The 55,035-nt window shown below is 63.1% G+C and carries 54 protein-coding genes and 1 tRNA gene (1 of these 55 only partly in view); 24 read left to right on the forward strand and 31 right to left on the reverse strand.

Annotation, left to right across the window (positions count from 1 at the left end; all coding sequences use genetic code 11):
• The first annotated feature begins 431 nt into the window (after positions 1-431).
• The 3 genes from tmaR (at position 432) to BN1121_RS12270 (ending at position 4,540) form a co-directional block, all read left to right on the forward strand.
• Positions 432-749 carry a PTS system regulator TmaR gene (gene tmaR, locus BN1121_RS12260; protein WP_005354355.1) on the forward strand — a complete coding sequence of 106 codons (318 nt, stop codon included), beginning with the start codon at positions 432-434 and terminating at the stop codon, positions 747-749.
• 177 nt (positions 750-926) lie between these two features.
• Positions 927-4,010 (forward strand): transglycosylase domain-containing protein, encoded by a 3,084-nt coding sequence (locus BN1121_RS12265; protein WP_043157666.1) that lies wholly within the window; start codon positions 927-929, stop codon positions 4,008-4,010.
• Between the two features lie 41 nt (positions 4,011-4,051).
• Positions 4,052-4,540: a methylated-DNA--[protein]-cysteine S-methyltransferase gene (locus tag BN1121_RS12270; protein WP_005354362.1), complete on the forward strand. Its 489-nt coding sequence runs from the start codon at positions 4,052-4,054 to the stop codon at positions 4,538-4,540.
• A 197-nt stretch (positions 4,541-4,737) separates the two neighbouring features.
• Here the strand turns inward: BN1121_RS12270 and BN1121_RS12275 are convergent, their stop codons facing one another.
• The 7 genes from BN1121_RS12275 to BN1121_RS12305 all read right to left on the reverse strand — a co-directional run bounded on the left by BN1121_RS12275 (position 4,738) and on the right by BN1121_RS12305 (position 12,006).
• A complete protein-coding gene (locus BN1121_RS12275; protein ID WP_005354375.1) occupies positions 4,738-5,937 on the reverse strand; it encodes a NupC/NupG family nucleoside CNT transporter in 1,200 nt (399 codons plus the stop codon).
• A 170-nt stretch (positions 5,938-6,107) separates the two neighbouring features.
• Positions 6,108-7,061 (reverse strand): LysR family transcriptional regulator, encoded by a 954-nt coding sequence (locus BN1121_RS12280; RefSeq protein ID WP_005354377.1) that lies wholly within the window; start codon positions 7,059-7,061, stop codon positions 6,108-6,110.
• Positions 7,062-7,121: 60 nt separating this feature from the next.
• The gene (locus BN1121_RS12285; RefSeq protein WP_407921519.1) at positions 7,122-7,652 is read right to left on the reverse strand and encodes a glutathione peroxidase; all 531 of its coding nucleotides are present in this window, start codon (positions 7,650-7,652) and stop codon (positions 7,122-7,124) included.
• Between the two features lie 39 nt (positions 7,653-7,691).
• Positions 7,692-8,261: an NnrU family protein gene (locus BN1121_RS12290; RefSeq protein WP_005354381.1), complete on the reverse strand. Its 570-nt coding sequence runs from the start codon at positions 8,259-8,261 to the stop codon at positions 7,692-7,694.
• A 101-nt stretch (positions 8,262-8,362) separates the two neighbouring features.
• A complete protein-coding gene (locus BN1121_RS12295; RefSeq protein ID WP_005354383.1) occupies positions 8,363-9,499 on the reverse strand; it encodes a glycerate kinase in 1,137 nt (378 codons plus the stop codon).
• Positions 9,500-9,510: 11 nt separating this feature from the next.
• A complete protein-coding gene (locus BN1121_RS12300) occupies positions 9,511-10,773 on the reverse strand; it encodes a GntP family permease (RefSeq protein ID WP_005354386.1) in 1,263 nt (420 codons plus the stop codon).
• Between the two features lie 117 nt (positions 10,774-10,890).
• Positions 10,891-12,006, reverse strand: a complete 1,116-nt coding sequence (locus BN1121_RS12305) for a sugar diacid recognition domain-containing protein (protein WP_005354389.1) — start codon at positions 12,004-12,006, stop codon at positions 10,891-10,893.
• Positions 12,007-12,096: 90 nt separating this feature from the next.
• Between BN1121_RS12305 and BN1121_RS12310 the strand changes: the two genes are divergently transcribed.
• Together BN1121_RS12310 and BN1121_RS12315 are read left to right on the forward strand one after the other, a co-directional pair.
• A complete protein-coding gene (locus BN1121_RS12310; protein WP_005354391.1) occupies positions 12,097-12,468 on the forward strand; it encodes a YacL family protein in 372 nt (123 codons plus the stop codon).
• Positions 12,469-12,498: 30 nt separating this feature from the next.
• Positions 12,499-12,750 carry a hypothetical protein gene (locus BN1121_RS12315; protein WP_005354394.1) on the forward strand — a complete coding sequence of 84 codons (252 nt, stop codon included), beginning with the start codon at positions 12,499-12,501 and terminating at the stop codon, positions 12,748-12,750.
• A 52-nt stretch (positions 12,751-12,802) separates the two neighbouring features.
• Here the strand turns inward: BN1121_RS12315 and BN1121_RS12320 are convergent, their stop codons facing one another.
• Positions 12,803-13,873: a protein kinase family protein gene (locus BN1121_RS12320; protein WP_005354397.1), complete on the reverse strand. Its 1,071-nt coding sequence runs from the start codon at positions 13,871-13,873 to the stop codon at positions 12,803-12,805.
• 93 nt (positions 13,874-13,966) lie between these two features.
• Positions 13,967-14,299 carry a cupin domain-containing protein gene (locus BN1121_RS12325; RefSeq protein ID WP_005354400.1) on the reverse strand — a complete coding sequence of 111 codons (333 nt, stop codon included), beginning with the start codon at positions 14,297-14,299 and terminating at the stop codon, positions 13,967-13,969.
• Between the two features lie 202 nt (positions 14,300-14,501).
• Here BN1121_RS12325 and BN1121_RS12330 point away from each other — a divergent pair, with 202 nt between their 5' ends.
• From BN1121_RS12330 to dhaM, 4 genes are all read left to right on the forward strand, one after another.
• Positions 14,502-15,860 (forward strand): NCS2 family permease, encoded by a 1,359-nt coding sequence (locus BN1121_RS12330; protein WP_005354402.1) that lies wholly within the window; start codon positions 14,502-14,504, stop codon positions 15,858-15,860.
• A 216-nt stretch (positions 15,861-16,076) separates the two neighbouring features.
• A complete protein-coding gene (dhaK, locus tag BN1121_RS12335; protein WP_005354405.1) occupies positions 16,077-17,147 on the forward strand; it encodes a dihydroxyacetone kinase subunit DhaK in 1,071 nt (356 codons plus the stop codon).
• A 10-nt stretch (positions 17,148-17,157) separates the two neighbouring features.
• A complete protein-coding gene (gene dhaL / locus BN1121_RS12340; protein ID WP_005354408.1) occupies positions 17,158-17,793 on the forward strand; it encodes a dihydroxyacetone kinase subunit DhaL in 636 nt (211 codons plus the stop codon).
• Complete coding sequence (gene dhaM / locus BN1121_RS12345) at positions 17,790-18,518, forward strand: dihydroxyacetone kinase phosphoryl donor subunit DhaM (protein WP_005354410.1); 729 nt, start codon at positions 17,790-17,792, stop codon at positions 18,516-18,518. Before dhaL ends, dhaM begins: the two co-directional genes overlap by 4 nt.
• Here dhaM and dhaR read toward each other — a convergent pair.
• Positions 18,482-20,386, reverse strand: a complete 1,905-nt coding sequence (dhaR, locus tag BN1121_RS12350; RefSeq protein ID WP_043597929.1) for a dihydroxyacetone kinase operon transcriptional regulator DhaR — start codon at positions 20,384-20,386, stop codon at positions 18,482-18,484. The two genes, dhaM and dhaR, sit on opposite strands and share 37 nt — an antisense overlap.
• A gap of 36 nt (positions 20,387-20,422) precedes the next feature.
• On the reverse strand, positions 20,423-21,277 hold the full coding sequence (locus BN1121_RS12355; protein ID WP_005354414.1) for a LysR family transcriptional regulator: 855 nt from the start codon (positions 21,275-21,277) through the stop codon (positions 20,423-20,425).
• 116 nt (positions 21,278-21,393) lie between these two features.
• Here BN1121_RS12355 and BN1121_RS12360 point away from each other — a divergent pair, with 116 nt between their 5' ends.
• Entirely contained in the window at positions 21,394-22,482 is a 1,089-nt protein-coding gene (locus tag BN1121_RS12360) for an agmatine deiminase family protein (RefSeq protein WP_005354416.1), read from the forward strand.
• 4 nt (positions 22,483-22,486) lie between these two features.
• On the opposite strand, the gene ydiK is transcribed toward BN1121_RS12360, so the two are convergent.
• From ydiK to BN1121_RS12375, 3 genes are read right to left on the reverse strand one after another with little or no spacing between them, the layout of a single operon-like run.
• Complete coding sequence (ydiK, locus tag BN1121_RS12365) at positions 22,487-23,587, reverse strand: AI-2E family transporter YdiK (RefSeq protein ID WP_005354419.1); 1,101 nt, start codon at positions 23,585-23,587, stop codon at positions 22,487-22,489.
• Positions 23,568-24,923 (reverse strand): bifunctional NUDIX hydrolase/phosphatase PAP2 family protein, encoded by a 1,356-nt coding sequence (locus BN1121_RS12370; RefSeq protein ID WP_043157684.1) that lies wholly within the window; start codon positions 24,921-24,923, stop codon positions 23,568-23,570. The genes ydiK and BN1121_RS12370 overlap by 20 nt, the downstream gene beginning before the upstream one ends.
• A 54-nt stretch (positions 24,924-24,977) precedes the next feature.
• A complete protein-coding gene (locus BN1121_RS12375) occupies positions 24,978-25,742 on the reverse strand; it encodes a substrate-binding periplasmic protein (RefSeq protein WP_005354424.1) in 765 nt (254 codons plus the stop codon).
• A gap of 120 nt (positions 25,743-25,862) precedes the next feature.
• Here BN1121_RS12375 and BN1121_RS12380 point away from each other — a divergent pair, with 120 nt between their 5' ends.
• Positions 25,863-26,279 carry a hypothetical protein gene (locus tag BN1121_RS12380; RefSeq protein ID WP_005354426.1) on the forward strand — a complete coding sequence of 139 codons (417 nt, stop codon included), beginning with the start codon at positions 25,863-25,865 and terminating at the stop codon, positions 26,277-26,279.
• A gap of 45 nt (positions 26,280-26,324) precedes the next feature.
• On the opposite strand, the gene BN1121_RS12385 is transcribed toward BN1121_RS12380, so the two are convergent.
• Positions 26,325-27,536, reverse strand: coding sequence for an Ivy family c-type lysozyme inhibitor (locus BN1121_RS12385; RefSeq protein ID WP_005354428.1), 1,212 nt, complete (start codon positions 27,534-27,536; stop codon positions 26,325-26,327).
• A 190-nt stretch (positions 27,537-27,726) separates the two neighbouring features.
• On the opposite strand from BN1121_RS12385, the gene BN1121_RS12390 reads away from it, so the two are divergent.
• Complete coding sequence (locus BN1121_RS12390; protein ID WP_005354432.1) at positions 27,727-28,020, forward strand: DUF1496 domain-containing protein; 294 nt, start codon at positions 27,727-27,729, stop codon at positions 28,018-28,020.
• 211 nt (positions 28,021-28,231) lie between these two features.
• On the opposite strand, the gene BN1121_RS12395 is transcribed toward BN1121_RS12390, so the two are convergent.
• From BN1121_RS12395 to BN1121_RS12410, 4 genes are all read right to left on the reverse strand, one after another.
• Positions 28,232-28,723 carry an arginine repressor gene (locus tag BN1121_RS12395; protein ID WP_005354435.1) on the reverse strand — a complete coding sequence of 164 codons (492 nt, stop codon included), beginning with the start codon at positions 28,721-28,723 and terminating at the stop codon, positions 28,232-28,234.
• A 204-nt stretch (positions 28,724-28,927) separates the two neighbouring features.
• The gene (pyrI, locus tag BN1121_RS12400; RefSeq protein WP_005354436.1) at positions 28,928-29,386 is read right to left on the reverse strand and encodes an aspartate carbamoyltransferase regulatory subunit; all 459 of its coding nucleotides are present in this window, start codon (positions 29,384-29,386) and stop codon (positions 28,928-28,930) included.
• A 10-nt stretch (positions 29,387-29,396) separates the two neighbouring features.
• Positions 29,397-30,317 (reverse strand): aspartate carbamoyltransferase, encoded by a 921-nt coding sequence (gene pyrB, locus BN1121_RS12405; RefSeq protein WP_005354439.1) that lies wholly within the window; start codon positions 30,315-30,317, stop codon positions 29,397-29,399.
• 267 nt (positions 30,318-30,584) lie between these two features.
• Positions 30,585-31,127 carry a hypothetical protein gene (locus tag BN1121_RS12410; protein WP_005354441.1) on the reverse strand — a complete coding sequence of 181 codons (543 nt, stop codon included), beginning with the start codon at positions 31,125-31,127 and terminating at the stop codon, positions 30,585-30,587.
• 212 nt (positions 31,128-31,339) lie between these two features.
• Between BN1121_RS12410 and BN1121_RS12415 the strand changes: the two genes are divergently transcribed.
• Positions 31,340-31,416, forward strand: a tRNA-Trp gene (locus tag BN1121_RS12415).
• Between the two features lie 205 nt (positions 31,417-31,621).
• Positions 31,622-32,992: a phosphatidylserine decarboxylase family protein gene (locus BN1121_RS12420; RefSeq protein WP_005354443.1), complete on the forward strand. Its 1,371-nt coding sequence runs from the start codon at positions 31,622-31,624 to the stop codon at positions 32,990-32,992.
• A gap of 36 nt (positions 32,993-33,028) precedes the next feature.
• Here BN1121_RS12420 and BN1121_RS12425 read toward each other — a convergent pair whose 3' ends face one another.
• Positions 33,029-33,595: a TetR/AcrR family transcriptional regulator gene (locus tag BN1121_RS12425; protein ID WP_005354444.1), complete on the reverse strand. Its 567-nt coding sequence runs from the start codon at positions 33,593-33,595 to the stop codon at positions 33,029-33,031.
• A gap of 148 nt (positions 33,596-33,743) precedes the next feature.
• On the opposite strand from BN1121_RS12425, the gene BN1121_RS12430 reads away from it, so the two are divergent.
• Both BN1121_RS12430 and BN1121_RS12435 read left to right on the forward strand, forming a co-directional pair.
• On the forward strand, positions 33,744-34,364 hold the full coding sequence (locus tag BN1121_RS12430) for a glutathione S-transferase family protein (RefSeq protein ID WP_005354450.1): 621 nt from the start codon (positions 33,744-33,746) through the stop codon (positions 34,362-34,364).
• Positions 34,365-34,388: 24 nt separating this feature from the next.
• The gene (locus BN1121_RS12435; protein WP_005354460.1) at positions 34,389-35,057 is read left to right on the forward strand and encodes a glutathione S-transferase family protein; all 669 of its coding nucleotides are present in this window, start codon (positions 34,389-34,391) and stop codon (positions 35,055-35,057) included.
• Between the two features lie 27 nt (positions 35,058-35,084).
• Here the strand turns inward: BN1121_RS12435 and BN1121_RS12440 are convergent, their stop codons facing one another.
• Both BN1121_RS12440 and tpx read right to left on the reverse strand, forming a co-directional pair.
• On the reverse strand, positions 35,085-35,873 hold the full coding sequence (locus tag BN1121_RS12440) for a transporter substrate-binding domain-containing protein (protein ID WP_005354462.1): 789 nt from the start codon (positions 35,871-35,873) through the stop codon (positions 35,085-35,087).
• 81 nt (positions 35,874-35,954) lie between these two features.
• Positions 35,955-36,458 (reverse strand): thiol peroxidase, encoded by a 504-nt coding sequence (gene tpx, locus BN1121_RS12445; RefSeq protein WP_005354464.1) that lies wholly within the window; start codon positions 36,456-36,458, stop codon positions 35,955-35,957.
• Positions 36,459-36,711: 253 nt separating this feature from the next.
• Between tpx and BN1121_RS12450 the strand changes: the two genes are divergently transcribed.
• Positions 36,712-38,601 carry a methyl-accepting chemotaxis protein gene (locus BN1121_RS12450; RefSeq protein ID WP_005354468.1) on the forward strand — a complete coding sequence of 630 codons (1,890 nt, stop codon included), beginning with the start codon at positions 36,712-36,714 and terminating at the stop codon, positions 38,599-38,601.
• Between the two features lie 39 nt (positions 38,602-38,640).
• Here BN1121_RS12450 and BN1121_RS12455 read toward each other — a convergent pair whose 3' ends face one another.
• Positions 38,641-39,141 carry a lipocalin family protein gene (locus BN1121_RS12455; RefSeq protein WP_005354470.1) on the reverse strand — a complete coding sequence of 167 codons (501 nt, stop codon included), beginning with the start codon at positions 39,139-39,141 and terminating at the stop codon, positions 38,641-38,643.
• A gap of 1 nt (position 39,142) precedes the next feature.
• Positions 39,143-40,066, reverse strand: coding sequence for an AraC family transcriptional regulator (locus BN1121_RS12460; protein WP_005354472.1), 924 nt, complete (start codon positions 40,064-40,066; stop codon positions 39,143-39,145).
• 117 nt (positions 40,067-40,183) lie between these two features.
• On the opposite strand from BN1121_RS12460, the gene yqhD reads away from it, so the two are divergent.
• The 5 genes from yqhD (at position 40,184) to BN1121_RS12485 (ending at position 46,483) form a co-directional block, all read left to right on the forward strand.
• The gene (yqhD, locus tag BN1121_RS12465; protein WP_005354473.1) at positions 40,184-41,347 is read left to right on the forward strand and encodes an alcohol dehydrogenase; all 1,164 of its coding nucleotides are present in this window, start codon (positions 40,184-40,186) and stop codon (positions 41,345-41,347) included.
• A 497-nt stretch (positions 41,348-41,844) separates the two neighbouring features.
• Positions 41,845-43,371: a Re/Si-specific NAD(P)(+) transhydrogenase subunit alpha gene (pntA, locus tag BN1121_RS12470; RefSeq protein ID WP_005354478.1), complete on the forward strand. Its 1,527-nt coding sequence runs from the start codon at positions 41,845-41,847 to the stop codon at positions 43,369-43,371.
• Positions 43,372-43,382: 11 nt separating this feature from the next.
• Positions 43,383-44,867, forward strand: a complete 1,485-nt coding sequence (gene pntB / locus BN1121_RS12475) for a Re/Si-specific NAD(P)(+) transhydrogenase subunit beta (RefSeq protein WP_005354490.1) — start codon at positions 43,383-43,385, stop codon at positions 44,865-44,867.
• Between the two features lie 99 nt (positions 44,868-44,966).
• Complete coding sequence (locus tag BN1121_RS12480) at positions 44,967-45,719, forward strand: substrate-binding periplasmic protein (RefSeq protein ID WP_043157678.1); 753 nt, start codon at positions 44,967-44,969, stop codon at positions 45,717-45,719.
• Positions 45,719-46,483 (forward strand): substrate-binding periplasmic protein, encoded by a 765-nt coding sequence (locus BN1121_RS12485; RefSeq protein ID WP_005354496.1) that lies wholly within the window; start codon positions 45,719-45,721, stop codon positions 46,481-46,483. Before BN1121_RS12480 ends, BN1121_RS12485 begins: the two co-directional genes overlap by 1 nt.
• On the opposite strand, the gene asnC is transcribed toward BN1121_RS12485, so the two are convergent.
• Entirely contained in the window at positions 46,484-46,945 is a 462-nt protein-coding gene (gene asnC / locus BN1121_RS12490) for a transcriptional regulator AsnC (protein WP_005354498.1), read from the reverse strand.
• A 153-nt stretch (positions 46,946-47,098) separates the two neighbouring features.
• On the opposite strand from asnC, the gene asnA reads away from it, so the two are divergent.
• Positions 47,099-48,091 (forward strand): aspartate--ammonia ligase, encoded by a 993-nt coding sequence (asnA, locus tag BN1121_RS12495; protein ID WP_005354500.1) that lies wholly within the window; start codon positions 47,099-47,101, stop codon positions 48,089-48,091.
• Between the two features lie 253 nt (positions 48,092-48,344).
• On the opposite strand, the gene mltC is transcribed toward asnA, so the two are convergent.
• Genes mltC through BN1121_RS12520 form a run of 5 tightly spaced genes read right to left on the reverse strand, consistent with a single transcriptional unit; the run spans position 48,345 to position 53,105 of the window.
• A complete protein-coding gene (gene mltC / locus BN1121_RS12500; protein ID WP_043597932.1) occupies positions 48,345-49,445 on the reverse strand; it encodes a membrane-bound lytic murein transglycosylase MltC in 1,101 nt (366 codons plus the stop codon).
• Positions 49,446-49,452: 7 nt separating this feature from the next.
• The gene (locus BN1121_RS12505) at positions 49,453-49,725 is read right to left on the reverse strand and encodes an oxidative damage protection protein (RefSeq protein WP_005348693.1); all 273 of its coding nucleotides are present in this window, start codon (positions 49,723-49,725) and stop codon (positions 49,453-49,455) included.
• Positions 49,726-49,734: 9 nt separating this feature from the next.
• Positions 49,735-50,787, reverse strand: a complete 1,053-nt coding sequence (gene mutY / locus BN1121_RS12510; RefSeq protein ID WP_005348691.1) for an A/G-specific adenine glycosylase — start codon at positions 50,785-50,787, stop codon at positions 49,735-49,737.
• 54 nt (positions 50,788-50,841) lie between these two features.
• Positions 50,842-51,537 (reverse strand): type II secretion system assembly factor GspB, encoded by a 696-nt coding sequence (gspB, locus tag BN1121_RS12515; RefSeq protein WP_005348690.1) that lies wholly within the window; start codon positions 51,535-51,537, stop codon positions 50,842-50,844.
• Positions 51,537-53,105 (reverse strand): ExeA family protein, encoded by a 1,569-nt coding sequence (locus BN1121_RS12520; protein WP_005348689.1) that lies wholly within the window; start codon positions 53,103-53,105, stop codon positions 51,537-51,539. Before BN1121_RS12520 ends, gspB begins: the two co-directional genes overlap by 1 nt.
• 121 nt (positions 53,106-53,226) lie before the next feature.
• On the opposite strand from BN1121_RS12520, the gene BN1121_RS12525 reads away from it, so the two are divergent.
• Positions 53,227-54,465 carry a multifunctional CCA addition/repair protein gene (locus BN1121_RS12525; protein ID WP_005348687.1) on the forward strand — a complete coding sequence of 413 codons (1,239 nt, stop codon included), beginning with the start codon at positions 53,227-53,229 and terminating at the stop codon, positions 54,463-54,465.
• A gap of 58 nt (positions 54,466-54,523) precedes the next feature.
• On the opposite strand, the gene BN1121_RS12530 is transcribed toward BN1121_RS12525, so the two are convergent.
• Positions 54,524-55,035 carry the end of an inorganic phosphate transporter gene (locus tag BN1121_RS12530; RefSeq protein WP_005348685.1) on the reverse strand. It continues 754 nt past the right edge of the window, so the window shows 512 of its 1,266 coding nt (coding positions 755-1,266); the start codon falls outside the window, past its right edge; its stop codon occupies positions 54,524-54,526.

Genomic DNA, 55,035 nt, shown 5'->3' on the forward strand with positions numbered 1-55,035 from the left:
TCTTTATGCTCAGCAGTCATAGCCCAGTGATGTCGCCGGCCTGCTGAAGGGGGTCGGGCGGTGCTCTCCGCTCCAGCCGTTGACACGGCTGCCGCTTCGCCACAAACGTCGAAGGCCTTCCCTGACGGGAAGGCCTTTTTGCATTGGAGCACGTATCGACATGGCGCCGCTGGCCTGCTGAAGGGGTTCGGGCTGCGCCCTCCACTCCTCGCGGGTTTGCCACTGCTTTATCTCTCGTTGCCTCCGACAGTATCTGTTCTACGATCCCGTGTCTTTGGCCATCCTCAGCTGCGTAGGATCAACGAAACGGCGTTTCTTGCGTACAAAACACCGGTCGTACTTGTTTCACGCCATGAAGCAGGTAGAGTAATAAAATCGTATGTGGAGGCGCTCTCCACGCAACAGATGTGATACTTAACAGCGGTACTGATATGGAACAAGTAAACAAGTCTGCCTTCAGCGATGTTCTGGAATATGTTCGTATGTCTCGTCGTCAAAACAAACTCAAACGAGAGATTCAGGACAATGAGAAGAAGGTCCGCGACAACCAGAAGCGTGTTCTCCTGCTGGATAACCTGAGTGACTACATCAAGCCTGGCATGAGTATCGAAGAGGTTCAGGCCATCATTGCGAATATGCGTGCCGACTATGAAGAGCGGGTCGATGATCACATCATCAAGAATGCCGAACTGTCCAAGGAGCGGCGCGAGCTCAGCGCCAAACTCAAGGCGATGGGTGGCCATAAATGAGTCTCAGCCGGCCTCGATGGCCGGCTTCTTTTTCCCTTCTGGTGTGACCATTGACTCCCTTTTTGCCTTTCTGCCTTGCGCCCTGTTACCATCAATTCTGAGGATGCTGCTGCGACAGAGGCGAGTCATCCGTAACATATAAAGACAATAAGTTGTGCAACCATGCTGGGGTCTCATATGGGCGCACCAAGGCAGATGGATTCGAATATAGTGGCATCAGAGGATTATCCGGTGGGTCAACCGCCAAGACCTCGTCGTTCCTGGCTTACCTGGCTGTTTTGGTTTTTGTTCTTGCTGATCGTCGGGGCCTTGGTGGCGCTGGTGCTCTTCGAGATGAAGACCTCAACCCTGCAATCCAGAGAGATTTCTCGCTATGCGTCGGGACTGACGTATCGTGTGGAGCCGGGCGCCAGTGGGCAGATCGCCTTTCCGACACAAGGGCCTTTTGATAAGCGCTTGGGGTACGTCTCTTTGCCTGCCGTCCAAGAGCGTTTGCTCCAGCGTGGCTTCGAGGTAACCCGACAGGTTCGTTTCTCCGACGAGCTTTACCGTTATGCCTCCCATGGCTTCTTCGTACCCTATACCGAGAAGGTACAGGCAGGGCTGACGCTGCATGATTGTCGTGCTGAGGATGTCTATCGCTTCCGCTATCCTGGCCACTACTATGCGGATTTCAATGCGATTCCATCCCTTGTCGTGCAATCCCTGCTCTTCATCGAGAACCGCTATCTGCTCAGTACCGAAGAGCCGCTGGCCAACCCGGCGGTGGATTGGCCCCGTTTTGCCAAGGCTGCGGTTTCCCAAGTTGGCAAGGCGCTCGACATGCAGGATCAGTCGGCAGGGGGGAGTACCCTGGCGACTCAAGTCGAGAAGTATCGTCACTCTCCGGATGGCCTGACCCTATCGCCCACCGAAAAACTGAGGCAGATGGTTTCTGCCAGTGTGAGAGCCTATCGGCTTGGCCCGGAAACCCTGGAAGCGAGAAAACTGGTTGCCTGGGCTTATCTCAACTCTGTGCCCCTGTCGGCAGCCCCCGGTTATGGTGAGGTGCATGGCCTGGGGGATGGATTGTGGGTCTGGTTTGGTGCCGATCCTGAGCGCGTTAATTTGCTGCTCGATCCCATGCGCAACCAAGGCACCAGCCTGGCGGAACAGGGTTTGGCCCTGCGTCAGGTTGTCTCTCTGATGATCGCCCACCGCCGTCCGTCCTATTACCTGGCTCAAGGGAGACAGGATCTGGCCACGGTGACCGACAGTTACCTGCGTCTCTTCGTTCAGGAGGGGATGATAGATCCTCCCTTGATGGAGGCCGCCCTCAAGGCTCCTCTCTCATTTCGTAACTTCGTACAAGCGCCTGCCTCCCTCAAGGTTGAGAGCAACAAGGGCTTGCAGGTGGCTCGTTCTCGATTGAGCCGGCAGCTGGGGGTACAACTCTATGACCTGGACCGGATGGATCTCAATGCAGACACCAGTCTCAACTTCCAGCTTCAGGATCAAGTGACGGCTTACCTGCACCGGCTGGCTGACCCTGCCTTTGCGGCCGAGGTCGGGCTCTTTGGTGAACGCCTGCTCTCGCCCGAGAAGACAGGGGACGTGAGCTACAGCTTCACGCTCTTTGAACGGACGCCTGAGGGGTTCCAGGTTCGGGTTCAGACAGACAACACGGACCAGCCTTTCGATATCAACGAGATGAGCAAGTTGGAGCTGGGCTCTACCGCCAAGCTGCGGGTGCTGACCACTTATCTGGAAATTATTGCCGAGCTGCACGAGCGTTATGGCGACATGCCGATCGATTCCCTGCGTAAGATAGATGCGCAGGATAACCTGAGTCGTTGGGCGATCGCCTGGCTCAGCACCGATAAGGAACGCAGTCTTCCCATCATGCTGGAGGCAGCGCTCGATCGCACCTATTCCGCCAGCCCCTATGAGGGATTCTTCACCGGCGGCGGTATGCACACCTTCAACAACTTCCGCAAAGAAGACAACGGTCGCATGCCGAGTATGCGCGATGCCCTGCGCGAGTCGATTAACCTGCCCTTCGTGAGACTGCTGCGGGATATCGAGCGCTATACCCTCTACAAGGAAGGTAACCGCGCCCAGCTGCTCAAGGATGACAAGGACCCGCGTCGCACCGAGTATCTGGTTCGTTTCGCCGATAAAGAGGGACAGACCTACCTGCTGCGCTTCTGGCGTAAGTATGAGGGTAAGAGTACCGAGGAGCAGCTCGATACCTTCCTCGATGGTCTCAAACCCAGTGCCTCTCGGCTGGCGGCCGTGCACCGCTATCTCTTCCCCAATGCGTCGCTGGATGAGTTTCGGGCCTTCCTGGATGCTCGCCTGCCCAAGGCGATGCGCGCAGTCGTGACAGAAAAACGGATCGCCCAACTGTATGAGGGCTATGGTCCAGGCAAGTATTCCTTGCCAGATCAAGGCTATATAGCCAGGGTACACCCGCTCGAGCTCTGGCTGCTTAGCTATCTGCGCGAGTTCGACAAGGCGACTTTCTCCGATGCGGTGAAAGCGAGCCGGGATGAGCGCCAGGAGGTCTATGGCTGGTTGTTCAAGACGCGACATCGTAGCGCCCGGGACAGCCGGATCCGCACCATGCTGGAGGTCGAGGCCTTCCTGGATATTCACCAGCGCTGGCAGCGTCTGGGTTATCCCTTCGATCACCTGGTACCGTCCCTGGCTACCGCCCTTGGCAGCTCGGGTGACCGACCGGCGGCCTTGGCCGAGCTGATGGGTATCATTATGAACGACGGGGTGCGCCTGCCGACCTTGCGCATCGATCGCCTCGAGTTTGGCCAAGGCACGCCGTTCGAGACCGAGTTCATGCCGAAGAAAGAGGCCGGCGTACGCGTGCTGCCGAGCGAGGTGGCGGCTGCCCTGCGCGGTGCACTCTCCCAGGTGGTCGAGGCGGGGACGGCGCGGCGTATTGCCGGTGCCTTCAAGCTTGCCGATGGAACCCCTATTGTCATGGGCGGCAAGACAGGGACCGGTGATAACCGGATCGAGACGGTGGGACGCTACGGCAACGTGACCAGCTCTCTGGCGCGCAACCGCACCGCCACCTTCGTCTTCTACCTGGGCCCAGATCACTTCGGCACCCTCACTGCTTTCGTGCCGGGGAGCCAGTCGGACAAGTTCCGCTTCACCTCGGCGCTGCCGGTACAGGTGCTCAAGGGGATGGCGCCGATCCTGACGCCCTATCTGGAGCCTGGAGCCCATACCCAGTGCCAGGTCCCACAACCCCAGTCATGAATTCGGGGGCCGCAAGGCCCCCGCTCTTTTGAGGTGATCCCATGCATTACGCCTTCTGCCAGACGGCCCGCGGACCCCTGCTGGTCGCCATCGATCGGGATGGCCTGCGCCACGTGGAGTTCTGCGACGGTGAGCGACCCCAGCCCGTGTTGCCAGACTGGCGCCACGACGAGGTGGCACTGCGCCCCTATCTGGAGCAGTTCACCGCCTACTTTTCCGGTCGGCTAACCCGTTTCGATCTGCCCCTGGCAGCCTGTGGCACGGCGTTTCAGATGGCGGTGTGGGCGGCGCTGCGGGAGATTCCCTTCGGCCACACAGTGAGTTATCGCGACATTGCCAACGCCATCGGCAATCCCAAGGCGGTGCGGGCCGTCGGGGCGGCCAATGGACGCAATCCCCTTAGCGTCATAGTGCCGTGCCACCGGGTGATTGGTAGTGCCGGTGCCTTGACCGGCTATGCTGGCGGACTGCCGATCAAGGCCTGGTTGCTGGAGCACGAGAAAAGTGTTGCAAAGATGAACAGCAGATGAAGTGACGGCTCATATTCACTTCAGAGAAGCAGGCGTAAGGTGATTCTACACTCCGAACCAATGGCGGTTATGAGTGGCACCCATGTGACGCTTCCAATCTGTGATTTTTCCCCAGCGCCTCCCTGAGGCGCTTTTTTTATGCCTTTTCCATAAAAAAGCCCGCCGGAAGGCGGGCTGAAAATGACAAGGTGCAGTTGTCAGGAGAGGGTCAGAAAGAGGCCGGCGAGGCAGGCACTCATCAGATTGGCCAGCACGCCGGCCAGAATGGCGCGCATGCCGAAGCGGGCGATGAAGGCCTTGCGCTCGGGCACCATGGAGCCGAGGCCACCGATCAGGATCGCCATGGAGGAGATGTTGGCAAACCCGCACAGGGCGAAGGTGACGATGGCCTTGCTGCCGGCGCTCAGGGTCTGGTCCTGCACCAGGGCGATGAAGGCCACGAACTCGTTGACCACTATCTTGGTGCCGATGAGGGCTCCAGCCGCTTGGGCCTCCTGCCATGGAATACCGATCAACCAGGAGACGGGGGCGAACAGCCAGCCGAGGATGATCTGGAAGCTCAGCTCCATGCCCACCAGGCCACCGGCCCAGCCAAGCAGGCCGTTGAACAGGGCGATGACACCGACGAAGGCGAGCAGGGTCGCGCCTACGGCCACGGCGATGTTGAGGCCGGCCATGGCACCGTCGGCGGCGGCTTCGATGACGTTGGTGGCGCGCGGGATCTCCACGTCGTCGTGGAAGTCAGCCTCAACTTCGCTGGGAGGTACCAGGATCTTGGCCATGGCCAGCCCGGCCGGGGCCGACATGAAGGCGGCGGCGATCAGGTACTTGAGCTCGACACCTATGCTGGCGTAACCGACCAGGGTGCCGCCCGCGACCGAGGCGAGACCGCAGCTCATCACGGCGAAGAACTGGGAGTCGGACATGCGCGAGAGATAAGGCTTGACCACCAGGGGGGCCTCGACCATGCCGACGAAGATGTTGGCGGTAGCAGAGAGGCTCTCGGCGCGGCCGGTGCCGAGCAGGCGTTGCAGGGCTCCGCCGATCAGGGCGATGACACGCGGCATCAGGCCGATGTGGTAGAGAATGGCGATCAGCGCCGAGAAGAAGATGATGACCGGCAGCACGTTGAAGGCAAAGATGAAGCCGAGTTTGAACTTGGCCAGATCCCCGAACAGGAAGGCGATCCCCTCCTGGCCGTAGGCGATCACGGCGCTGACGCTCTGGCTCACGCCGTTGAGCACGCTCTGGCCGGCCGGCAGCCACAGCACCAGGGCGGCGAACAGCAGTTGCAACAGCAGGGCGAGGGAGACGGTACGCAGCGGGATGGCGCGACGGTCGGTGGAGCAGAGGGTGGCAAGGGCCAGGATGGCCAGCATGCCGAGCAGGGCAATCATGGGGACTCCGGGTGGCGGAACAGGGATGGGCGCGGATTCTGCGCCTGCCGCTGTCGTCTCGCAACCCGGGCTTGTTGCCCCTCTGTTATCGGACGACGAAAACCGTTTTCCACCTCGCTAACTGACTGATTTTATTCAGACACATTTCATTTGTTTCCTTATAAGGACAATCATTCCCTGGTCAGGGACAATCGCCCCAGCCAGGGTTGCTGGCGTGCCTCCCAGTGGGGCGGGTGACCGAAGATCTCTTTGAGGAAGGCGATGAAGTGGCGCACCTTGGGGGGCAGGTGTTCACGCCGGGCATAGACGGCGTGCACCGCCATTTTCTGGCTCGGTTCCCACTCGGGGAAGAGGGGGATGAGGCGCCCCTGGCGCAGCTCGTCCTCCAGCAGGTAGTTGGCCACGTAGGCGATGCCGAGCCCGGCCAGGGCGGCGTCGCGCACTGCCTCGGCCAGATCGACCCGGTAGTTGCCACTCACCGGCACCGCCAGCCGTTCGCGGCCACGGCGAAACTGCCACTGATCGTAGCGGCGCTCCTGGCTCTGGTAGGTGATGCAGTTATGGTGCTGAAGATCCTGAGGAGTGAGGGGCGTGCCGTGCTGCAACAGATAGTCGGGAGAGGCGACCACCACGAAGCCGATGTCGGCCAGCCGCTGGCCGACCAGCCCCTCCGGCTTATCCTCCACCGTGGTGATCCAGAGATCCAGCCCCTCGTCCACCAGGTTGCTGCGTCGATCGAACAGAGAGACCTCCAGCTCGAGCTCGGGATAGTTGCGCTGGAACTCCTGCAGACGCGGCACCACGTGCAGGCGACCAAATGACTGACCGATCCCTAGGTGCAGCACGCCGCTGACCCGGCCCTGGCGTTCGGCCACCATGGAGTCGGCTTCCTGGGCCTGGATCACCAGGGCGCGGCAGTGGCGGGCATAGTCCTCGCCGAGCTCGGTCAGGGCAAAGCGGCGGGTGGTGCGTTGCACCAGCTGGGCTCCCAGGCTCGCCTCGAGCTGGGCCAGCTGCTTGCTGATGTAGGACTTGGAGACACCGAGGCGGCGCGCGGCGGCAGAGAAGCCCTGCTCGCGAACCAGGGCATCGAGGATCAGCATCTGGGGCAGCCGTTGCAGCATCACAGTTTCCCATTGTGGACAAAGGTCCATTATGGCAAACCCGGCCGCCCCTTGGCAGGGTTATTGGCCGAGCGCTTGCTCGAGCTGGCGCAGCAGCGGGTTGCGATCCGGGGTCTGGCCGGCACCATAGCGGGCGATCAGCTTGCCGTCGCGCCCCAGCAGGTACTTGTTGAAGTTCCAGTCGGGGGCCTTGGATTGGGCTGCCAGCGCCTTGAACAGGGAGTTGGCCTCGGCACCGCGCACATGGCTGAAGTTGAACATGGGGAAGGTGACCCCATAGTCGCGGCGGCAGACGTCGGCGGCCTTCTGTTCGCTACCGTCCTCCTGACGGAAATCATTGGAGGGGAAGCCGAGCACCACCAGCCCCTTCGCCCCGTATTGCCGGTGCAGGCGCTCGAGGTCGGCAAACTGCTTGGTATAGCCGCAGTAAGACGCTGTGTTGACCACCAGCACCACCTTGCCCTCGGTCAGCTGGCACAGGTTGTGGCGGGTGGTGGTGGCGAGCTCGCGCAGCTCCTGGTTCAAGTAGTCGGGGCAGGCCTGGGCTGTGGTGGCGGCCAAGAGGGCCGCGAGCAGCAGAGGTTTCATCATGGAGTCCTTGTCAAAGCGTGGAAGGGAAACACGGCGCACCTAGCGTGGGATCAGCGCTATGCCGGTCAGCCAATGATGGCCGCCGATCAGCAGGGTCGCTACCAAGGCGGCGGCACCGGCGAAGCAGGCCAGGTCGGCGCGCCAGTCGGGCGCCGCCACCTGGGTGTGCCAGCCGTCGCGGCGCAGGATCAGCAACAGGCTCGCCAGTGCCCACAGCGCCAGGGTGGCAAACAGCAGCAGGGAGCGCCCCTCGTGATTGACCAGCAGATGGCCGACGGCCCACAGCATAAATCCCAGCAACTGGGGGTGGTGCAGCCAGCGGCGCAGGTGATTGGGGCCAAACGAGCAGCAGACGAGCCAGATCCCGAGCGGCAGCATCACCATGGCCGCCGGCCGTCCCCAGGCGGGGGGCGTGTAGAAGGGCTCCGGCAGGGTAGCACGCCAGCCGGCGAAGAGCAGGCCGAAGGCGACGAAGACGGCGAGGGAGAAGAGCCCCTTGTAGCGCTGTTCGCCGAGACGTTCGCGCAGCTGCGCGCGGTGCGCCGGCCAGAGACTGGGATAGAGGTGAGTCAGGGCAAAGAGGAGCAGCCCCAGGGTGAGCAGCAGCATGGTGGCCTCCGTGGCGTTATGCTGCCCCTATGATGCCGCAAGCCACTCTCCTTGGGCAGCGGCAGAGCCAAAAAAGCCGGCCCAGTGGGCCGGCGTTGGCCTCAGCGGGCACCGAGGCGCCACAAGGCAGCCACGTTACGGGCCGTCAGCTCCACATTGCCGCGGGCGGTGGTGAGGGCCTCCGGCAGGGCCATGGCGCGGTTGACCACGGCAAACACGGCATCCAGCCCGTGCTCGTGTACCACGGCGCAGTCGTCGCTGAGGCAACCGGCGATGCCGATCACCGGCTTGCCGAAGCCCTTGGCACAGCGGGCGACGCCGATCGGGGTCTTGCCGTGGATGGTCTGGCTGTCGATGCGTCCCTCACCGGTGACCACCAGATCGGCGTCGGCCACCGCTTCGGCCAGCTTCAGCGCCGCGATGACGATCTGGATGCCGGGTTTGAGCTCGGCGCCGAGCAGACCCACCAGGGCCGCCCCCATGCCACCGGCGGCGCCCGCCCCCGCAATCTCCTTTACCTGCTTGCCAAGCACCTGCTCGATACGGTCGGCGTAGTGGGCCAGGTTGGCGTCGAGCTCAGAGACCATGGCGGGGGTGGCTCCCTTCTGCGGCCCAAACACGGCGGAGGCACCCTGGGGGCCGCACAGGGGATTGTCCACGTCGCAGGCCACCTCGATGTGCAGCTTGCCCAGACGGGGATCCAGAGTACTCAGGTCGATCCTCTCCAGTTGGCCGAGGGCGCCACCTCCGGGAGGCAGGGCCTGCCCCTCTTTGTCCAGCAGACGGGCACCGAGGGCCTGCATCATGCCGGCGCCGCCGTCGTTGGTGGCGCTGCCGCCGATGCCGAGGATCAGGTGCTCTACCCCCAGGTCGAGCGCCGCCAGGATCAGCTCGCCGGTGCCGACGCTGGTGGTGAGCAAGGGGTTACGCCGCTCGGGCGGCACCAGGTGCAGTCCCGAGGCGGCGGCCATCTCGATGACGGCGCGCTTGCCATCGCCGAGCAGGCCGAGGAAGCCCTCGACCCGGTTGCCGAGGGGGGCGGTCACCTCGACCGGCACGATGCGCCCACCGGTGGCATCCACCAGGGACTGCACCGTCCCCTCGCCGCCGTCGGCCATGGGCAGCTTGACGTAGGTGGCATCCGGCAGCACCTGACGAAAGCCCGCCTCGATGGCGTCGGCCACTTCCAGGGCGCTCAGGCTCTCTTTGAAGGAGTCGGGGGCGATGACGATTTTCATGAAATTTCTCCTCAGGCGAGACCGAACACGCCGAACATCAGGGTAGAGACGAATGCGATGGTGAGACCGACGGCGGTCTCGTAGGGGATCAGCTTGAGCCGCTCTCCGATCCCCATGTGGACGCTGCCCCCGGTGGCGTGGAAGAAGGAGCCGTGGGGCATGTGGTCAAACACGGTGGCACCGGCGTGGATCATGGCGGCCCCGGCCAGGGCGCTGACCCCCAGCTCCAGCAGGGTGTGGCTAAAGACGCTGGAGGCGACCACGGTGCCGGCAGTGGTGGAGGCGGTGGCCAGCGACATCAGGGCCCCCGAGACCGGCGCCAGCAGGTAGGAGGGCAGGCCCGAGGCGGTCAGGCCTGCGATCATCACGTCCTTGAGGCCGGAATTGGCGATGATGCCCGCCAGGGTGCCGGTACCGAGCAGCATGATGGCGACCGGTGCCATGCGTGACAGGCCAGAGACGGCGTACTGGTTCAGGTTGCCGAACTTGCCCATCATCAGGGCGCCCACCAGGCCGCCGAGCGGTAGAGCGATGAGGGGATCGATGACGATACCGGCCACCGGGCGCAAGGCCAGCAACAGGATGGCGACCAGGGGCGCGCTGATGGCGGCGGCAAAGCGCGGCAGGGCGCTCTCGTCCACCACGACCACCTCCTTGGCGTCTACCTTGCTGCCACGGTTGTTGAGGCGCTTGGCCAGCCAGTAGGCCATGGCGAGGCCAAACAGGCCCGGGATGATGCCGGCGGCCATCACAGAGGTGAGGGGCAGGTGGAAGGTGTCGGCGGCCGCGATGGCATTGGGGTTGGGAGACATGACGTTGCCCGCCTTGCCACCGCCGATCATGGCCAGCAAGATGGCCGGCTTGGAGAGATCGGCACGGCGGGCGATAGCCAGGGCGATGGGGGCGACCGTGATGACCGCCACGTCGACGAAGACGCCGACCGCAGTCAGGATCAGGGTGGCCAGGGCCAGCGCCAGCAGAGCGCGAGTCTCGCCGAGCTTGCGCACTATGGTCTCGGCGATGGTGGTGGCGGCGCCCGATTCGATCAGCACGCCGGCCAGCACGCCGGCGGCCAGGATACGCATCACGGCGGTGGTGATCCCCTGGGCGCCGCCGATCATCAGGGCGACGGTCTGGGTCAAGTCTGCACCGCCGATGAGACCGCCGGCGAGGGCGCCGACAATCATGCCGTAGGCGGGCGGCACCTTCTTGAGGATGAGGGTGATGGCGATGACGAGAGCGGCGAGGGCCCCCAGGGCAGTGATGGGTGTCATGTCGGGTACCGGTTGTTGGAATAGTGGCCGCATTATGGCCGCCTGAGTGCCGGTGTCTTTGTTTAATCCATCAAAGTTTGTGAGAAATAGATGTGTGTTTTTGTTCAGATAAACAAATCACCCTGCCAGGCTGAGGGCCAGATAGAGCAGCAGCTTGTCTTCCAACACATTGATATTCAAGCCGGTTATATGTTCTATCCGACTCAGTCGGTAGCGTAGCGTGTTGGGGTGGACGAAGAGGGCGGCGGCGGCCCGATGCAGATCACAATTCTCGCCGAAATAGTGCTCGAGACTCTTGCGTAGGGTGCCTTTGGTATCCTCTTTGCCGAGCCGCTCGAGGGGGGTAGCGAGCCGGCTCGCCTGCCAGGAGTCGGCCAGGGTGCCGAGCAGCACCGGCAGCTTGTAGTCCTCGAAGAAGTAAACCTGGCGGCGTGGTGCCTGGCGGCTGCCGCGTTGCAGGGTCTCGCGGGCGGTGTGCCAGGAGAGGGCGAGCCCCTCGACCCCGGGGAAGTGATCGCCCACCCCGATGCGCACCCGAAAGCCGGCGATGCGCGCCAGCAGCGCCTTGACCCGCTCCCGCTCCCCCTCGGTCTGCCAGCCCGACTCTCCGAGCTGGATGGGTTTGAGCACCACTATCTCGTCGAGGCCGTGGATGGCGACCAGGTTGTCGCGCTCCGGATGCTCCAGCAGGTGCACCAGCTCGCGCAGCCGGGCCGGCTCCCCCTGCTCGAGGCGGATCACGGTGGCGACCCTGGGTTGGCTTAGATCGATGCCGAGCAGGCGGGCCGACTGGGCCAATTGGGCCGGCTTGCCGTCGCCACGCACCAGCTGCAGCACCAGCTCCTCCCTGTGGCGGCGATCCCACAGCAGCTGCTCGGAGAGCGCCGCCTGCTCGAGGATCAGCTCGGCAGTCATCTGCACCAGGGCGGCGAAGGCGCGCACCTGCTCCGGTGCCCCCGAGATGCCGATGACGCCGATCAACTCCTCCTGAAAGGCGATGGGCAGGTTGATGCCGGGGCGCACCCCCTTGAGGTGAGCGGCTGTTGCGTCGTCGATCTCCACCACCCGGTTTTCGGTGAGGGCCAAAATAGCCCCCTCATGGCGTTGATGGAGGCGGCTCGGGTCGCCCGAGGCGATGATGTGGCCGTGCCTGTCCATCACGTTGACCGAGTAGGGGAGGATCTTCATGGCCCGCGCGACGATCTGACGCGCGATATTATCGTCCAGTTCCATGCTGTTTCCGGCGTGATTGGGGCTTCGGGCTGTTGCTGGCGCGCCCGGACCGTTAGAATAGGCCCCACTTTACCCCAGTTGGACCCCACGATGGATTATGAATTTCGGCGTGACGGCTTCGGCGGTTACCGCGCCCGCTTCTCCATGGGCCACGAGGCCATCGGCCAGTGGCTGATCGACGAGGTGGGTAAGGACGAAGCCGTGCTCGATGAGCTGTTCGCCGTCATCGACCGCCTCTCGGCCCGCCAGCAGGAGGAGTTTCGTCGTCCCGGGCGTGACTACTCGCTGACCCTGACCCAGGAGGAGGCCGAGGTCAAAGCCAACGTGCTCAACATCAGCCTGGACGAGGATCTCGACGATCTCGCCTACTATGACGATGAACAGCTGGCCCTGTGCGGCCTCGAGGATTTCGCCGCCGTGCTGACCTCCTGGCGCGCCTTTATTCGCAACGAGGACTGGTAAGTCCCGCTCACACTACAGGTTTGAACCACTATGTCTGATATCGACACCAACAAGGCCGACAAGGCCAAGAAGAAGGGCTCCCCGCTCACCATGCAGCTGAACCTGGGTCCGAAGGACGCCAGCCGCCTGCACGCCCTGCACCTGGACGCCACCATCACCTTCGACGACATGAGCATTCCCAAGGGGGTGCTGATCAAGGCGGCCCTGATCGCCCTCGAAGAGATGGAGCCCACCAAGCGTGCCGACATCGTCGCCCGCGTGATCGCCGAGTCGGGCCGCTAAGCCGGTTACCGCTCACAAAAAGCCCCGCCTCGGCGGGGCTTTTTGTTGTCCGTCAGGCCAGCTGGCAGGCTTCCACCCGTTGGCGCAGGGTACGATAGCGTTCGCCCAGCTGCACGCGCGATAGCCCCTCATCGGCGGGGTCCAGGTGGTTTTGGAGCAGGTGGAAGTCCCGATCCAGATGCTGCTCGAGCCAGTCGATGCGCTGCAGGGTGAGCGGTGTGGCGCTCTGACCGCTGAGATCGTCCAGCACGTCGAGCAGGTGGCTGCGGTACATGTCGCGCAGCCAGTGGGCCCACAGGGCCTCGGGGCCCGAGAGGGCTTCTCGCCAGCGGGCGATGAGCCCTTCCAGTCTGGCCAGCACCGGGAGTGAGGCGCCGCGGCGGCGCAGGCTGGCCAGCTCCCAACGTGCCCACTCGAGACAGAGTTCACGCCACAGATGGAACTGGGGCAGGGGATCCTCGATCCCGAGCCAGAGCCCCGAGAGGGCCCGGGTCTCGAGCCGCTCGGGGACGTGAAAGTCGGGATCGCTCAGGCCGTTGGAGTTGAACTCGTGGAGGGGATCGAAGGGCCACATGTAGCCAAAGTCGAACAGCCGCACCTGATGGCCGTCGTCGAGCAGGTTGCCCGGGCTCGGGTCCCAGTCGAAGAAGCCCCAGTGAGCGAGCTCCCCCTCGGCATTGAGCATCTGCTGCAACACGCGTTCATTGATGCGTGAGAGGGGTTTTCCTGGCAACCAGGGAGAGAGCAACAGGCCGTGGTGCAGTGAGCCGAAGCGAGTGCTAACCACCTGGGGAAGCAGGTCGGGGTGCAGCTCGCGCAGGCTCTCAATCTCCTGACGCCGCTGCAGTTCGGTCAGGAAGGCGGTGGCGCCGTCGGCATTGGCGACCCGCGAGACGGGGCGTGCCCGCTTCAGGCACCAGGCTTCCCCGTCCAGATCCAGATGCAACACCTCGGCGGTGAGTCCGCTGCTGCACCTTTGCACCACGGCGGGGTGCTCTGCACCGATCTGGTCGAGCTGGGTCAGAGGCAGTGGGCACTCCTGTTCGCTGCCGATGCGGATCTCTGCCCCCGATGCCAGGAGGGCGGTCAGTCGCTGTTGCCGGGCGGTGATCTTGGGGTTCATGGGGGATCTCCTTATCGCCTCTGTTGACAGGCTACTCAGTTCACGCCGGATGAACCAGACGAGGGAAGAGATGGTGACGGTTTCATCACAGAGTCAGTAGAAGATGGCGAGCCAGATGGTGGTGCGGTCCGGGGCCGTGGATTCCACCCGGTGGCGCAGGTGGGCCGGCAGGTTGATGTAGTCGCCGGGGCCCAAACGCAGCAGCCTGGCCTCACCGCTCTGGGGATCTTCGATATTCAGCACCGCTTCGCCTTCCACCAGTAATACCCACTCGTGTTCGCTTTGATCGTACCACTCCCCCTGGGGTGTGCTTTGACCGCGCGAGAGGATGCGCTCGATGCGCAGGTGATCGGTGCTGAGGATGTCTTCAAACAGCTCGCAAGGCAGGGAGTCGGGGAGCATCTTGAGCAGGTTGCCGGTATGCATGTGCTGACCTCCATGGCGGACTGGTTTCAGTATAGATAAGTGGTCAGGGGAAGCCGTTGGGCCAGTTCGAATCCGAAGAGGGAGTCGTTCGACCTGCCGAGGGAAAACGTTTGACGAATTCGCTGCATTTCATCGCGTTTCCTGCTATTTTGCGCGCCCATCAGACAAACGATTTCCTTCACACTTTTACGAGATCCAGGCAATGGCAGAGCAACACGCGGCCGCGTCGATGGGACGAGGCGATTTTTTGGACACTTACTTCTCGATTCATGAGCGGGGCAGCTCGGTACGCCAGGAGCTGGTTGCCGGCCTGACCACCTTCCTCGCCATGGTCTACAGCATCATAGTCGTGCCCAACATGCTGGGCGCGGCCGGTTTCGAGCAGGGGCCTGTGTTTGTGGCTACCTGTCTCATCGCCGCCTTCGGCTCCCTGCTGATGGGGCTGTGGGCGCGCCTGCCGATGGCCATCGGCTGCGCCATCTCTTTGACCGCCTTCACCGCATTCAGCCTGGTGCTGGGTCAGGGCATCTCGATTCCGGTGGCACTCGGCGCCATCTTCTGGATGGGGATCCTGTTCACCCTCATCAGCGCCACCGGCGTGCGTCAGTGGATCCTGGCCAACCTCCCCTTCGGCATCGCCCACGGTACCGGGATCGGCATCGGTCTGTTCCTGCTGCTGATCGCCACCAACAGCGTCAGCCTGGTGGTGAAGAACGAGGGGGCCGGCCTGCCGGTACAGCTCGGTGATTTCACCTCCTTCCCCGTCATCATGACCCTGCTTGGGCTGGCCGCCATCTTCGGCCTGGAGCGTCGCCGCGTGCCGGGCGGGATCCTGATGGTGATCGTCGCCATCTCCCTGCTGGGCCTGGCCTTCGACCCTAAGGTGACCTGGCAGGGTTTCTTCGCCATGCCGAGCCTGACCGGTGAGCAGGGCTCCCTGGTGGGCAGCATGGACATCATGGGCGCCCTCAACGCGGCGGTGATCCCGAGCGTACTGGCCCTGGTGATGACGGCGGTGTTTGATGCGACCGGTACCATCCGCGCCGTGGCGGGGCAGGCCGGCCTCATCAACGAGCGTGGCCACATCATCAGCGGTGGCAAGGCACTGACCGCAGACTCGGTCAGCAGCATAGTTGCCGGCGTGGTGGGCGGGGCTCCGGCCGCCGTCTACATAGAGTCGGCCGCCGGCACCGCCGCCGGTGGCAAGACGGGTCTCACCGCCACCGTGGTCGGGGTGCTGTTCCTGCTGATGATCTTCCTCTCACCGCTCAGCTACCTGGTACCGGCCTACGCTACCGCACCGGCTCTGATGTACGTGGGCCTGCTGATGCTCGGCAACATCACCAAGCTGGACTTCAAGGATAGCGTCGACGCTCTCTCCGGCATGCTGTGCGCCGTCTTCATCGTGCTCACCTGCAATATCGTCACCGGCATCATGATCGGCTTTGCCTCCCTGGTGGTGGGTCGTCTGGTGGCCGGTGAGGCCAAGCAGCTCAACCTGGGCACCCTCCTCATCGCCGTCGCCCTGGTGGCCTTCTATGCCGGCGGCTGGGCCATCTAAATCCCAAGCAGAATGAGCAGGGCGCCTTCGGGCGCCCTGCTGCGTTTGGGGGGCCTCACACTTTTTCCCTCTGCCTTCCTTCGGCGTTTCATCATGAAACGGTGAGGCCTGACATTGCGTTTCATAATGAAACGCTGAAGGGCGGGTTTGGCACCGCCCCGCCACCCCTTAGACTGGCAACACTATTCATGCCCGTTGGGCCAGGAGGGAATCTCGATGAAGAAGCTGATCAACGCCGTCGATGCCGTGGTGCGCGAACAACTGATGGGTATGGCGGCCGCCCACCCCGAGCTGAAGGTGCGCATCGAGCCCCATTTTATCACCCGTGCCGACGCCCCCGTGGCCGGCAAGGTCGCCCTGGTGAGCGGAGGCGGCAGCGGACACGAGCCGATGCACGGTGGTCTGGTCGGGCGCGGCATGCTCGATGGCGCCTGTCCGGGAGAGGTCTTCACCTCGCCGACGCCGGATCAGATGTATGAGTGCGCCCAGGCCGTCGATGGTGGTGCCGGGGTGCTGTTCCTGGTGAAAAACTACACAGGTGACGTGCTCAACTTCGAGACGGCGGTCGAGCTGCTGCACGGAGAGGGAGTCAAGGTCGGCTTCACCCTGGTCGATGACGACGTGGCGGTAAAAGACAGCCTCTACACAGCCGGGCGGCGCGGTGTGGCCGCCACCGTGGTGATCGAGAAGCTGGTGGGGGCGGCCGCCGAGGCGGGCTATGACCTGGCCCGCTGCGAGGCCCTGGCCCGGCGCATCAACAACCAGAGCCGCAGCATAGGCGTCGCCCTGCACGCCTGCACAGTGCCGGCCGCCGGCAAGCCCTCCTTCACCCTGGCCGACGATGAACTGGAGTTTGGGGTCGGCATCCACGGGGAGCCGGGGATAGAGCGACGCGCCTATCAGGATCTCGACACCCTGGTCGAGCAGATGTTCCTCACCCTGACCGAAAACGTCCCCTACCACCGCACCCTGCGCCGCTGGGATCGCGAGCAAGGCGGCTGGCTCGAGGATCAGGTGACCATAGAGCCTTTGGGGCAGGGTGACAGGGTGATCGCCCTGGTCAACAGCCTCGGCGGCACTCCGCTCTCCGAGCTCTACGGGGTTTACGGCAAGCTGGCCCAACTGTGCGACAAGGCGGGCATCCACCTGGTTCGCAACCTCATCGGTCCCTACTGCACCTCCCTCGACATGAGCGGCATCTCGATCACCCTGGTGAAGGTGGACGACGAGCTGATGGGGCTGTGGGATGCCCCGGTCCATACCCCGGCCCTGCGCCGTGGCTGCTGAGGAGAGCATGATGCTGACCAGAGAACAGGTGGTGGCCTGGTTGCAGGCCTGCGGCGGGGTGTTTGAGCGCGAGCGTGATTTCCTTACCGGCCTCGACACCGACATCGGCGACGGGGATCACGGCATCAACATGCAGCGCGGTTTCGCCAAGGTGGCCGAGAAGCTGCCGACCGTGGCGGACAAAGACATAGGCCAGATCCTCAAGACCACCGGCATGACGCTGCTCTCCTCGGTGGGCGGGGCGAGTGGGCCGCTCTATGGCACCTTCTTCATCCGCGCCGCCGCCGTGGCCGACGCCCACCAGAGCCTCACCCTGACGGAGTTGCAGCAGATGTTGGCCGAGGGTGTCGAGGGGGTAGTGGCACGCGGGCGCGCCGAGCCCGGTGACAAGACCATGTGCGACGCCTGGTGGCCAGCCCTGGCCGCCCTCGCCGAGGCCCAGGCGCGCGGAGACTCGGTGGCCAAGGCCCTGACGGCAGCGGTGGCCGCCGCCGAGCTGGGCGCCCAGGCCACCATCCCCATGCAGGCGCGCAAGGGGCGCGCCAGCTACCTGGGTGAGCGCAGCATAGGGCATCAAGATCCAGGGGCGACCTCCACTTGCCTGTTACTCGCCGCCCTGGCTCGCAGCGCAGGGGGTGGCGCATGATAGGTATCGTCGTGGTCTCCCACAGCGCCACCCTGGCGGCCGGCATTCAGGAGCTGGTGGCCCAGCTCGGTTCGCCGGCACGCCTCGCCCTGGCCGCCGGGGTGGACGATCCCCTGCACCCCATCGGCACCGACGCAGTGGCGGTAATGAGTGCCATCGAGGAGGTGGACGATGGGGAGGGGGTCTTGGTGCTGATGGATCTCGGCAGCGCCCTGCTCAGCGCCGAGACGGCGCTGGATCTGCTGCCCGAGGAGCTCAGCGAACGGGTGAGACTCTGTCCTGCGCCTCTGGTCGAGGGGACGCTGGCGGCCGTGGTCGCCGCCGGGGCCGGCATGGATCTCGATGCCGTCGCGGCTGAGGCACGGGGGGCGTTGGCCCCCAAGCTGGCCATGCTGGGCGAGGGGGGAGAACCTGAGGCGGTCGAGCTGGCCGAGCCCGAACCCGTGCACGAGCCTTGGCAGAGCTACCAGGTCGTGGTGGAGAACCCCCACGGGCTGCACGTGCGGCCTGCGGCACGGCTGGTTGCGGCGCTCAAGCCGTTCAATGCGGAGCTGCGTCTGTGCAAGGGGGAGCAGGAGGCCAACCCGCGCAGCCTGAGTCGACTGGCCCTGCTGGATGTGAAGCGGGGGGACACTCTCACCCTGTTTGCCCGCGGCGGCGATGCGTCCCTGGCCCTGATGGCGTTTCGTCAGCTGGCGGCCGATCGCTTCGGCGATGCCGAGTGATCCCGGTAGTGTGCGGGATCGATGCCTAGGGTCTTGAGCCGGCGCCAGAGCGTGGTGCGACTGATGCCGAGCCGCTCAGCCATCTGCTGCACTCGCCCCTGGCAGAGCGCGGCCGCCTCGAGCAGGGCGTGACGCTCCTGCTCGGCCAGGGTCATCAGTCGGGGCTCCGGCGTGGTCTCCTCTGGCCTGTGGTGCAGGGAGGCGGGCAGGTGCTCCGGCTGGATAGTGGTCCCCTCGGCCCTGAGCCGGGCGTGTTCGACGACCGACCGCAACTCGATCAGGTTACCGGGCCAGGAGTGGGCCAGCAGACGCTCCCGGGCGGCGGGTGAGAAGCCGCGCGGATCGCCCTGCAGCTCCAGCTGATGGGCGATGAGGCGGGGCAGATCGGCGGTGCGCTCGCGCAGGGGAGGGAGCCACAGCTCGAAGGCTTGCAGGGCGAAGAGGAGCTGACGCCCGAAGAGCCCCTGCGCCACCCGCACCTCCAGATCGACGGAGCTGGTGGCGATGAGACGAAACTTCGGCAGCAGCACCCGCGACGAGTCGAAGCGCTGTAGCCGTCCGCTCTTGAGCCACTGCAGCAGCGCACCCTGCAGGGTGGGTGGCAGCTGTTCTACCTGCTCCAATACCAGGGTGCCGCCATGGGCCTCCTCCATTTTTCCGGGGCGCTCGATCCCCTCCTCGTCACACCCCATCAACAAAGACTCCAGCCGTGCCGGTGGGATGGCGTGGCAATCCACAATGACCAGAGGCCCGTCGGCCTGACTCCCCTCCAGGTGCAGATAGGCAGCGAGCGTTCCCTTGCCGCTGCCGGGTTCGCCGCGCAGCAATACGGGGCCATTGCCATGGGCGGCCTGACGCGCCAGACGCAGGGTCCTGGCCATGGGCCGGGAGTCGGCGACCAGCATGGGGGGCGGCTGGCGCCGCAGCCAGAGGGCCTCGAGCCGCTCCGCCGGGTGCAGCAGCGCGATGAAGTGGGCACCCAATGGGGTCGGAACGCGCTTGAGGCTGAGCAGCACGGGAAGGAGCCTCCCCTCGCACTCCAGCACCAGATCTACGTGGCTCAATGGATCTTCCGATTCGATGGCTAGCTCCAGTCGCCTCGGCAGGCGCAAATGGAGGGCGAGGGGCTGACCGAGCACCCGCGCTGGGTCCAAGCCAAGGCGCTCTGCGGCGAGTCGGTTGAGGTAGCGGATCCTGGCCTGGTGATCCCAGGCCAACACCCCATCGTCCATCCCCTCCAGCAGGGCATAGAGCTCGCTCAGATGGCGCTGGGACTCTTGCATCAGCCCCTCCATCTGCAGCAGGTTGGCCAGCTCACGGCCCGCCGCGACCGCCAGCGCCAGATCCCCCGGATAGGCCTCCTCCAGCGGGCAGTAGAGGGCCAGCATGGCGACCAGCCGCCCCTGAGGGTTGAAGACCGGGGTCGCCGAGCCGACCCAGCCGTGCAGTGCCTCCTTGAAGTGTTCCTTGCCGCGCAGGGTGAGTGGCATGCCCAGATGGCCTGCCAGGTTGATGGCGTTGCTGCCGAGGCGCCCCTCACTCAGGAAGGCCCCCTGCAGCAATCCAAGCTCACCGAGTGCCGCCAGGATCTCCCCATGGCCGACCCTTGCCAGCAGGCAGCCGCTCTCGTCGGTGAGCAGCAGGGCGCAGCGGCGCCCCTCCATGTATTCGTAGAGATCCTCGAGGGCCATCTCGCCGGTCACCACCAGATCCCGCTTGCGTTGCAGCATGCTCTGCAGGGTCTGGCCACGGGCCAGGTGTGGTGGTTGCCAGGGGGTGGGGGCGCTTTGCAGGCTGCAACGCTGCCAGGAGGCTTGCAGCCACTCCGGGTATGCGTTCACATCGGACTCCTTGGGTGGGGGGCCCATTAAAGCAGCCCCGGTGCCTTCTGTCAGTGACTCGGCTCAGAATGCCTGACGTAACCAGTTCAAGAGGGTGCGGCAGTGGGGCATCTCGCGACTTTCCCTGTGGATCAGCAGGCGCCACTCTGGCCCCTTGACCCTGTGGGCAGAGAGGGGGAGTAGGCGTCCTTCCTCGATAGCCGGGCGAGCCAACAGCTCGCAGGCCAGTGCCACGCCGACACCTCCTATGGCGGCCTCGAGCAGCAAGGCGGGATCCGAGAAGTTGAATCCCTCCTCTTTAAGTCCAAGCCCATCGCCCCCCTGCAGCAGCCAGCGTTGCCAGTCCATCTCCCGCTCCCCGTGCAGGGGCAGGCGATCCTGTGCTGGCAAGCGGGCTATGGCCGGCGTGGCGACCGGCAGCAGCCAGTCCTGATATAGCCCGAACAGGTCGCAATCGGCCTGGGCCTCAAGGTCGGCGTGCAGCGCCAGATCCACGGTTTCGTTTCCCATGTCGGGGGGCTGGTTGTCGGTGACGATCCAGAGATCGATCTCGGGGTGGTGCCGGTGCAGCGCCGGGAGGCGCGGCACCAGCCAGTAGCGGGCCAGATCCTGGCTGGTGTGCAGGATCACCTGATTGGGCTTCTGATACTGGTCGAGTCGCTTGAGGCCAACGGCCAGCTGCTGTAGCACCCCTGTGGTCGTGATCAGCAGATCGGCGCCGGCATCGGTGAGGGTGACGCCGCGCCCCTGTCGAAGGAAAAGCGGCTGGCCGAGCATCTCCTCCAGACTTCGGATCTGCTGGCTGATGGCCGACTGGGTGAGGTGCAACGCCTCTGCCGCCTTATGAAAGCTGCCGAGGCGTGCGGCGGCCTCGAAGCCGCGCAGCACGTTGAGCGGGGGCCACTGTTTAAGTTTCACTAATTAGCGTTCCTTATCGCTTGCCGGCTGAATTGATCGTTTGTTCGTCGCTTTCTGGGCGGATAGCCTATCACTATGTTTTCAATCTGTAATAAAAGCTAATGATAGGAGTCAAGATGCACACTCGTCGCACCCTGCTCAAGATGATGGCTGCCCTGGGCGTGTTGGCCGCAACCCCTCTGGCGCTGGCCGGAGAAGAGGAGCCGCTGATGATGCCCGATGAGGCGTCTCCTCAGGCGCGGGTCTGGGTGGCGTTTGCCGCCAGCCGCGCCATCTGGGGCGGCTCGTTCCAGGAGGTCCAGGCCACCATTGGCCGGTTGGTGAGGGCCCTGGTCCGCTTCACCCCGGTGACCGTACTGTGCCGACCGGGCGAGGAGGCCCTGGCGCGGCGCCTGTGTGGCGAGCGCAATACCCGCTTCATGCCGATGGCTCTCGACGACATCTGGGTGCGTGACACGGGGGGCGTCTTCGTTCGGGATGGGGATGGACTCACCCTGGTGGACTTCAACTTCAATGGTTGGGGAGAGAAACAGGAGCATGACAGCGACAGCAGGTTGGCGGCGGCGCTGGCCAAGGCGAGCGGAGCCCGCTATCTGCGTGCCGGTATCACGGGGGAGGGAGGCGGCATAGAGGTGGATGGCGAGGGAACGGCGATCATGACCGAGAGCTGTTGGCTCAACGACAATCGCAATCCCGGTGTGACGCGCGCCGAGCTGGAGTCCGAGTTCAGGGCGCTATTGGGGATACGCAAATTCATCTGGTTGCCGGGGATCAAGGGGCGGGACATCACGGATGCTCACGTGGACTTCTATGCCCGCTTCGTGCGACCCGGTGTGGTGGTGGTCAATCTGGATAATGATCCCGACTCTCACGACTATGGGGTGACTCGCGAGCATCTGGCCATCTTGCGGGCGGCGCGGGACGCCGAGGGCAGGGCATTAACCCTGCATACTCTGCCACCGCCGCGCCAACCCAGAGATAACGCCTTTAGCCGCAGCCGCGACTTTGCCGCCGGCTACATCAACTACCTGCCGATCAATGGCGCCGTCGTGGTGCCCCAGTTTGGCGATCCCGAGGCCGATGCCCACTGCCGTACCCTGCTCGGGAAGCTTTACCCCGGTCGTGAGCTGGTTCCCCTCGATATAGATCCGGTCGCGGCAGGAGGCGGGGGTATTCATTGTATTACCCTGCACCAGCCTGCCTGACGTTTTAGGCGCGATCGGATGACTCGGTAGACGCCTGTGCCAGGGAGGCGGCCTCTCGTACTTCGCCCTCCCGGATCCAGGCATCGAGCAGGGTATAGGCGACGGCCAGCACGACCGGGCCGATGAAGAGGCCTATGATGCCGAAGGCAAACAGACCGCCGATGACCCCCACCAGGATCAGGATCAGGGGCAAGTCCGCCCCCTGTTTGATGAGGTAGGGGCGCAGGAAGTTATCCATGCTGCCGGCAAACAGGGACCAGACCAGCAGGAAGGTGCCCCAGGTGTTGTCACCGCTCCAGTAGAGGTAACCGATGGCGCTGAGCAGTACCGGGAAGGGGCCAATCTGGGCGATGATCAGCACGAACATCAGCACCACCAGCACCATCACATAGGGTATGCCGGCGATCAACAGGCCGATGCCGGCCACGGTGGATTGCACCAGTGCCGTCACCACCACGCCGAGGGCGACGGCGCGGATCGCCTGAGAGGCCAACACGGTGGCGTTGTCGCCCCGCTCACCCGCCAGTCGGTGCGCGAAGCGGCGAATGCCATTGGCCGCTCGCTCTCCCGAGTGGTAGAGCATGCCGCAGACGGCAACGGTCAGCAGGAAGTGGACAAACAGCATGCCGAGATTGCCCGCCTGAGCCGCCAGCCACTTGGCGGTCTGCCCCAGGTAGGGGGTGAGCTTGGCAAACAACACCTGTCCGCCACTGGCGAGGATCTGGCGCCACAGCTCCAGCAGCTTGTCGCCGACCAGGGGGATCTGTTGCAGCCAGAGCAGCTCGGGCGGGGTCGAGTGGTTAAAGGTGCTCGCCCACTCCAGCAGCAGGGGCACCTTCTCGGCCATGGTGGCCAGTGCCATGGAGAGGGGGATGACAAACAGCAGCAGCAGGGCGCCGGTCATCACCAGCACGGCCAAGGGGCGGCGCCCCCACAGCAGGCGTTGCACCAGGCGCAGCAGCGGCCAGGTGGCGATGGTGATCATGGTGCCCCAGATGAGGGCCGGCAGGAACGGCTTGAGCACCCAGAGGCTGGAGATGATGAGAATGCCGATAAACAGCACTCCCAGAGTTACTTTGGCCAGATCACGCTTCTTCTCGGGCATAGCGGTCGTTTCCAGGAATGGCGGTGGAAGAGAGGAGCCAGATGCCTGCGCTCAGCCATAAGCCAAGCAGCAGTAAAGAGGCCCATTGTAGTAACAAGATGGTGAGCGAGCTGCTCATCAAATAGGGAAGCTGCCACTGCAACAGGCCGCACAGCAGACTGCCGACCAGCGCCAGCAAGGCGGTCGGCAGAGGGGGACGTGCATGACGCTGCAAGGGGAGCGATTGCCCCAGGCTCAGCCCTGCGCCGAGACTGGCCAGGGCCATCAGCGCGTTGGACTGGGTTGGCCAGGCCAGCGCCAGGGCGAGCAGGCTTAGCGTCCACCAGGCCAGGGGGCGGGCCGAGAGTCGTGCCAGTGTCTCGGATTGGCTGAGTAACAGCCCTCCCAGCAGCAAGCCGGCGAGCACGTCGGAGATGAAGTGGACACCCAGTTCGAGACGAGCCAGCCCGGTAAGCACTCCCGCCAGCATGGCCCAGAGCAGAGGCTGGCGACAGCCCTGCCATTGGCGCAGCAGCAGGCCCCAGAACAGCAGGGCGGTGGCGGTGTGGCCACTCGGCATGCCAAAGCCGCCACTCGCCTGCTCGGCAAGCTGAGGCATCAGATGAAAGGGGCGCGGCCAGCCGATGGCGAGCTTGCTCAGTGTGATACAGAAGGCCAGCGCGCCCAGGGTAAAGAGCATGGCGCGCAGCCGTGGCCACCCCAACCAGGGCAACAGCAGGGGGAGCAGGACCAGATAGAGTGCCTGCTCGCCGAACAGGTTGGTTACGGCCAGCAGCGGCGCCAGGGGGGCCAACGCCGTCTGCAGTCTCTCCAGCCAGGGAAGCTCGGCGCGATGCAGCAGATTGCCCTGTTGACTGAAGTCCCTCAGCTCCTGGCGCTGACTGTCGCCACCGGCAGGAAGCCGAGTGGCGAGCCAGCGGGTCTGCTCGGGAAAGCGCAACTCGACCTCGGGCGCCGCTGGATTGATCAGCCTGGCCTGGCGGATCTCGCCACCCAGATTCGGAGCATGGAGCAGGTTGACGTCTCCTTGCGGGGTCACTTGCAGCGGGGTGAGGGTGCGGCAGGCAAACAACATGGCTCTATTCCACTGGCCGATGGGGGAGAGGATCTCACCCTTGAGTCCCGTCTCTTCATAGAGCTCGCGCAGTGCCGCCTGTTGCGGCGTTTCTCCGCCATCCACATAGCCACCGGTCAAGCCGAAGCGTCCCGAGACGCTGTCTTTTACCATCACGACCCTGTTCTGATGCTGTACCACACAGACGGCGGCGGTTGGTGACGCTGCGCTGGCTTGTCCCGCCAGCAGGGTAATCACTATCAAGAGGATGTGAATCACGATTTGCTTCCTCGTCTCGTATGGCAACAGGGTCACAGAAAGACGGGGAGGCGGCAACTACTTCAGCAGGGGGGCGAGATCCTTGCTTAGGGTGAAGTTCAGCATATGGGCATACTTTTGCGTCAGGGTGCGATAGGCCTGACTCTGCATCACTCGCATCAGGGCCTGCTGAAAGCGCTCGACCTTTCGTGGATCGGTAGCCGGATTGAAGGCGAAGCAGTTTTCCTGCTGGCTCAGGATGGCGACGACCTGGAACTCGGCCGGGTTGAAGCCCATGCGTCCAATTTGGTGGAACAGCAGGTCCTGATTGGCGGAGACCAGGTCGGTACGGGCCAGGGCCAGCTGGCGCACCACCTGATCCATGCGCTCCACCGACATGATGCCCTGTGGCGCTATCCCGGCATTGAGCAGCAGTTGTTCGCCGACGTCCGCCTTCATGGCGCCGATGCGAAGGGGGCGCAGATCGTCCAGAGAGGTGATGGTGTGTTTGTCCTGCTTGCGGCCGATGAGAGAGATCTTCGAGACGCTGATGGGGCAAGCCCAGAGGAAATGGGGCGAGCGGGCACGGGTGTGTGAGGTGGCAAAGAGCACGGCGCCAGGTTGTTGGGTAAGCAGATACCAGCCCTGAGCCCAGGGTAAAAAGTGGATGGGGTGCTCTTTTTCCCCCATCTCCTGCCAGACCAGGGTCAGTAGCTCGACGGAGAAGCCGCTCGCCTCTCCACGGGGGCCCTGGCCATTGAGGGGTTGGTTCTCTTCCGAGTAATAGGTGAGCGCCAAGAGAGGCAGGGCACAAGCCCATAGCAGCATAAAGAGAAACTTCATCACGCCTCCAGCAGGCCGGGATCACAGGATTCGTTGAGTATAGGCACTCGGGTTCAGCTCATGACATGGCCCCCCTGTGGCGGCTATAGTTGGCAGATTCTTTATCTCAGTGGTCAACACATGAAACAGTTTGCGTTTTTCCTCGGTATCACCCTGGGGGTGATCCTCATCCTGTTCGGCACTGTGGTCATCTTTCAGGCGCTGCCTGCTGCCCTCGATGTGCTGGAGATGCCGAGCCGAATTCCCTTCGTACGTGAGGTCTACAACTGGTTGATGACCAGTGCCAATGGGCTAACGGCCAATCTGGAGCAAAACTTCCTCGAAGCCTTCCAGACAGTGCTCAAGCTGATCCTGCTGATGGCCTTCCTCTGGGTCTGCGTCAAGCTGGTCCACATGGGGGTCATCATCATCAGGGCGGGCGTGGATCTTATCCGTACCTCCATCGAATTCGGCACCCGGCCGTCTCAGCCGTCAGCCGAGCATCCGACGCTGACGCATCAGGAGCGTCCCCGAGAGCGGGATCGCTATTACCCCTGAATGACAGAGGCCACCCTGGGGTGGCCTCTTCCTTTCCATTGCGCTTTAGTTCAGCAGCTTCTCCAGCTCGGCTTCGGCGGCCGCACGGACATCTTCTGTCGTGGTAGTGTTCTTTGGCGCCGCCTTTTCCTTGCTGGTGGGCAAGGCATTCGCGCCCTTGGTGTTCTGAGCCTGTGCGACGGGCGCTTTGGGTTGGGTCGCAGCCGAGACGGGCGTGTCTTTGGCTGGCTCCGGCTGGCTCACCTCTGCCGGACGGCTCGCAGGTGCTGGTGGTTGCGTGGACGCTGTGCTCGGTGGTGAGGGCGGCGTCATCGCAGCGTTTGGCTTCCCGGTCGATGGGGTGGCGGAGGGCGTCACCCCAGAGCCTGCATTGGTCTCCGGTGAGCTTGCCGGCTCCGACGCCGCGGCTTGGGGGGCCGAGACCTGTGGGGTGGACGTAGCGGCCGATGCAGCCTTGGAATCGGATCTTGAGCCGGTCTGGGGGAGTGGCGGGATTGCGCCGGCAGGAGTGGGTTGTGCGTTGGTGGCCACCGGCTCGACCGCCTGAGCGACCACGGCTGCCGGTTTGGCCGCCGCTGTGGGGGCTGGGTTGACCACCACCGCTTGGCTGACGGCGTCGTTGATGCGGCGTGTTGCCGTTTTCTGAGCCTGGGTGGCGGTTTGCGCGGCGCCACTTCGGGCTCCTTGCAGCAGGCTCTGGGCACTGCCCTGTACCAGGCCGCTCACCGCCTTCTGTGGGTTGCTCAAGACTCCCAAAGCCGAACCGACGGCGCCCAGAGTCGACGCACTGCTCGCGGCAGCGCCTTGAGTGGCCGCAGCCGGCGCCGTGGGGTCCCAGCCTTGCATGGCCTCGGGCCAGCTTGGCTGTGAGCCCGGCTCGGCAAACACCTTGGCCCCCTGCTGGTCGACCAGCATGACGGCCATCTGGTTGGTGTCAGAGTTCCACACCAGCCCCGCCTTGTCGCTCAGGCCGGGCACCGTGCGTGACAGGGTATAGAAGAGGGGACCCTCTTGCTGCAATTGATCGGCCGTCTTGAGCAGCGTCACTGTGGTGTCGTAGTGAGGGCCCAAAATGGAGACCATGCGATCCTTGACCAAGGGCTGCTCGAACAGGTTAACCTCGTTAGGATCGAAACCGACCAGGGGCTTGAGCAGGGCCCACATCAGTTGGCTACCCGGGGAGATCAGCAAGGGGGCGACACATCCGCTCAGCATCAGGCTGATCAGTGCCACCTTGATAAGGGAAACAACACGCATTGAAACAGGTCCAAAACGAAATAGAGGGGGTGTACAGGCCCGCCGGCGGTGCGATGCTGTTGTACAGCAAATGGCCAGGCGAGTCGGCGCGCAGGCTATCACAGTGGTCATGGAAAGCCAGAGGGAGGTGATTAATATTTTCTCGCTCTGGGTCGCTCTAACAGGGGAACAAGGCAGAAGGAGTCGTACCATGAAATGGTGTCTGTTGGCTGTGCTGGGCGGACTGGGCTTGGGGGCACATGAGGCCAAGGCCGAAGGAGATGCCCGCTTGCTGCTCCCCATCAATCCGGGGGAGCGGGTCTGTTGGTATGAGGATCGCCGTTACAGCCAGGGCGCGGTATTGGATCTGGAGAGCGGCCCGCTCGTCTGCGCTCCCCAAAACGAGCAGGAGAGCAACGGGCCATTAAGTTGGCACGCCCTCTCGTCCAAACCACAGCAACCCAAAGCCGAGAAGGGGGAGAAGCGTCTGCGGGCCGGGGCCTGAGGGGTTTTATTGATCCAGCTAAAGACAGGGGGAAGCGGTTTATCGCATAATGCCCGCCCCTGTCGTCACTGCTGGAATCTATCCATGTCCCGTCGCTTCTCCAACACTCATCGTCGTCGCAATAGCTGGTGGTACAAGCGTGTGCTGGCTCGTGAGCGCGCAGAGCGTGAGGCCCGCTCCGTTCGGGATTGATAGAGAGCGCTGATCGACGTCAGTGCGCCTTCTTCAGGGTGCGGATCACCGCATCCTTGGTCTGTTTGGTTCGGCTGATGTGCCTTGGCGCCACCAGCACCACATCATTACCGGCGACGGCCCCCATGATCTCCGGATCGGCATGGCGATCCAGCATACGAGCCACCACGGTAGCGGCACCCGGTGTGGTGTGGATCAGCACCAGCTGATGGTTGCTCTCCACGGATTTCACCATGTCGTGGATCGAGCGGGTACTGTCTCCGTGTTCCAGTTGTTCTTCCACCAGGGTGTAGATCTTCTTGCCGCTGGCATTCTGTGCCTTGGCCACCCCGAGACGGCGCAGTAGTCGGGAGACGGTGGACTGGCTGATATCGGGGAAACCGAAGTGGGCCAGCTCGCGGCGAATCTCATCCTGAGTGCTGTAGCAGTGGCGGGCGATGATTTCGCGGCAGGCATCCAGTTGGGCGGCGTCGTGGTTAATCTCGCTATGCCCCGACAAGGTCTTCACCATAGAGCGCCTCCTCACGGCACAACGTCAGCATCAATATTCGTTCAAGTCGGTTTTATGCAGAGTAATTATCTGCATAAGGACTATGCATTCGTAAAACCCTCTACACAGGGCGGGAATTATAGCTGACCGGTCGAAAACCGATGTGACAGGGCTCAAAAAAGGGCCCAATAGGGCCCTTTTAGTCACTATTAATGCATAAACGCCTTAGAAGAGGGCGCTGACGATGTCCTGGGTGAAGGACTTCTCGCAGTATTTACACTTCATGCGCACCGAGTCTTTCACCTCACGCACGGCAAAGTGGCTGGAGACCGGTTCCTGATGGGAGATGCAGTTGGAGTTGGGGCACTCGAACACCCCTTCGATGAACTCGGGCAGTGCCAGCTGGTGCTTCTTCACCACCTCGAACTCCTCGATGATGTTCACCGTTGCCTTGGGGGCGAACAGGGCCAGCTGGTTGGCCTGCTCTTCGGTCAGGCGAGTGTTCTCGATCTTGATGAGATCCTTCTTGCCCAGCGCCCCGGATTTGAGGTTGAAGCCGACCGTGATGCGCTCGCTGGTCTCAACCAGCTGGAACAGCTTGAGGATCTTGATGCCTTGCCCGGCCGGGATATGGTCGATGACGGAGCCGTTACGGATGGCTTCTACTTGCAGTTTCTCAGACATACTCTTCCCCTCAGACAGTTTCATTCAGTACCAGTGACAGCAGCGCCTGACGTGCGTAGACGCCATTTTCGGCCTGCTCGAAGTAGGCGGCATGCGGTGTCTTGTCCACCGCGACCGTGATCTCGTCGACCCGCGGCAGCGGGTGGAGAATCTTCATGGTCGGCTTGGCGCCCTCCAGGGTCGGTACGTCCAGAATGAACTTGGCGGCCATGTGCTTGTACTCGGTCTCGTCGAAGCGCTCTTTCTGCACCCGGGTCATGTAGAGGATGTCGAGCTCTGGCATCACCTCTTCCATGGTCTCGTGCACACTGAACGGGATCCCCTTCTCTTCCAGCTCCTCGCAGATGTAATCCGGCATCGCCAGGGCCTCGGGAGAGATGAAGAAGAAGCGGCAGTTGAACAGACTCAGGGCCTGGGCCAGGGAGTGTACGGTACGGCCGTACTTGAGATCCCCGACGAAGGCGATGTTGAGGTTGTCCAGGCGTCCTTGCGTCTCGTGGATGGTGAAGAGATCGAGCAGGGTCTGGGTCGGATGCTGGTTGGCACCGTCACCACCGTTGATGACAGGCACCGAGGAAAACTCGGAGGCAACCCGGGCTGCGCCCTCACGGGGGTGGCGCATCACGATGGCATCGGCATAGGAGCCGATGATCTTCAGGGAGTCGGCCAGCGTCTCGCCCTTCTTGGCGCTGGTGTTGCCACCGTCGGCGAAACCGATGATGTTGCCACCGAGACGCTGTACCGCGGTCTCGAAGGAGAGGCGGGTGCGGGTAGAGGGCTCGAAGAAGCAGCTGGCCACTAGCTTGTCTTGTAGCAGGCGGCGGTTCGGGTCGGCCTTCAACCGTTGTGCGGTTGCGACCACCAGTTCCATCTCGGACCGGGTCAGGTCGGAGATGGAGATGACATGTTTCTTATAGAGTGGATTGGTCATCGTCTGCATTCCCTTTGACTGAGGTGGGGGGGCAAAAAAAAAGCCCCTGAAACAGGGGCTTTTTTCAAAATGAATTGGGGATCGACGGGTCGGGAGCCAATAAAAACGGCGCCGGTACGGTGCGGAGCACCGAAGGAGGCGACACTGTATGGCAGCTTTATTGGCGATAACATAACCAGACCCTGAGCAAAATCGGAAGGATTATAGTGGCGAAAAAATCCTTGTCAAAACATTATTTCAATGGCCGATTTTGGTGGGTGAAAACGTTTATTTGTCGGTAACGGGTTTGCAAATCCACACCGCGTGACGGTTTTGCAGGGGATGACCTTGCTGTGCCATGCAGCGCAGGTAGGCGAGACGATGGTGCCCTTCCAGCAGGGCATAGGGGCGTGGCATGGGTGTGCCGTCCGGGTAGCGATCCCCCTCGGCGGGGGCCAGCACTATGATGGGTTCGGGCCAGGTGCCCTGAGTCAGCATGTACTCGGCCAGCCAGGAGCGGCGCACATAGCGGTTACTGCGCAGCATCTCACTCCAGCGATCGACCACTTCCATGTGCCGGGTGTTGATGTCGCTGCAGATGATCTCGCCGTCGAGCCAGGCCGGGACTACCTCGATGCGGGAGAGATCGATAAAGCTCCAGTTCGACTCGAAGCCACGCCAGTGGCGATAGAGCCACTGGGCCAGCAGATTGGGAGGAATGCCGGGCAGCAGGGGGCCGACCCGGATCAGATAGTCGGCCAACGATTCGGTTTGGGTCTCATCGCGAAAATTGAGCGGGGCCAGCTGTTGCAGCAGCCTGTAATTGAGCATCTTGGTCTCCCTCCCTGCACCCTGTCTACCCTACTCCCAAAGTCGGTGCTTGCCCACCCTAAGGGATAAAGTCGGCTATAAAATCAGCGGGTTATCTCCTGCTAATACCAAAAACAGGCCAATTCGACGTAACTTTGTGCAAACGGTACAAAGTGCTTAAAAAAAGCCTTTACCTTTGGTCTGCGCTTTGTATAATTCGCCTCGTTCTCTGCAGGGGCGTAGTTCCAATTGGTAGAACAGCGGTCTCCAAAACCGATGGTTGCGGGTTCGAGTCCTGCCGCCCCTGCCATTTCTTCCAGAAAAGCCGGCCTAGTGCCGGCTTTTCGCTTTCTGGCTTTCCTGGTTTTCCCCTTAGCTCCTTTTATGCCTTTTGTCGCTGCCGGTTTTGTCAAGCGCGGCCAGCCTGTCCCTGTGCTACACCTTGCTGCGTTGCCCGCGGCCTGGCGCCCGCACCGCGGGGTGGACGAGGGCGTGATACTCAAGGAGAGCGACTCATGAACAAGGCGGTGGAGATGCACCGGACCCCGGCCCATGCCGGTGGCTGGATGCCCAAGGATCAGACCCATGTCGAACGCTGGGTGCAGCGCCTGCGCCACGCGGTGACCCATCACCCGCGTCCGTTGGTGGCCCCGGTGGCCGAGTTCAAGGCGCTGGTGGAGGGGGATCCGACCCTGCACCTGCAGGCCGAAGCCATGTTCGAGGAGGCCTGGCAGCACAAACACCTGACCCCGCTCGGACAAGTCGAGGTGCGCAGCTTCGCCGAGTTCTTGCTGCTGCTCAACGGCATCATGACCACGGCCCCCGAGGCCTATGAGGATCTGCAGACGCAAGAGCCGGCCGGCCTCATCGGTTTTCCCATCAACGCCCTGCTCAACTGGCCCATGGGCACGGTCGCCGGCTACGGCTTCTTCGCCAATGAGCTGGTCAACCAGCAGCTGAAGAAGGTGCTCGCCTACTGGGCCGAGTTCCTGCAAAGCCCCGCCTCCCGTTATGTGCTGACCGAGTCGGTGAGCCCCCTCGACCGGCAGACCCTGATAGTCCCCTGGCTGGGGGCGCTGGCCAAGTCGCAGATGGTGGCGGTGGCGCGCGGAGCCCTGGGGGAGGGGGATAATCCGACGCCGGCGCAGTTCGAGGCGATCTTTAACTGCACGCCGGGGGCCGAGTATGAAGGCTTCGCCAGTTGGGATGACTTCTTCACGCGCACCTTCCGCCCTGGTGTACGGCCGGTGGCGGCGCCGGATGATGACGCCATCATCGTCAACGCCTGCGAGTCCGCACCCTTGCAGGTGGTGAAGAAGGTGCAGCGCCAGGAGGCCTTCTGGCTCAAGGGGCAGCACTACTCCCTCGACAACCTGCTCGACTTCGACCCGCACGCCGCCGAGTTCGTCGGCGGTACCGTCTATCAGGCATTCCTCAGCGCCCTCAGCTATCACCGCTGGCACAGCCCGGTGAGCGGGACCGTGCGTTCGGTCAAGGTGGTCAACGGCAGCTACTACCTGGCCAACCGTTATCAGGGCTTCATCAACCCGGCGGGTGCCGATCCGAGTGCCCCCAACCAGTCCCAGCCTTTCCTCACTGCGGTGGCCACCCGCGCCCTCATCTTCATCGAGGCGGACAACCCGCGTATCGGTCTGATGTGTGTGGTACCGGTGGGGATGGCCGAAGTGTCGAGCTGTGAGGTGACGGTGCGCGAGGGCCAGCGGGTCGAGAAGGGGGATCCGCTCGGCATGTTCCACTTCGGCGGCTCCACCCACTGTCTGCTGTTCCGCCCCGGCGTCGAGCTCGAGTTTGACTTCTACGGTCAGCAGCCCGGGTTGGAGGCGACCAACCTGAGGGTCAACACGGCGCTGGCACGAGTGTTATGACGCAGACAACCAGGCCGCCTCTGGGCGGCCTGGTTGCTAGCGGCGGAGGGGGCTTTCTGGAAGAGAGCAGAGGGAGAGAGCCTGAGCGCCGTCCCAGCCCTTAATCTGCTCGCGGAGCACGTCGAGGGCACTTTCCAACAGCTCAAACTGACCTGCCTTGCCGAGCACCCGAATTCCCTGCAGCTGCATCACCAGATAGGCGGCCAGGCTGACGGCCCGCTCCGGGGGTAGGGTGCGACTCAGCACCTTGGTGAAGGCGCGGTTGAGGGCGGTAAACAGCTCGTTGGCGAGGCACTTCACCTCTTCATCCGCGACGCCGCGCTCCAGTACGGCATTTTGCATGAAGCAACCATACTGCTGTTCTCGCTGTTTGGCGGCGAAGGCTTCCACCAGATCGAGGAGATCGGCCAGGGTTCCCTGATCCGATTCGAGCCGTGCCAGCCCCGGTAGCCCCCGGGTATAGAGGTAGTGGCGCAGCGCCTCGCGATAGAGGGTCAGCTTGTCCCCGTAACTGTTGTAGAGGCTGAAGCGGTTGATGCCGAGGTGATTCACCAGATCGGCCACCGAGGTGGCTTCGTACCCCTTCTGCCAGAAGAGCTCCATGGCCTGCTCCAGTTTCTCATCCCTGCAAAAATTACAACTTCTTGCCATCGTACTCTCTCGTTGGTGAGGGGGTGAACGTCATTGTTGACCGTTCGTTCCGTTATGCGTTAGTTTAATCTAACTGATCGTTCAGAAAAAGAGAGAGCACATGATAATCCATGAACTTGCCCCTACACCGAGCGCCCGTCGAGTCAGCATTTTTCTGGCCGAAATGGGAATAGAGGTGCCCAGAGTACAGATCGATCTGCGTGGTGGCGACAACCTGAAGCCTGAGTTTCGAGCCAAGAGCGTCAATGGCCGGATCCCCATGCTGGAACTCGACGACGGCACCTGTCTGTGCGAAACCATGGCCATCTGCCGTTTCTTCGATGCCAGTTCACCGCGCACATCGAGCCTGTTTGGTGAGACCCCGCTGGAACAGGGTCAGGTGGAGATGTGGAATCGCATCCTTGAGCTGGAGGGGATCATGGTCGCCTTCCAGGCCTTTAGAAATCTCACCGGTGTCTTTCGGGATCGGGAGCGCTGTGTCGAGGCATGGGGCGTGGAGTCCAGAGAGCGCCTTGAGGAGCTGCTGCCTCGCCTCGAGGCTCGATTGGAAGGGCGGAAGTTCGTGGCCATCGATCGTTTCAGCGTGGCGGATATCACTGGCTATGTGTTGCTCGATTTTTGCCGTCAGCGCCTGGAGCTGGAGACTGAAGGGCGTTACCCCAATCTGAGCCGTTGGTATCAGACCATTCACGCCCGTCCCGCCATCGCGGCCTTGGGCTAATGCCATCGAACCGAGGAGCCTTTTATGATTGAGTTCTACACCGCCGCCACCCCTAACGGACACAAGGTGGCCATCGCCCTGGAAGAGATGGGAATCGACTATCGGGTACACCCGCTCGATCTGTCGAAGCTGGATCAGAAGCAGCCCGAGTTTCTGGCCATCAATCCCAACGGACGCATTCCTGCCATCATCGACACCGAAAACGATGACTTTGCCGTCTTCGAATCCGGCGCCATCCTGCTCTATCTGGCCGAGAAGAGCGGGCAGTTGCTACCCAGCGATCCCAAGGGGCGTTCACGGGTGATCCAGTGGTTGATGTTCCAGATGAGTGGGGTAGGTCCCATGATGGGGCAGGCCAACGTCTTCTACCGCTACTTCCCCGAGAAGATCCCGGCGGCCATCGAGCGCTATCAGAAGGAGGGGCGTCGCCTGTTTGAAGTCATGAACGGGCAGTTGGAGCAACATCCCTACCTGGCCGGTGAGGAGTACAGCATCGCCGACATCGCCACCTTCCCCTGGGTGCGAATCCACGAATGGAGCGGTATCGATATCTCGGGTCTCGACGCCCTGCACGGATGGCTGGCCCGGATCGGTGAGCGTGAGGCGGTGCAGCGTGGTTTGATGGTGCCACCCCCGAGCGATCTCTCCGCCGATGAGCGCGCCGAGCGAATCCGCAATATGGTGACTCGGTGAGGTCGGGGTGCCGCCGATGGCGGCACCCTATTCGGGAGCCTCAAGCTCGAGACGCACTCTCTGCTCCAGTCGCAGTGGCTTGAGGTATTGTCGAAAGTGATGATCCAGCAACTTGTCCATCAGGCCGCTGCGCTCGGCCTGGTTCAGGGCCTGCTCCAGCGTCTCCCGGTACTTGGCGGCGGCCGGTGAGAGATAGAAATGAAAGTCCCTGTGATAGACCAGCAATAATCTCGGCTCTATCTCGAGGGCCGGATAGCGCGCCGCTTCCGGCTGTACCTCGTTGACTCCGCGAGAGAAGTAGTTGATGCCCCGATCCGGGGTGAGCATGGTAAAGAGCTGGCGCCACTCTCCGTCCCGCACGTGATAGGGAAGCCGATTCTTCTGCCATACCCGTTCGTCATACCAACCGGCGCCCAATCCTCCCACCTTGCCCAGGGCTCGAAACGACGCCAGATCCCTGACGCCCTCATAGCTCTTGGCATCACCCTTGGGAATGAGCAGCACCCTCTGTCCTATAAGCCCCCGAGTCAGGTCTACCCGAACCGGGGTAAGCTGGCGATCTCGCTCTGTGGTTTGCAGCATCCAGAGCAGATCGATCTGGCTGGTGGCAACCAGCCGTTGCAACCGCTTCTGGGGGATGTGGGCGAAGGGTTGGCGTATGGTCAGCGCGATTCCGGCATCCGCCAGCGATTCCTGGAGCAGGGCATGGTAGTAGCGGTGCGAGCCATCGTCGAAGGCGGGCAGGGTGAGGGTCAGTTCGGCCGCCTCCAGCCTGGGGGTGGAGAGCAGCAGTAGCAACAACAGGAGTGGGTACACGGCACAGATCTCGGCTAACGGCTCTGTTGAGCATAGCCGCCGCGATAGAATAGGCGGGCCCGTGGCGGGCCCGCCCCATCATCAGGCGAGGGCGGCCAGGGCGGCGGCGTAGTTCGGCTCTTCGGTGACTTCGCTGACCAGTTCGGCATGCAGCACCTTGTCCTGCTCGTCGAGCACCAGCAGGGCGCGCGCGGTCAGGCCGACCAGCGGGCCGGAGGCGATGGCCACACCATACTGCTCCATGAAGCCGGCATTACGCAGGGTGGAGAGGGTCAATACCTTGTCCAGTCCCTCGGCGCCGCAGAAGCGAGCCTGAGCGAAGGGCAGATCGGCCGAGATGCACAGCACGACGGCGTTGTTCAGGGCGCTGGCCTCGGTATTGAACTTGCGGACAGAGGCCGCGCAGACCGGGGTGTCGACGCTCGGGAAGATGTTCAGGATCTTGCGTTGACCGGCGAAGCTGGCCAGGGTCACATCGGCCAGGTCCTTACCCACCAGGGTGAAGGAGGCAGCCTGCTCGCCGATGGCGGGGAAGTGACCGGCGACGTCGACGGGCTGGCCTTGCAGAGTGATGGTGTTGCTCATGTTGGTTGTTCCTGTTTTTGTTTTACATGTTCTGCCGCACTATACCCGCTCGGGGCGAGCCGGCACACCAAAAGTGGCCGTGAAATTGTTAGTGACGGTTGCCTGCCCCCCCTGTTTTCTCTCTCGGAGAGTCTCTCCTTGCTCCTGACCAATCAGTTATTAGTTGGCTTCACTAAAGTCCCTTACTGACCTTGCCGATAGCAATTACCCATACAGGAGTAATTTTCCTGTTCTCATAACAAGGAGCTGTGTCATGACTCTCTCTTTGCGCGGTAAGCTGCTCGCCACCAGCTTGGGCGTTGTGCTTCTGATGGCGACCCTGCTTGGTATCGTCGCCTTCCACACCCTCAAGTCGCGCACTATGGCCGCCATTCAGAGTGAAGCGGTGAACTACGGGCATGCCCACGCCATCGCCATCGGGGAGTGGATGGCCGATCGCAAGCAGGCCGTGAAGGCCACCGTCAACGTGATCACCGCCAATCCTCAAGCCGAGCTGGTGCCCCATCTGCAGCAGACGCTGACTTCAGGCGGGTTTGGCCTGGCCTATTTCGGCTCGGAGCAGGGAGTGATGACGCGCAACGATCCTTCCCTCAACAAGGGAGACTATGATCCCCGCGCCCGCCCCTGGTATCAGGATGCGGTCAAGGCCGGCCAACAGATCGTCACCGCACCCTATGTGAGCGTGACCATGCAGAAGCTGGTGGTGACGCTGGCCGAGCCGGTTCGCTATCAGGGACAGGTGATCGGTGTCGTCGGCGCCAACCTGGCTCTGGACAAGCTGATCGATGAAGTGCTGGCGATGAAGGTGCAGGGTGAAGGCTACGCCATGTTGCTCGATGGCAGCGGGCTCATCGTCGGCCACCCGCAAAAAGATCTCGCCCTCAAGCAGGTGGCCGAGTTGGCCCCCGGCCTGTCCGGTAGCGTATTCAAACAGTGGAGCCAGGGTGGTGAGCTGCATGAGGCGACCATAGATGGTCGGGATGTGCAGCTCTCGGTCCAGTCGGTACCCGGTACCGACTGGCTGCTCGCCATGGTGATGTATCGCGATGTGCTGGATGCGCCCCTCACCAGCCTGCTGTGGCAGCTGGTCGGCCTGACCCTGGTGCTGCTGCTGGTGTTCAGTGCCCTGCTCACCGCCATGTTCAACTACCTGTTCGCCGATCTCGGCCGGGTCTCCAGGGCGCTGGCCGACATCGCTCACGGTGAAGGTGATCTGACGGTGCAGATCCAGACCCGCAGTCAGGACGAGGTGGGCCAGCTGGCGCGCAGCTTCAATCAGTTTGTCTCCCGCCTGCACGGCATCGTCAGCCGGTTGCGCGACGTGGCCACGGCGCTGGCTGAGCAATCCAGGTTGCAGGCCGCGAGCGCCGACGCCCGCGCCGGTCAGGTCAAGCAGCAGCAGGACGAGATCGTCATGGTTGCCACCGCCGTCACCGAGATGGCCTCGGCCACTCAGGAGATCGCCGGCAACGCCGAATACGCGGCGAGCACCGCCGGCGAGTCGGTCAAGCTGGCTCATCGTGGTCACCAGCAGGTGGGCAAGAGCCGCAGCAGCATCTCGGATCTGGCGGGTGAGGTTGATGGCGCCGGACGTGTCATCACCGAACTCGACAGTCACGCCCAGCACATCAGCTCTATCCTCTCGACCATCAGCGGCATCGCCGAGCAGACCAACCTGTTGGCGCTCAATGCCGCCATCGAGGCGGCGCGCGCCGGGGAGCAGGGACGCGGCTTTGCCGTGGTGGCCGACGAGGTACGGGTGCTCTCCCAGCGCACCCACGCCAGCACGGCCGAGATCCAGGGGATGATCGAAACCCTGCAGCAGACCACCCGTCGTGCGGTGAGCGGCATGGAGACCAGCCACGGTCTGGCCCAGACCAGCGTGGGGGATGCCAATGCGGCGGACGAGAGCCTGCAGCAGATCAATCAGGCCATCGGGACCATCAGCGACATGGTCACTCATATCGCGGCCGCGGCCGAGGAGCAGACCTCGGTGACGGCAGAGATCAGCCGCAACACCGAGAACATCCGTTGCGTGGCACAGCAGTTTGCCGAGCAAGCCAGGGATGAGGCCGAGCAGGCCGCCGTCCTCAAGCGGTTGACCGAGCAGCTGGCGAGCGAAGTGGGCCGATTCAGGCTCTAGTGAAGAGAGGGGCGACCGGGTCGCCCCTCTTTTTTATTATCACTGGGTCACCCAAATCAGCCTGTCGGTGGCAAAACCGAGGGACCTGGCCCGGGTGACCAGCGCCTCGACGCGCTTGGGGTCAGGATGAGGTGAGCGGGCGAGGATCCAGAGGTAATCCAGGTTGTAGCTGCTCACCAGAGCGAGCTCGTAGTCGGTCTCCAGCACGTTGTAGCTGCCGTAGAAGGGGCCGAAGAAACTCACCTTGAGGCGCCCCTGGTCGCGGTTGCCCACGAAGTAGGCGCGCCCCTCGGCCTCGCGCCAGCCGCCGCCCGGCTCCTGGCCGCGATTGATCACCTTCACCCCGCCATCGCCGCGCAGGCTATAGGTGGCGGTGACCCGGTTCAGACCGCGTTCGAAGCCGTGATCGAGGCGGGCTATCTCGTACCAGGTGCCGAGGTAGCGCTCGAGGACGAACGGCTTGACCACCTGCTGCCCTTCCGGAAGGCCAGTGCAGGCGCTGAGCAGCAGGGCCAGCGCCCCCACAATCAATACGCGCATCTTATCCCTCCACAATGCGTAGTTGCCCCTCGCGAAAACGTGCCGCGTGCTCGCTCGGGGTGTTACCGAAGAAGCGCTTGTACTCGCGGCTGAACTGAGAGCCGCTCTCGTAGCCGACCCGCCCTGCCGCCACCCCAGCCTTGAGGCCGTCGTGCAGCATCATCAGTCGCGCCCGGTGCAGGCGAAGGGTCTTGATGTACTGGAGGGGCGAGGTGGCGGTGGCCGCCTTGAAGTGATGGTGGAAGGCCGACACGCTCATGTTGGCTTCGCGCGCCAGCTCCTCTACCGTCAGGTTCTCGGTGAAGCGCTGCTCCATGATACGCAGCACTCGGGCTATCTGGTTCACCTGGCTGTGGCGGCTGGCCATGGCGAGCAGGGCGGGGCCGCCACCGTCCTGGAGGGCGTGAAACAGGATTTCGCGAACGATCTGGGGCCCCAGTACCCGAGCGTGCAGGGGCTTGTCCAGCACGTCGATGAGCCGCTCCACGGCGCACAGCATGATCTCGGAGAGGGGCACAGAGAGCACGCCGCGTCCAGGCTCAGCCGATGCCGGCACTGCGTCCCCCATCTCCAGCAGCAGCGCCTGCAGGCTGGCCACGTCTATCTCGAGCGACAGGCCTACCAGGGGCCGCTCGGGGGAGGCGAAGCATTCGCACTCGCACGGCAGCGGCAGGGTCATCATCAGGTAGTGTTCGGGGTCGTAGCGGAAGGTGAAGTCCGAGAGGTAGCCCACCTTGTGCCCCTGCAGGATGACGATCATGCGCGGCCGGTATAGCACAGGGATGCGGTCGTGGTGCTCGGTGGTGTAGATGAGGTGCACGCCGGGCACCGGGGCCGGCGTGATGCCCTGGCGCGGCGCCAGGGCGGCGAGGCGGCTGGCCAGGGTGGATTGGTGCGTCGCCGGAGTGTGATCGATTGTACTCATTTATCCAGGCTCAGTAGAAATAGGCAAGAGATAGGCAGAATGTTGCCTTGATGGTAGGTCGTTATCGGAGAAAAATGCAACCCATCGCATTTCGGCTGTTCCCATCGAGGAGATCCCATGAACAACTTCATTCTGCACACCCCGACCAAGGTCCTGTTCGGTGAGGGCCAGATCGCCGCCTTGCGCGAGCAGATCCCGTCCGACGCCCGCGTCCTCATCACCTACGGCGGCGGCAGCGTGCTGCGTACCGGCGTGCTGGCCCGCATCCGCGAGGCCCTGAGCGGCATGACCCTGTTCGAGTTCGGCGGCATCGAACCCAACCCCTCCTACGAGACCCTGATGGGCGCCGTGGAGCTGGCCCGCGCCGAGCGTATCGACTTTCTGCTGGCGGTCGGCGGTGGCTCTGTGCTGGACGGCACCAAGTTTATCGCGGCGGCGGCGCCCTACGCGGGCGACAAGGACCCCTGGCACATCCTGGAGACCGTCGGTGGCGAGGTGCAAAGCGCCATCCCGCTCGGCGCCGTGTTGACCCTGCCGGCCACTGGCTCCGAGATGAACATGGGGGCCGTCATCACCCGCAAGGGCACCGGTGACAAGCAGCACTTCTTCTCCCCCTTCGTGATGCCGCGCTTCGCCGTGCTCGATCCGGTGCTCACCTATACCCTGCCGGCGCGTCAGGTGGCCAACGGGGTGGTGGATGCCTTCGTGCACGTCATCGAGCAGTACATCACCTATCCGGTCGATGCCAAGGTACAGGATCGCTTCGCCGAAGGGCTGCTGCTGACCCTGCTGGAGGAAGGCCCCAAGGCGCTGGCCGAGCCTGACAACTACGCGGTGCGAGCCAACATCATGTGGAGCGCCACCCTGGCCCTCAACGGCCTGATTGGTGCCGGCGTGCCCCATGACTGGGCCACCCACATGCTGGGTCACGAGCTGACCGCCCGGCACGGCCTGGACCATGCCCAGACCCTGGCGGTGGTGCTGCCGGTGATGCTGGACGTGCAGCGCGACAGCAAGCGCGCCAAGCTGCTGCAGTACGCCGAGCGGGTGTGGGATCTGCGCGACGGCAGCGAGGCCGAGCGCATCGACGGTGCCATCGCCGCCACCCGTGCCTTCTTCGAACGCATGGGGGTGCCGACCCGACTGCGCGACTACGGCATCGAGCAGCCGGACATCGAGACCATGCTGGGCAAGTTGGAGGCGCGCGGTTACACCGCCCTGGGCGAACAGGGGAATGTCACCCTGGCACTGAGCCGGCATATTTATGAGGCGGCGCGCTAACCGGCAGCCTCGTTTCCACAGCGATGAGTCACGCGGCCCCGCGTACGCCACGACAGGCGGACGATGGGGCCGCATCTGTTACGAAAGTGTTGTTTTTTGAGACTTGATGGCGAGAACGTGGCCAGTGACCACTTTTGTAATAACAAAAAACGCTAAGCTAGAGGCCGCCAAAAACAATTTTTTTGACTGGTTGGAGTTCTCGATTTAGTCAATCGCTTGGTTATAAGTGATTAATGTAGTTTGTTTTTTTGGTCATCGGAGAACACCGGCTCGAAATCTGTACGGCAGGGAGCCAAGGTCCGGTTGTCATAAAACTCCAAAATTTGATACTAATCACGTTCGCGCTGGAAAAACGGGGTCGGGCCGCAACAGGATGTTGTCGTGCCTGCCACTGATTTTCTTAACAAAACGCTTGTCGGCCCAGCCAGGGCCGGGCCAGTTTCCCCAGTGAAACCGGCGCAAGGTTGCGATTATTTACTAACCATCAGGGAATAGTCATGCAGATTGGAATACCGAGAGAGAGTCTCGCCGGTGAAACCCGGGTCGCAGCGACCCCGGCCACCGTCGAGCAGCTGAAAAAGCTCGGCTTCGACGTGGTGGTGGAGAGCGGCGCCGGCCGTCTTTCCAGCTTCGATGACGCTGCCTTCGTGGCCGCCGGTGCCGAGGTGGGTGAGAGCGTGTGGAATGCCGACCTGATCTTCAAGGTCAACGCGCCGACCGACGCCGAAATCGCACTGATCAAGGAGGGGGCCACCCTCGTCAGCTTCATCTGGCCGGCCCAGAACCCCGAGCTGGTCGAGAAGCTCTCCCAGCGCAACATCAATGTGATGGCGATGGACATGGTGCCGCGGATCTCCCGTGCCCAGGCCCTCGACGCCCTCTCCTCCATGGCCAACATCGGCGGTTATCGTGCCGTGGTGGAGGCCGCCCACGAGTTCGGCCGCTTCTTCACCGGTCAGATCACCGCCGCCGGTAAGGTGCCGCCCGCCAAGGTGCTGGTCATCGGTGCCGGCGTGGCCGGTCTGGCTGCCATCGGTGCCGCCGGCTCCCTCGGTGCCATCGTGCGTGCCTTCGATACCCGTCTGGAAGTGGCCGAGCAGATCGAGTCCATGGGGGGCGAATTCCTCAAGCTGGACTTTGGTGGTGAGGATGGCGCATCAAGCGACGGTTACGCCAAGGTGATGTCCGACGAGTTCATCGCGGCCGAGATGGCCCTGTTTGCCGAGCAGGCGAAGGAAGTGGACATCATCATCACCACCGCCCTGATCCCGGGCAAGCCGGCGCCCAAGCTGATCACCAAGGAGATGGTCGACAGCATGAAGCCGGGCTCGGTCATCGTCGATCTGGCGGCCGCCACCGGCGGTAACTGCGAATACACGGTGCCGGGCCAGCTGCATGTCACCGACAACGGCGTCAAGGTGATCGGTTACACCGATCTGCCGGGTCGTCTGCCGGCCCAGTCCTCCCAGCTCTACGGTACCAACCTGGTCAACCTGATGAAGCTGATGTGCAAGGAGAAGGACGGTAACGCCGTTATCGACTTCGAGGACGTCGTCATGCGCAACATGACCGTCATCAAGGCCGGTGATGTGACCTTCCCGCCGCCCGCCATCTCTGTCTCTGCCGCACCGCAAAAACCGGCCGCCGCCAAACCGGCTGCCAAGAAAGAGGACGCCAAGCCCTCCAACAAGAAGTTCATCTTCGGCGCCCTCGGTATCGCCGCCTTCGGCTGGATTGCCTCGGTGGCTCCGGCGGAGTTCCTCTCCCACTTCACCGTCTTCGTGCTCTCCTGCGTGGTCGGTTACTACGTGGTGTGGAACGTCTCGCACGCCCTGCACACCCCGCTGATGTCGGTGACCAATGCCATCTCCGGCATCATAGTCGTCGGCGCCCTGCTGCAGATCGGCCAAGGGTCGGCCCTGGTGACCGGGCTGTCGTTCATCGCCGTGCTGATTGCCAGTATCAACATCTTCGGCGGCTTCACCGTTACTCAGCGCATGCTGAAGATGTTCCGTAAGGATTAAGGGGGTTTAACGTGTCTCAAGGATTGGTAACAGCATCCTATATCGTTGCCGCCGTGCTCTTCATCCTCAGTCTCGCGGGACTGTCGAAGCAAGAGACGGCCAAGCATGGCAACCTGTTCGGTATCGCCGGTATGGCTATCGCCCTGCTCGCCACCGTGTTCAACCCGGAGACCAGTGGTGTGCACTGGATCATCCTGGCCATGGTGATCGGCGGCGCCATCGGCGTGCGTCTGGCCCTCAAGGTCGAGATGACCGAGATGCCCGAGTTGGTGGCCGTGCTGCACAGCTTCGTCGGTATGGCCGCCGTGCTGGTGGGCTTTAACAGCTTCATCGATCTGCACCCGGCCGCCCCGGCCGAGGTGGTGGTGAGCGTCGGCTCCAACCTGGATGCCACCCTGGCCGCCGCCCGCACCGCCTTCGAGCAGGCTGCCCAGGCCGCCCAGGCCGAGCACCTGACTGGCGCCATGCTCAACATCCACCTGGTGGAAGTGTTCCTCGGCGTCTTCATCGGTGCCGTGACCTTCACCGGCTCCGTGGTGGCGTTTGGCAAGCTGCGTGGCCTCATCTCCTCCAAGCCGCTGATGCTGCCGCACCGTCACAAGCTGAATCTGCTGGCCGTGTTGGTCTCCCTGGCCCTGATGGTCTACTTCGTCAAGGTCGGCGGCTCCACCACTGCCCTGCTGATCATGACCCTGATCGCGTTCGCCTTCGGTTGGCACCTGGTGGCCAGCATAGGCGGCGCCGACATGCCGGTGGTGGTCTCCATGCTCAACTCCTACTCCGGTTGGGCGGCGGCGGCGGCGGGCTTCATGCTCTCCAACGACCTGCTGATCGTGACCGGTGCCCTGGTGGGCTCTTCCGGTGCCATCCTGTCTTACATCATGTGCAAGGCGATGAACCGCTCCTTCATCTCCGTGATCGCCGGTGGCTTCGGCTCCGACGGGGTTGCCTCCAGCGGCGACCAGGAGATGGGTGAGTATCGCGAGACCAACGCCGAAGAGGTCGCCGAACTGCTCAAGGGCGCAGGCTCTGTCATCATCACCCCGGGCTACGGCATGGCGGTGGCGCAGGCCCAGTACCCGGTGGCCGAGATCACCCAGAAGCTGCGCGATCGCGGCATCAAGGTGCGCTTCGGTATCCACCCGGTGGCCGGTCGTCTGCCGGGCCACATGAACGTGCTGCTGGCGGAAGCCAAGGTGCCGTACGATATCGTGCTGGAGATGGACGAGATCAACGAAGACTTCGCCGATACCGACGTGGTGCTGGTGATCGGTGCCAACGACACCGTCAACCCGGCCGCCATGGAAGATCCGGGTAGCCCCATCGCCGGCATGCCGGTGCTGGAAGTGTGGAAGGCGCAGACCGTCATCGGCTTCAAGCGCTCCATGAACACCGGCTACGCCGGCGTGCAGAACCCGCTCTTCTTCAAGGAAAACACCCAGATGCTGTTTGGCGATGCCAAGGCCAGTGTCGAGGCGATCCTCAAGGCCCTGTGATCGGGCGCCTGAATAACATCAAGGAGGCCATGGGCCTCCTTTTGTTTATGAAGTGATTTGAGATAGTCTGAAGTGAGTATCGCCTGCCAGGGATGGAGTATGGGAAGAGGATTGTTGGGGCTGCTGGGGTTTTGGTTGATGTGGGGGGCTTGGGCAAACGAGCGACCTCTTGTCCTGTTGACCGAGCCCTGGCCTCCCTACGTGATGGTAGAGCGGGATCGGGAAGGCGAGGGGGCTGATCTGGAGCTGGCTCGCGTCGTGTTAAAGCGCATGGGCTATCAGGTCGAAGTGCGTCAGCTGCCCTGGAAACGGGTGTTGCTCGAAGCCAGATTGGCCAAGGGCGACGCCGTGGTCGATATCTTCTATCAGAAGGAGCGCGAGCGCTGGATCCACTACCCCTCCGAGCCACTCTCTCGCAGCGGTGAGGTGCTCTTCTCCCGCCGGGACGCCTTCGTCGACTATCAAGGACCCGCCTCGCTGGCGGGGAAGCGGATCGGCGTACAGGCGGACTACGCCTATGGTCACGAGTTTTTGTCGGCCACCGGTTTCGAGCGGGTGCCCATGACCGGTGAGAAGAATGTGCCCAAGCAGTTACAGTTGCTGAGTGAAGGGCGGCTTGATGGCGTGGTGCTCAATGAGTGGGTGGGGACTTACTGGCTGAGAAACCTTGAGCTGGGCAACGTCATTACTCATAGCCCCCGCACCATCACCACCGACAATCGCAACTTCCTCGGGTTTACTCATAAGCCCGGCCATGCCCGCCTGGCCGAGCGGTTCTCTCAGGAGCTGAAACGCTTCAAGCAGACCGATGAGTACCGCCAGCTGCTGGCCCGCTATGGATTGAAGCCTTGATGCATCTCTGGTTGCTGTTTTTATTGCTGCTTGCCCCCTGGTTGTACGCCAAGCCCCTGGTGGTTGGAGGGACCCTGGAGGCTCCGCTCAAGTATCTGGACGAAGAGGGGCGGCCCGCCGGGCTTGAGATCGACATCCTCACCGCCATCTTCGGGGCCATGAAGCAGCCGTTTCGGGTCGAGCTGACCGACTCGGGTGCGCGCCTGACCCGCAACGCCGAGAGCGGCGTCTACGACATGGTCTTCACCCACTCCTACAAGCCAGAGCGGGAACGCTATCTCATCTATCCCCAGCAGTCTCACCTGCGTCACAGCTGGCACTTCTTCGTGCGCAAGGAGGATCTGGGGCGTATCCGCTTCGATCGACTGAGCGATCTCAAGCCGTGGCGCATCGGGCTCACCAAGGACTTTGCCTACACCCCTGAGATCAACGCCATCGAGGGGGATCCCGCCTGGCGGGTGCAGATGGTGACCATGAACGATCTGCAGCTGCGCAAGTTGGTGATGAAGCGCATCGATGTGGTGCCCATGCCGCTGGTGACCGCTTTCGCCCAGATCCAGGCAGAAGGCATGGAAGGCAAGGTGGACTACCTGCCACACCCCTTCAAGTCGAGCCCCTACTTCAACGTCTGGTGCAAGGCGCGCGCCGATGACCAGACTCCCGCCCTGATGCAGGCCTACGACGCCGAGCTGCTGCGTATGAAGCGAGACGGCCGGCTCAGGGCCCTCTACGAGAAGTACGGCATTCCCTACGTGGAGCCCTGATCAGGGGCGCACGTCGCGCAAGATGGGATTTTGCAGCGAGATCAGGGTTTCGGTGGACTGGATCTCGTCGATGGTCTGGATCTTGTTGATGAGCACGGTCTGCAACTCGTCGATGGAGCGGGTCATCACCTTCATGAAGATGCTGTAGTGACCCGTGGTGTAGTAGGCCTCCACCACCTCGTCCAGCGCCTGCAGCTTGGCCAGCGCCGAAGGGTAGTCTTTCGCGCTCTTGAGATTGATGCCGATGAAGCAGCAGACGTCGTAGCCGAGCTTCTTGGCGTTCACCTGCACCCGCGTCCCCTCGATAATCCCCGCCTGCTTCATCTTCTCGACCCGCACGTGGATAGTGCCCGGGCTCACCGCGAAGCGCTTGGCCAGCTCGGCGTAGGGAATGCGCGCGTTTTCCATCAGGGCTTCCAGGATGCCCTGATCCAGATTGTCGATCCGATAATTTTCCGCCACTTTTTTGAACGACCTTTAACGATTCGAGATTAAAGGTGAGGTTATATTGAATGAAAAAAGGCGTAAAGCGTATTTGTATTATCGAATATTGAATTTAATGGCCGTTGTGTTGAAGAATCCTCACAACAACGCAGTTTGAAACAGGGATTCGCCATGAAACAGCACTACATTCGCAGCCAACAGCAGATCACTCTGGTCAAGGAGATCTTCTCCCGCCAGCTCGCCCAGCAACTCGGTCTGATGGAGGTACAAGCCCCCATCCTGAGCCGGGTCGGTGACGGCACCCAGGATAATCTCTCCGGCAGCGAACAGGCGGTGCAGGTGAAGGTGAAGACACTACCCGGAGACAGCTACGAGGTGGTCCACTCGCTCGCCAAGTGGAAGCGCCATACCCTTGGCCGCTTCGGCTTCGAGCCGGGCGAGGGGCTCTACACCCACATGAAGGCCCTGCGTCCGGACGAGGACCGCCTCTCCCCGATCCACTCTGTTTACGTCGATCAGTGGGATTGGGAGCGGGTAATGCCGCAGGATCGCCGGGATCTGGCCTACCTGAAAGAGACGGTGCAGGCCATCTGGGGCGCCATCAAGGCCACCGAGCGCACCGTCTGCGCCGAGCACGCGTTGACCCCCTTCCTGCCGGAGGCGATTCAGTTTGTGCACAGCGAAGAGCTGCTGAGCCGTTACCCGGACCTCGACGCCAAGGGACGTGAGCGCGCCATCGCCAAGGAGCTGGGTGCCGTCTTCCTGATCGGCATCGGCGGCGCCCTTGCCCACGGTGAGCGCCACGACGTGCGGGCCCCGGACTACGACGACTGGAGTTCAGAGAGTGAGCTGGGGCTAGCGGGTCTGAACGGCGACATCCTGGTGTGGAACCCGGTGCTCGAAGACAGCTTCGAAATCTCCTCCATGGGGATCCGGGTGGACGCCGACGCCCTGCGGCGCCAGCTCGCCATCACAGGCGACGAGGATCGCCTAGCCTACGACTGGCACCAGGATCTGCTGGCCGGCCGCATGCCCCAGACCATAGGCGGCGGTATCGGTCAATCGCGTCTGGCCATGTTGCTGCTGCAAAAAGAGCATATCGGTCAGGTACAGGTCGGCGTCTGGTCGGCCGAGATGAAGGCCAGCGTCCCCGGCATGCTGTAAGGGATGTCAGCCGAACCCGGTGCCGCGCTCATGCGGGGCACGGTTCATCCAGTGTGTGGTCATCCGGGGTGAGAGAGCGCATCCCGGCAGACTGTAAGCAGAGCGGCCATCCCGCCTCTCTGCGCAACCGGGGCTTGCCCCTGCGACCCGCTCAACCCACGTCAGGTCGCACTGAATACATTCCTCCCGGCAATCTTCGGATTGCCGTTTTTTTTTGCCGATAAAAACGAGGCGCCCCGCAGGGCGCCTTGGATCAACCGGGTGTGCGTAACCGGGAGACCTTGAAGTTACGCTCGGCCTGATGGACCTTGTAGAGATAACGGCGCGACTCGGCCAGCGGGTGCTGCTCGGTGAGGACCTGATAGACCTCCTGAGGCGAGAGCCGGTTGATGACACCCGGTGCCGCGTTGCGATCGTCGGCAAAGGTGCGCAGCACGTTGCCTGCCCCACCGTTATAGGCAGAGATGACCGAGTAGCGGCGTGACTGGGGATCCTGAATATCCGCCAGATAGACGCTCTGTAGCAGGTGCAGGTAGGCGGTGCCGATGTCGATGTTGTAGGCCGGGTTGAACAGGTCTTCCCGGGTCGGCTGACCGTACTTGCCCTTCACCCGCACGTAGACATCCCGCCCGGCGGTGGCCGGGATCACCTGCATCAGGCCGTAGGCGTTGGAGCTGCTCACCGCATAGGGGTTGAAGCTGCTCTCTGTCTTGATCACGGCGTAGATGAGGCTCTCGGGAACACCGTACTTGCGCGAGGCCTGGCGGATTAGCCCGGCATACTTATAGCCTCGTTGATCCGTGTGATTCGCCTCCATGGGGATGTCCACATAGTAGATGGTGCGGATCCCCAGGGTACGCTGCTTGAGGGCGGTGGCGAGCAGATGGTCTGCGTAGCGCTCGGCACGCCAGGCGAAGCGGATCGGCTGACGCTGGTTGTCGAGCACCTGGCCATAGAGGAAAGGGTCGGTGCCGGGCATGATCTCCCGATCCGAGTAGAGATCCACTTCGGCCGGATCATCCGGGGTGAGCAGGGTCTCTATGATGGCGCGGCGCAGATGCACCTTGGGGTCGATCGTCGAGACGGTCTCCACCTGGATCAGGCCGCCATTGAAGTCGATGTGGGCCCGGCTCTTGTACTGGTCTGTGTATTTGACGTAGTCGAAGCGCCCGGCGAACAGGGCCTCACGCCCCCACATCTCGTTCACGTTGTGGGAGAGGGCGCTGATCATGTGCTCGAAGCCGCGCACATCCTTGCCGTTGACCAGATCCTCATCCTGTGGGGCGGGCTTGGGTGCAGAGGAGCAGCCGGCCAGCAACAGCAGACCGGCCAGGGGCCAGAAGAGGCGACTCATGATGGGCTCACTGGCTGGGGGGGGTATAGCCGTCGATCTGCACCTCGGCACCCTCGAAGAGGTATTGCACCATCTCCTGCTCGAGCAGCTGGCGGTGCTCGAGATTCATCATGTTGAGCTTCTTCTCGTTGATCAGCATCACCTGTTTCTTCTGCCACTCGGCCCAGGCCTCTTTGCTGATGTTGTTAAAGATGCGCTTGCCGAGTTCGCCCGGGTAGAGCTGGAAATCGAGGCCCGGGGCCTCCTTCTGCAGGCGCTGACAAAAAACGGTACGGCTCATGATTGACCTCTATGATGCGAGTTCCGGATAGGCGAGCAGACGCTGGGTGGCGGCTGCCAGTCCCACCTCTTCGGGTTGGCGTAAGTTATACCAGAGAGTGGTATCCCCTTCCATGAGGGCCGGGGGCTGGTGCGTCTCGACCTCCAGCAGGAAGGGGCGAATGTCCAGGTGGAAGTGGCTGAAGGTGTGGCGAAAGCCTGCTTGCTCCTGCACTCGGTCGGGGTCTTGCCCCAGCTCGCGCAGTCGGGCCTTCAGCTGAGCCTCGGTGTCGAACTGGGGGAAGCAGTAGAGACCACCCCAGATCCCCTGCGGCGGGCGCTTCTCCAACAATACCCTCTCCCCCTGCTTGAGCATCAGAAATAGGCCGCTTCTGACCGGTGTGCTCTTCTTCGGTTTACCTTCGGGGTAGCGGGTCGGTGTGCCCTCCAGGCGCCCCTGGCAATCCGCCTGCACCGGGCAGAGTTCGCACTTGGGTTTGCTGCGGGTGCAGACGGTGGCGCCGATATCCATCATGGCCTGGTTGTACTCTTGTACCCCCTGACGCGGGGTCAGGCGGATGGCGAGCTCCCACAGCTGGTTCTCCACCGCCTTCTGCCCCGGCCAACCGGGCTGGGCCAGCCAGCGAGTGAGTACCCGCTTCACGTTGCCGTCTAGAATGGCGTGGGGCTGGCCGAGGGAGAAGGAGAGGATGGCGCCGGCGGTGGAGCGACCAATGCCGGGCAGGGCGGTCACCTCTTCGATTCGCTCGGGAAAGAGGCCGCCGTGCTCGTCACGGATCCGCTGGGCCGCCTGGTGCAGGTTGCGGGCGCGCGCGTAGTAGCCGAGCCCGGTCCAGTGATGCAGCACCTCATCCACGGGCGCATCGGCCAGGGCGATCACGTCGGGGAAGCGGGCCATGAAGCGCTGGTAGTAGGGGATGACGGTGGCTACTTGGGTCTGTTGCAGCATGATCTCGGAGATCCAGACCCGGTAGGGGGTCTTCTGCTGTTGCCAGGGAAGGGTCTTGCGTCCCGAGTGTTCATACCACTCCAGCACCCGGTTGGCGAAGGTCGCTTGGTTCACGTCGATTCTCGTCAGTTGAAAACTAAGCGGGAGCCTAGTTGGCTCCCGCAGGGGTCAGCCATTCCAGTTCTGCAACTTCTCGATGCTACCCTGCTGGCCGCCCACCGTGAGGATCAGGCGCTCCTGCTCAATGGCACTCACGGTAACGCCCGGGGCCAGCTCCTTACCAACGCTCAGCTCACGGCCATTGAGGATGACGCTGCGCTTGGCGGGGTTGGAGGAGTAGAGATGGGCGCCGTAGGTAAAGCGCGGCACCTGTTGCAGCAGCTCGTAAGGCAGGCTCGAGAGCGGCGGTACGCTGTCCTCGATCGGCGCAGGGGCCGGTGCCTGCGCCAGAGGTTGCTCGCTACCCACCGCCTGGGCAAAACGGCGCGCCAGCTCGGGGGAGACACCGCTTAAATCGAAGCCTGGCAGGGTCGGCACCGGGCTCTGCTGAGGGGCGGCCGGCTTGGGTTCCGGTTGGGGTAAGGGCGGGGGCAGGGGCTCAGTGGTGAGCTCGCGCGGCTCCACCCGCACGAAGGGCGGGATCACCTTGTGCGTCACCTCCACCTTCTGTTCGACAGGCTTGGTGTTGAGCCTGTGCCAGCCGTAGTTGGCTCCGGCACCCAGCACTAAGGCCAGTAGCGCCAGCAGGGGCCAGATCCAGCGCGGTGTGGTGGGCTCGGGACGTGCGGCCAACCCCATGGAGGGGATATGGGGCGTGCCGGCCGGCGCGTCGGCCCGGCGCAGGGCATTGAGCAGGGTAGACATCAGGAGGCCTCCTCCAGCTTGGGCATGGGGTCGCCGGCGATGACGTTGAGACGCAGCAGGGTGTTGCCGCCAGCCACGCCATCCACATTGAGCCCCGCCGACTTCTGGAACTGTTCGACTTTGCGCTTGAGCTCGGCATCGAAACGGCTCACCTTGCGCGGTGCCTGTTTGAGTGCCTTGCTCACGGCGTTCTCGAGCCACTGGGCCTGAGCCTTGCCGGCTCCGTTGCCTATGATGGTGCTGCCATCCTTGGGCAGGCGCCACAGCAGGGTGTAGTCACTCCCCCAGTGCTGGGTCAGCCAGTCGCGCTCCACATCCCAGCTCTGCTCGCCGATCAGCAGGTGTGCCTGCTTGGCGCCGAGCGATACCAGGGTCGCATAGTAGCCGTTACCGTGTTCGTCCTTGAGGCTCACCTGGGCCGGGTGCTGCATCTTCTCAAGCTCCTCGAGGCTGCCAGCCCCGTTCAGGCAGCGCAAGCCGGCGCGCGGAGCATCGTCACAGGTGGCCTCTTCCAGTTCGGGTTCGAAGCCCCAGACCCGATAGAGATTTTGCAGGGCAATGGCCGGATCGTAGGCCTGGGAGATCGCCTCCTCCAGCTGCGCCTGCTGCTCCGGGGTCTCATCCTGAGTGACTGGTACCTCCACCTTGACCACGGGGCGCACCGGCATCACACCAAACTGTTGCCAGCCAAACCAGCCGGCGGCCACCATCAGTGCACCGCCGAGCGTGACCGCCAGCGTGCTGACCCAGCTCGCATCGTCGCGCTGACCCGTGACTTCAAAGGCGGCCTGGGCGATATCGCGCCCGTTGATCTGGTGATCGCCGCGGCCATAGGCGACCAGCATGGCGCGATCGCAGATGAGGTTGATAAGGCGCGGGATGCCGCCGGAGAGGCGATGCAGCGTCGTGATCGCCTTGGCGCTGAAGATGGGTTGCAGGCAACCGGCGATCTGCAGACGGAACCGGATGTAAGCGTCCACATCGTTGCGGGTCAGGGGCAGCAGGTGGTAGCGCGCCGTGATGCGCTGGGCCAGCTGGCGCAGCAGGGGCTGGCGTAACATCTGTTGCAGTTCGGGTTGGCCTATCAGCACCACCTGCAGCAGCTTCTTCTCGTCTGTCTCGAGGTTGGTCAGCAGACGCAGCTGCTCGAGCACCTCAGGCAGCAGATGCTGGGCCTCGTCGATCAGCACCACGCTGCGCCGGCCTGCCGCCAGGTTGGCCAGCAGATGGTCGCGGATGAGATCGAACAGGATCTTGAGGCCGGCGTCGGGGGCGTAGGGCAGGCGGTACTCGTCGCAGATCGCCGCCAGCAGATCCCGCTCGGTCAGGGAGGGGTTGAGGATATAGGCGATCTCGGTCCCCTCCGGCAACTGCTGTAGCAGGCAGCGGGAGACTGTGGTCTTGCCGGTGCCGACCTCGCCGGTGAGCAGCACGAAGCCACCCCCATCCTGCAGGCCGTAGACCAGGTGTGCGAGGGCCTCCCCATGGCGCTCGCTCATGTAGAGATACTTGGGGTTGGGGGAGATGGAGAACGGTGCCTCCGCAAGCCCGAAAAACTGTGTGTACATAGGGTTCATTCCATTGTCATGGACGGCAGGGTACAGGGGGGGGCCGTGGGATGTCAAAGCCGCATCGAAGGGGAGTGACGGAGGGGGTATAATCCCCCCGTTAACGCAGAAGGAGAAGAAGTTGCGAGTCTATCTGGTCGGTGGTGCGGTACGTGACCGTTTGCTGGGGTTGCCCCAGGGGGATCGGGATCATGTGGTGGTGGGCGCCACGGTGCAGCAGATGCTGGATCTGGGCTATCAGCAGGTGGGGCGTGACTTTCCCGTCTTCCTCCACCCCCGCACCCAGGAGGAGTACGCCCTGGCCCGCACCGAGCGCAAGCAGGGTCACGGCTACACCGGGTTTGTCTGCCATGCCGCCCCCGACGTGACCCTGGAGCAAGACCTGCTGCGCCGGGATCTCACCATCAATGCCATCGCCGAGGATGACGATGGCGCCCTGGTGGATCCCTATGGCGGTCAGCGCGATCTGGCCGACCGGGTGCTGCGCCACGTCTCGCCGGCCTTTAGCGAGGATCCCTTGCGGGTGCTGCGGGTGGCCCGCTTCGCCGCCCGCTTCCACGCCCAGGGCTTCACCATAGCCCCCGAGACCCTGGCCCTGATGCGCCAGATGACGGAGGCAGGTGAGCTGGCCCATCTTACTCCCGAGCGGGTCTGGAAGGAGATGGAGCGGGTGCTGCTGGGGCCGGCTCCCCGGGTCTTCTTCGAGGTGCTGCGCGAGTGCGGCGCCCTCAAGGTGTTGCTACCCGAACTGGAGGCCCTGTACGGGGTGCCGGCGCCAGTCAAATGGCACCCCGAGGTGGACACAGGCCTGCACACCATGCTGGTACTCGATCAGGCGTGCCGCCTCTCACCGGCGCTCCCGGTACGGTTCGCCGCCCTCTGCCACGATCTCGGCAAGGGGCTCACCCCGCCGGCCTTCTGGCCGAGCCACCACGGTCACGGGCAGAAGGGATTGCCGCTGATCCGGGCCCTGTGTGAACGGCTGCGGGTCCCGAATGATTGCCGCGACCTGGCACTGCTGGTGAGCGATCTGCACACCCACATCCACATCGCCTTCGATCTCAAGCCAGCGACCCTGCTCAAGGTCTTCGACAAGGCGGACGCCTGGCGCCGTCCGGAGCGCTTCGCTCAGTTGCTCGATGCCTGCCGCGCAGACTTCTTCGGCCGCACCGGATTCGAGGAGAGGGTCTACAGCCAGCCCGACTATGTGGCCGAGGCACTCAACGCCGCCGCCGCGGTACCGGTGAAGGAGATAGTCGCCGCCGGCTACCAGGGTGAGGCGATCCGCGAACAGCTCGCCAAACGGCGGCTGGATGCCATCGGCCGCATCAAGGACGAGTGGACCTTCGAGCTCCCCTGATTGGGTTAGCGGAAATAAAAAGCCCGGGCAAGTGCCCGGGCTTTTTCAATCGACCACATCAGGAGAAGCAGGCCTTCAGGATATAGAAGATGATGATGGAGAGGATGGCGCCCGCCGGCAGGGTGATGATCCAGGAGACCACTATGTTGCGCAGCACGCCCAGGTTCAGGGCGGCGATGCCACGGGCCAGACCCACCCCCATCACGGCACCCACCAGCGTCTGGGTGGTGGAGATGGGCAGACCGGTCCCGGAGGCGATCACCACGGTCGCGGCGGTGGCCAGCTGGGCGGCGAAGCCACGGCTCGGGGTCAGGTGGGTGATGCCGGTACCGACGGTCGCCATCACCTTCTCGCCCATGGTGGCCAGACCGATCACGATACCGATACCGCCGAGCGGCAGGATCCACCAGGCGATATGGGCATTGCCGGCGATCTCGCCACCGGAGGCGACGATAGAGGTCACCGCGGAGAGAGGGCCGATGGCATTGGCCACATCGTTGGAGCCGTGAGCAAAGGCCATGGCGCAGGCGGTGATGATCATCAGGATGCCGAACACCTTCTCCACGTTGG

This window comes from Aeromonas diversa CDC 2478-85, from assembly GCF_000819805.1.
Classification (GTDB): domain Bacteria; phylum Pseudomonadota; class Gammaproteobacteria; order Enterobacterales; family Aeromonadaceae; genus Aeromonas; species Aeromonas diversa.

Excerpts from the sequence above, each read along its gene's own strand:
- ydiK (WP_005354419.1), bottom strand. The coding sequence starts at position 23,587 with ATGCCCGAGAAGAAGCGTGATCTGGCCAAAGTAACTCTGGGAGTGCTG.
- BN1121_RS12385 (WP_005354428.1), bottom strand. The coding sequence starts at position 27,536 with ATGCGTGTTGTTTCCCTTATCAAGGTGGCACTGATCAGCCTGATGCTG.
- BN1121_RS12280 (WP_005354377.1), bottom strand. The coding sequence starts at position 7,061 with ATGCTGCAACGGCTGCCCCAGATGCTGATCCTCGATGCCCTGGTTCGC.
- dhaL (WP_005354408.1), top strand. The coding sequence starts at position 17,158 with ATGCTGACCAGAGAACAGGTGGTGGCCTGGTTGCAGGCCTGCGGCGGG.
- BN1121_RS12300 (WP_005354386.1), bottom strand. The coding sequence starts at position 10,773 with ATGACACCCATCACTGCCCTGGGGGCCCTCGCCGCTCTCGTCATCGCC.
- BN1121_RS12330 (WP_005354402.1), top strand. The coding sequence starts at position 14,502 with ATGGCAGAGCAACACGCGGCCGCGTCGATGGGACGAGGCGATTTTTTG.
- BN1121_RS12380 (WP_005354426.1), top strand. The coding sequence starts at position 25,863 with ATGAAACAGTTTGCGTTTTTCCTCGGTATCACCCTGGGGGTGATCCTC.
- BN1121_RS12375 (WP_005354424.1), bottom strand. The coding sequence starts at position 25,742 with ATGAAGTTTCTCTTTATGCTGCTATGGGCTTGTGCCCTGCCTCTCTTG.
- BN1121_RS12450 (WP_005354468.1), top strand. The coding sequence starts at position 36,712 with ATGACTCTCTCTTTGCGCGGTAAGCTGCTCGCCACCAGCTTGGGCGTT.
- tpx (WP_005354464.1), bottom strand. The coding sequence starts at position 36,458 with ATGAGCAACACCATCACTCTGCAAGGCCAGCCCGTCGACGTCGCCGGT.
- dhaK (WP_005354405.1), top strand. The coding sequence starts at position 16,077 with ATGAAGAAGCTGATCAACGCCGTCGATGCCGTGGTGCGCGAACAACTG.
- BN1121_RS12410 (WP_005354441.1), bottom strand. The coding sequence starts at position 31,127 with ATGCTCAATTACAGGCTGCTGCAACAGCTGGCCCCGCTCAATTTTCGC.
- BN1121_RS12425 (WP_005354444.1), bottom strand. The coding sequence starts at position 33,595 with ATGGAGCTCTTCTGGCAGAAGGGGTACGAAGCCACCTCGGTGGCCGAT.
- tmaR (WP_005354355.1), top strand. The coding sequence starts at position 432 with ATGGAACAAGTAAACAAGTCTGCCTTCAGCGATGTTCTGGAATATGTT.
- BN1121_RS12390 (WP_005354432.1), top strand. The coding sequence starts at position 27,727 with ATGAAATGGTGTCTGTTGGCTGTGCTGGGCGGACTGGGCTTGGGGGCA.
- mltC (WP_043597932.1), bottom strand. The coding sequence starts at position 49,445 with ATGAGTCGCCTCTTCTGGCCCCTGGCCGGTCTGCTGTTGCTGGCCGGC.
- pyrI (WP_005354436.1), bottom strand. The coding sequence starts at position 29,386 with ATGTCTGAGAAACTGCAAGTAGAAGCCATCCGTAACGGCTCCGTCATC.
- BN1121_RS12360 (WP_005354416.1), top strand. The coding sequence starts at position 21,394 with ATGCACACTCGTCGCACCCTGCTCAAGATGATGGCTGCCCTGGGCGTG.
- BN1121_RS12485 (WP_005354496.1), top strand. The coding sequence starts at position 45,719 with ATGCATCTCTGGTTGCTGTTTTTATTGCTGCTTGCCCCCTGGTTGTAC.
- BN1121_RS12480 (WP_043157678.1), top strand. The coding sequence starts at position 44,967 with ATGGGAAGAGGATTGTTGGGGCTGCTGGGGTTTTGGTTGATGTGGGGG.
- BN1121_RS12285 (WP_407921519.1), bottom strand. The coding sequence starts at position 7,652 with ATGATGAAACCTCTGCTGCTCGCGGCCCTCTTGGCCGCCACCACAGCC.
- BN1121_RS12270 (WP_005354362.1), top strand. The coding sequence starts at position 4,052 with ATGCATTACGCCTTCTGCCAGACGGCCCGCGGACCCCTGCTGGTCGCC.
- BN1121_RS12310 (WP_005354391.1), top strand. The coding sequence starts at position 12,097 with ATGGATTATGAATTTCGGCGTGACGGCTTCGGCGGTTACCGCGCCCGC.
- BN1121_RS12290 (WP_005354381.1), bottom strand. The coding sequence starts at position 8,261 with ATGCTGCTGCTCACCCTGGGGCTGCTCCTCTTTGCCCTGACTCACCTC.
- BN1121_RS12325 (WP_005354400.1), bottom strand. The coding sequence starts at position 14,299 with ATGCATACCGGCAACCTGCTCAAGATGCTCCCCGACTCCCTGCCTTGC.
- pyrB (WP_005354439.1), bottom strand. The coding sequence starts at position 30,317 with ATGACCAATCCACTCTATAAGAAACATGTCATCTCCATCTCCGACCTG.
- BN1121_RS12505 (WP_005348693.1), bottom strand. The coding sequence starts at position 49,725 with ATGAGCCGTACCGTTTTTTGTCAGCGCCTGCAGAAGGAGGCCCCGGGC.
- BN1121_RS12295 (WP_005354383.1), bottom strand. The coding sequence starts at position 9,499 with ATGAAAATCGTCATCGCCCCCGACTCCTTCAAAGAGAGCCTGAGCGCC.
- gspB (WP_005348690.1), bottom strand. The coding sequence starts at position 51,537 with ATGTCTACCCTGCTCAATGCCCTGCGCCGGGCCGACGCGCCGGCCGGC.
- BN1121_RS12435 (WP_005354460.1), top strand. The coding sequence starts at position 34,389 with ATGATTGAGTTCTACACCGCCGCCACCCCTAACGGACACAAGGTGGCC.
- BN1121_RS12265 (WP_043157666.1), top strand. The coding sequence starts at position 927 with ATGGGCGCACCAAGGCAGATGGATTCGAATATAGTGGCATCAGAGGAT.
- BN1121_RS12320 (WP_005354397.1), bottom strand. The coding sequence starts at position 13,873 with ATGAACCCCAAGATCACCGCCCGGCAACAGCGACTGACCGCCCTCCTG.
- BN1121_RS12455 (WP_005354470.1), bottom strand. The coding sequence starts at position 39,141 with ATGCGCGTATTGATTGTGGGGGCGCTGGCCCTGCTGCTCAGCGCCTGC.
- BN1121_RS12430 (WP_005354450.1), top strand. The coding sequence starts at position 33,744 with ATGATAATCCATGAACTTGCCCCTACACCGAGCGCCCGTCGAGTCAGC.
- asnA (WP_005354500.1), top strand. The coding sequence starts at position 47,099 with ATGAAACAGCACTACATTCGCAGCCAACAGCAGATCACTCTGGTCAAG.
- BN1121_RS12395 (WP_005354435.1), bottom strand. The coding sequence starts at position 28,723 with ATGGTGAAGACCTTGTCGGGGCATAGCGAGATTAACCACGACGCCGCC.
- BN1121_RS12305 (WP_005354389.1), bottom strand. The coding sequence starts at position 12,006 with ATGGAACTGGACGATAATATCGCGCGTCAGATCGTCGCGCGGGCCATG.
- dhaM (WP_005354410.1), top strand. The coding sequence starts at position 17,790 with ATGATAGGTATCGTCGTGGTCTCCCACAGCGCCACCCTGGCGGCCGGC.
- BN1121_RS12520 (WP_005348689.1), bottom strand. The coding sequence starts at position 53,105 with ATGTACACACAGTTTTTCGGGCTTGCGGAGGCACCGTTCTCCATCTCC.
- BN1121_RS12420 (WP_005354443.1), top strand. The coding sequence starts at position 31,622 with ATGAACAAGGCGGTGGAGATGCACCGGACCCCGGCCCATGCCGGTGGC.
- BN1121_RS12315 (WP_005354394.1), top strand. The coding sequence starts at position 12,499 with ATGTCTGATATCGACACCAACAAGGCCGACAAGGCCAAGAAGAAGGGC.
- BN1121_RS12275 (WP_005354375.1), bottom strand. The coding sequence starts at position 5,937 with ATGATTGCCCTGCTCGGCATGCTGGCCATCCTGGCCCTTGCCACCCTC.
- BN1121_RS12460 (WP_005354472.1), bottom strand. The coding sequence starts at position 40,066 with ATGAGTACAATCGATCACACTCCGGCGACGCACCAATCCACCCTGGCC.
- yqhD (WP_005354473.1), top strand. The coding sequence starts at position 40,184 with ATGAACAACTTCATTCTGCACACCCCGACCAAGGTCCTGTTCGGTGAG.
- pntA (WP_005354478.1), top strand. The coding sequence starts at position 41,845 with ATGCAGATTGGAATACCGAGAGAGAGTCTCGCCGGTGAAACCCGGGTC.
- dhaR (WP_043597929.1), bottom strand. The coding sequence starts at position 20,386 with ATGGGCCCCCCACCCAAGGAGTCCGATGTGAACGCATACCCGGAGTGG.